The sequence below is a fragment of the Scopulibacillus cellulosilyticus genome, from assembly GCF_042665295.1.
In the GTDB taxonomy this organism is placed as follows: domain Bacteria; phylum Bacillota; class Bacilli; order Bacillales; family Sporolactobacillaceae; genus Scopulibacillus_A; species Scopulibacillus_A cellulosilyticus.
Map to the genome: position 1 here is coordinate 1 of NZ_JBHTCO010000040.1, position 55,266 is coordinate 55,266.

The window sequence follows — 55,266 nt, forward strand, 5'->3', positions numbered from 1 at the left end:
TAAATAAAGGTTTGTCGTTAATAACAAACCAATAGTCTGGCGGCAATGGCGAAGAGGTCACACCCGTTCCCATCCCGAACACGGTCGTTAAGCTCTTCAGCGCCGATGGTAATTGGGGGCTTCCCCCCTGTGAGAGTAGGACGCTGCCAGGCACATGAAAGAGCAGGTATTTCACCTGCTCTTTTGTTTTTGATTTTAACTTTCAAACCCCTCTGACCCATTCTAAAAAGAGACAGGCCCATTCAGGAGCCTGTCTCTTTTTTATATAATTTCTTACCAATAAAAGTTGGGTATTTAAATAAGCAACTAATCTTTAAAGGATATCATATAATTTATTGTAATTTTAAGTTTAATTTTTCTCAATACGTGAGAAAATGTATTTATTAAATCTTTACAAATAAACTGCCTTATTAGTTGATATCTTTAAAAAATATTATTATAATTAAAGTCAAAGAAAGTCAAAGTCAAGAGGGGAGGTCACAAATTTCATGAAAAACGTTTCGGATATCATTGAACAATATATAAAAGAAATTCTTAATGAAAGCAGTGTCATTGAATTGAAAAGAAGCGAGTTGGCTGAAAAATTTCAATGTGTCCCTTCCCAAATCAACTATGTTTTAAAAACAAGGTTTTCAATCGAAAGAGGTTATATAGTCGAAAGCAAAAGGGGCGGAGGCGGCTATATTCGTGTTATTAAAGTGACACCCAATACGCACTCTGAACTTATTAATGAAATGATTGATCATATTAACATACGCATCCCGCAAAATGCTTCTCAATCAATAATTATTAGATTACTTGAAGAAGGAATTATTAATCAGCGTGAAGCAAGGCTTATGATAAGCGCGATTGACCGGACTGTTTTGGATTTGAGCATTCCTTTAAGGGATGAAGTTCGTGCTAACATTTTAAAAGCAATGCTACAAGCCCTAAAGTATAAACTATGATTAGAAAATAGAAGAACTTTTTTATATGTTAGGAAAGTATAAACTGGCTGCAAAGCTACAACATGAAAAAGCTTCTTTGCAGCTTTGCGACGAGAAGTGGCATTACTTCTCTGAATATGCGTCGGCGAAGGAGCACTCACCCCACATATTCAGTTATGCAGAATCCTTAGGTTTTAGCACCAGCCAGGTTTTCTTTAGAAGCCAATGGAAGGGAGTTAATAAAATGGAATGTCAGGAATGTCATCTCAGGCCGGCGACGCTGCACTTCACTAAAATCGTTAATGGCCAAAAGATTGAATACCACCTCTGTGATCAATGTGCGAAGGAAAAAGGCGATTTCATGGCTGAATCCAATGGCTTCTCAATTCACGATCTATTGTCAGGATTGTTAAATTTTGAGCAACCTTTAGAAGAAACAATGAATCAGCACCATGGCGCTCTCCAATGTCCAACATGTGGATTAACATATCCTGAGTTTATTAAAATTGGGAAGTTCGGCTGTGAAGATTGTTATAAAACGTTTAATAATAAATTAGATCCAGTGTTTAGAAAAATTCATGGCGGCAATACCATTCATAAAGGAAAAATTCCAAAACGGGTAGGAAAAGACATCAGTGTAAAAAGAAGATTAAAAGACCTTAAAGACCACCTGCAACGGCTCGTTGAGAAAGAAGAGTTTGAGAAAGCTGCGGAAGTCAGGGATGAAATTCGTTCGCTGGAAGACAGGGGTGATAGGTAATGTCTTTAAAAAAATTTATTAATCAAGCTGTTAGTCCATGGATGCAACAAGAAGGTCCGGATGATGACATTGTGTTGAGCAGCAGGATAAGGTTAGCAAGAAATTTAAGTGATTTTACCTTCCCGGTTATCGCCAATGAACAACAATCAAAACAAGCGTTGGATCATATTAAAGAAAAATTGGAAGGTAAGTCATACAATACAATGGGTTCATTTGATTTAGTTACTATGGCAGAACTTCAGCCAATTGAGAAGCAAGTGCTTGTAGAAAAGCATCTCATCAGCCCAAATCTTGCTGAAGACGCAAATCATGGCGCTGTTTTAATCAACGAAAATGAATCCGTCAGTATTATGATTAATGAAGAAGATCATTTACGGGTCCAATGTTTATTTCCTGGATTTCAGCTGAATGAAGCTTTAACTCTTGCTAACGGTATCGATGATTGGATAGAGGAAAAGTTTGATTATGCTTTTGATGAACACCGTGGGTACTTAACATGCTGTCCAACCAATGTTGGTACAGGGCTGAGGGCATCGGTTATGATGCATTTGCCTGCCTTAATGATCACACAGCGTATGAATAGAATTGCCCCGGCAATTAACCAATTCGGTTTGGTAGTAAGAGGGATCTACGGTGAAGGAAGTCAAGCTTTGGGAAACATATTCCAAATTTCTAATCAAATGACGCTTGGAAAAACTGAAGAGGATATTGTAGAAGATTTAAGAGGCGTGACCATGCAGCTTATTCAGCATGAAAAAGCTGCCCGTAAAGATTTGTTAGAAATGTCTAAACTTCAGTTAGAAGATCGGGTATACCGGTCATATGGAACCTTAGCGTACAGCCGTATTATTCATTCTAAAGAGGCGGCAAAGTGCCTTTCAGATGTTCGCTTAGGCATTGACCTAGGCTTAATTAAAGGGGTATCTCATCATATATTGAATGAGTTAATGATTTTAACACAACCAGGATTTCTGCAGCATTATTTTCAAGAAACATTAAGCCCTAATCAAAGAGATGTACGCCGGGCAACACTTATTCGCGAACGGCTGCATCTTGAAGATTTTCAAAAACCAATGGATTGAGGAGCTGATTAATGATGATGTTTGGACGATTCACTGAACGAGCGCAGAAGGTACTAGCCCTTGCTCAAGAGGAAGCTGTAAGATTAGGCCACAATAATGTTGGAACAGAGCATATTTTATTAGGGCTTGTTCGTGAAGGTGAGGGTATTGCTGCAAAGGCTCTTAAGGCTTTAAATTTAAACCCGGAAAAAATTCAAAAAGAAGTTGAAAATCTTATTGGCCGGGGAAGCGAGTCGGTAGAACCGCCTCATTATACACCGCGGGCTAAAAAGGTTATAGAGCTTTCAATGGACGAAGCTCGTAAGATTGGCCATTCCTATGTTGGAACAGAACATATTTTACTTGGACTTATTAGAGAAGGTGAAGGCGTAGCTGCCAGAGTGCTTAATAATCTGGGAGTCAGCTTGAATAAAGCCCGCCAGCAGGTGCTGCAATTATTAGGCAGTCATGAAGCAAATTCGTCTGCCCAACAAGGAAGAGGTTCAGCAAATGCTAATACACCGACACTTGACAGCTTAGCCCGAGATCTAACCTCTACGGCAAAAGAGGGCGGGCTTGATCCGGTGATTGGGCGCAGTAAGGAAATTGAACGTGTTATTGAGGTTTTAAGCCGCCGTACCAAGAATAATCCGGTATTAATCGGGGAACCCGGGGTTGGTAAAACAGCTGTAGCTGAAGGCCTGGCTCAGCAAATCGTTAACAATGAAGTTCCTGAGATATTACGGGATAAGCGTGTCATGACACTTGATATGGGTACTGTTGTTGCCGGTACAAAATATCGCGGTGAATTTGAAGATCGCTTGAAAAAGGTAATGGATGAAATCCGCCAAGCCGGTAACATCATTCTTTTCATTGACGAGCTTCATACTTTGATTGGTGCCGGCGGTGCGGAAGGCGCCATTGATGCTTCCAATATACTTAAGCCTTCGCTTGCAAGGGGAGAACTTCAATGTATTGGAGCGACAACGTTAGATGAATACCGAAAATATATAGAGAAAGATGCCGCGCTTGAACGGCGTTTTCAGCCAATAAAAGTAGATGAGCCGACAACAGCTGAATCAATTCTTATTTTAAAAGGTTTGCGCGACCGGTATGAGGCTCATCATCGGGTGAAAATTACTGATGATTCGATTGATGCGGCTGTCCGGTTATCTGATCGATACATTTCTGACCGCTTTCTGCCGGATAAAGCTATTGACTTAATTGATGAAGCAGCTTCAAAGGTAAGGCTTCGCTCTTATACAGCGCCGCCTAATTTAAAGGAACTTGAACAAAAGCTCGAAGAAGTTAAGAAAGAAAAAGACGCTGCTGTTCAAAGCCAAGAATTTGAAAAAGCAGCTTCCCTTCGCGATTCAGAACAGAAACTGAAAGAAGAGCTGGAAGTTACTCAAAGAGAGTGGAAGGAAAAACAGGGACAGGAAAATACCGAAGTAACCCCTGATGATATTGCTATGGTCGTGTCTAATTGGACGGGAATCCCGGTTGTTAAACTTGAAGAAGAAGAAAGTGAACGGCTATTAAATATGGAAACTATTCTTCATAAGCGGGTCATCGGTCAGGATGAAGCGGTTAAGTCTATATCAAAAGCGATTCGCCGTGCGAGAGCGGGCCTTAAGGATCCGAAGCGTCCAATTGGTTCATTTATCTTCTTAGGACCGACCGGTGTAGGTAAGACTGAATTAGCACGGGCTGTTGCGGAAGCGTTATTTGGTGATGAGGACGCCATTATTCGCGTTGATATGTCCGAGTATATGGAAAAACATACAACATCTCGCCTTGTCGGTTCACCTCCAGGATATGTAGGCCATGATGAAGGCGGGCAATTAACAGAAAAAGTCAGACAAAAGCCTTATTCCGTCATTTTGCTTGATGAAATAGAGAAAGCTCACCCAGATGTATTTAATATTTTATTACAAGTACTTGATGACGGCCGGTTAACGGACTCCAAAGGAAGAACTGTTGATTTTAGAAATACGGTTATTATCATGACCTCTAATGTGGGCGCAAGTACACTTAAGAAAAATAACCATGTTGGTTTTACAATTCAAACTGATGAAGAACGTGAATATAACGAAATGAAAAATAAGGTTATGGAAGAGCTGAAGAAAACATTTAGACCTGAGTTTCTAAATCGTATTGATGAAATTATTGTCTTCCATGAGCTTAACAAAGAACAATTAAAAGAAATTGTAACTTTGCTTGCCGGACAATTGAAAGATCGCCTTGAAGGTCAAGGGATTGTTATTAATTTAACTGAAGCTGCCAAATTAAAAATTGCCGAGGAAGGTTACGATCCCGAGTATGGAGCCAGACCGCTGAAACGTGCCATTCAGCGGCAGATTGAAGATAGATTATCAGAAGAGCTCCTAAAGGGTAATATAAGCAAAGGTTCAACAGTTACGATAGATTATCAAAATGATGATTTTGTTGTTACCGGAAAAACTGAGGCTGCGGCGCAACAGTAAACTGAAGTTTCTAGTGTTATTCTGCTGCTGAGAAATCTTCTATGAAGCCAAGGGAACGTCTCCCTTGGCTTAAATTATAGCCATTGTATATTTTAAAAACATAAATGATACAATTTTTGTTACAATTAAATACCAATAATTATGATAAGATAAAGTAAAGATTGTGTTTTGTAAAAAGGTGGTTTTTAAAAATGGCAAAACAGAAGACTGTTTTCTTTTGCCAGGAATGCGGTTATGAGAGCCCGAAATGGATGGGAAAATGCCCTGGATGCAGGAAATGGAATACAATGGTTGAAGAACGTATTGACCGCTCGCATCCAAAAGGCACTCAAATTAAAAAAACTGTAAGTTCGCCTATGCCGATTAATAAAGTTGAATCATCAAAAGAACCAAGAATTTATACAAAGATGAAAGAATTAAATCGGGTTTTGGGCGGCGGAGTAGTGCCTGGATCACTTGTTTTAGTCGGCGGTGACCCCGGTATTGGCAAGTCAACAATATTGCTGCAAACATCAGATCAACTGGCCGAAAATGGTTATAAAGTTCTTTATATTTCCGGTGAGGAATCGATTAAGCAGACTAAAATGCGTGCCGAACGACTTGGAATTCAAGCGGACAACTTATATGTACTAGCTGAGACCGATATACATGAAATAGAGACAAAATTACATGATGTTTCACCTGATTTTCTTGTTATTGATTCCATTCAGACAATATACAATCAGGACATTGCTTCAGCGCCAGGCAGTGTTTCGCAAGTCAGAGAGTGTACAGGTCAATTAATGCGAATCGCTAAAACGTTAGGGATAGCGACATTCATTGTTGGCCACGTTACTAAGGACGGCGCTATTGCCGGACCCAGACTGCTGGAACATATGGTAGACGCTGTACTGTATTTTGAAGGTGAAAGACACCATACCTTTCGTATTTTGAGAGCTGTTAAAAATCGATTTGGTTCTACGAATGAAATAGGTGTTTTTGAAATGAAAGAAACAGGTCTCACAGAGGTAGCTAACCCTTCGGAAATATTTCTTCAGGAAAGGTCGCAGGGAGCAGCCGGCTCAACCGTTGTAGCAGCTATGGAAGGAACTAGACCCGTTCTGGTTGAAATCCAAGCATTGGTAACACCAACAAGCTTTGGCAACCCCCGTAGAATGGCCACTGGATTAGACCACCATCGCATATCTTTACTCATGGCTGTCCTTGAAAAGCGTGTAGGATTATTTTTGCAAAATCAAGATGCCTATGTTAATGTAGCCGGCGGTGTCCGATTAGATGAGCCTGCCACAGATTTGGCGGCTGCTGTAAGTATTGCTTCCAGTTTTCGTGATCAGACGACTAAGCCAACAGATATTATAATTGGAGAAGTAGGTTTAACAGGTGAAGTTAGAAGGGTTTCGAGAATTGACCAAAGAATTGCAGAAGCTGCAAAATTAGGCTTTAAGAGAGCTTTTATCCCTTATAAAAATTTAGGCGGCTGGAAGGTGCCGGAGGGGATTGAAGTTGTTGGTGTTTCTACAGTGAAAGAAGCACTGGATTATTCGTTGGGAGGAGCAGCACATGAATTTTCAGAAGCAGCAGTTCATCAATCAGATTCTTAAAATGGTTGCTCCAGGGACTCCGCTAAGAGCAGGCATTGATAATGTACTTCGTGCCAACACGGGCGGTCTAATTGTTGTTGGCTATGATGACAAGGTTAAAGGTCTTGTAGAGGGCGGCTTTTCGATTAATTGTCCCTTTACTCCGGCTAATTTATATGAACTGGCTAAAATGGATGGTGCCATTATTTTAAGTGAAGACGGCAAACATATATTATTCGCTAACACCCAGCTTGTTCCTGATACCGGCATTCCTTCGGCTGAAACAGGAATAAGGCATCGAACAGCCGAGAGGGTAGCAAAACAAACTGAAAATCTAATCATATCCATATCACAGCGCCGGAGTGTTATTACGCTTTATAAAGGCAATTTTAGATATTCACTTAAAGATATCGGTGTTATTTTAACTAAAGCTAATCAAGCAATGCAGACACTTGAGAAATACAGGGCGGCGCTTGATAAAGGACTTATTAATCTTGGTGCTTTAGAATTCGAAGAGCTTGCAACTTTTCAAGAAATTACCCAAGTTATTCATCGTATCGAAATGGTTTTGCGTATTAGGGACGAAATTAGTAATTATGTGAATGAACTTGGGACAGAAGGCCGTTTAATTCAGATGCAATTAACTGAACTGGTAACCAATGTTGAAGAAGAGGCCATTCTTTTAATTAAAGATTATATGGATAGTGAAGAAGATGCTTATGCTATTCTTAACCAATTACGGAAATTAAATAATGAGGACTTATTAAATGAGAATATTATTATTAAACTTTTAGGTCATGCTCCCAAAGAAGATCAGCTTGAAGAAGTTCTTTATCCGAGGGGATATCGTATGTTAAACCGAATTCCAAGACTTCCTCAAGTGATCATAAAAAATCTTATTGATAAATTTAAGACGTTAAATCATATTGTTAAGGCAGGCAGCGCGGAGCTTGATGAAGTAGAGGGAATCGGAGCTAAACGTGCTAAAAAAATCAAAGACGGCTTAGAGCGTATTCAAGAACAGTTATTTATTGACCGTGTTGTTTAATTAATGCCTTATTTAATAGATAAATTATGTAAATTTGCCGATATTAAGTTTCAAATTAGGTAAACTGTCTATAATGAGTAAAGAGGAGGTGACCATGCATGATGAAACGATTGATCCAATTATTTTTCATCATTTTAGGTGGTACGCTTGGATTTGTTTATATACCGATGATTATTATGCTTTTAAATTTCGGTAACAGTATGCCTGCTTGGCTTCAATCGCCATATACCGGAGCAGTGCTCGGATGTATTATCTTTTTCTTATTAACATATTGGTTTGTGGATTCGGCGGTCAGTGCAATTCGAAGAACTGAGGAGAAAATTATTAAAGCGCCTGTCACGGATGTATTATTTGGTACAATTGGTTTAGTTTTCGGCCTTATCGTAGCCTTTTTAATTCAAATTCCTTTACGCTATTTAAATATTTATGTTATCAGTACAGTTCTTCCGCTTTTCATTTATATCTTTTTAGGTTATTTTGGGTTTCAAGTTGGTTTTAAAAAACGTGATGAACTTATTAATCTTTTTCATATTTCTTCAAAAGGAAAAGATAAGAAAAAAGATAATGAAGAAACCGGCCAGCCGTCTGGTAAAATGTTAAAAATTTTAGATACAAGTGTTATTATTGATGGCAGGATTGCTGATATTTGTCAGACCGGATTTTTAGAAGGCGTCCTTGTTATCCCAAGGTTTGTACTGGAGGAACTTCAGCATATCGCTGATTCTTCAGATGCATTGAAGAGAAACCGCGGCAGAAGAGGATTAGATATCCTAAACAGAATACAAAAGGAATTATCTGTAAAAGTCGATATCTATGAAGGAGATTTCGACGAGGTTGCTGAGGTTGACAGCAAATTAGTTAAACTGGCAAAGCTGGTTTCAGGGATTGTTGTCACCAATGATTTTAACTTAAACAAAGTTTGTGAGCTCCAAGGCGTAGCCGTACTTAATATTAACGATCTGGCTAATGCTGTTAAGCCTGTCGTGCTCCCCGGCGAGGAGCTTAAGGTTCAAGTGATCAAAGATGGAAAAGAACAAAATCAAGGCGTCGGTTATCTTGACGACGGCACGATGATTGTGGTAGAAGAAGGACATAGATATATAAGCAAAACCATTGATGTTGTAGTTACAAGTGTGCTGCAGACATCGGCGGGACGAATGATTTTTGCGAAGCCCAAATTAATGGAGCAGGCACTATAGTACTAACTGGAAGTTTAAACACAGATTGATTCGTTGTACATTACCGGAGGTTATTCATGGAATATCATGTAGTCATTCTGGCAGCTGGACAAGGGAAAAGAATGGGAGCTGGAAAAAACAAAATGCTCTTGAATGTTTTAGATGCTCCCGTTGTGATTCATACCCTTCGTACCTTTGAACAGGATACTGCTTGCTCAGGTATTACTCTCGTTATTAATCAAGCTGAAAAGGATGTCTTTCAAGACCTTCTGAAGAAGTTCCATATAAAAAAGGTAAATCAGATTGTTAACGGTGGTAAAGAGCGGCAGGACAGTGTCTTTTTGGGATTGAAAGCTGTCAGCGAAGAGGGGATTGTTCTTATACACGACGGCGCAAGGCCATTTGTGAAAAAAGAACAAATTGCCAAAGTTGTTCAAGCTGCTGACTTAACCGGGGCGGCCGTCTTAGCCGTACCGGTTAAGGATACAATTAAAAAAGTGATAAACAACAAGGTTAAAGAAACGATAGATCGTTCAAGCTTGTGGGCTGTACAAACACCACAAGCTTTTCGTCTTTCATTAATTTTAAAAGCTCACGAATATGGGCGTTCTATTAACGCTGAAGTAACGGATGATGCTTCGCTTATTGAATTAATCGGGCGGGATGTTGCTGTTGTACAAGGCGATTATCGTAATATTAAAATAACAACTCCTGAAGATTTACTTGTTGCAGAACAGTATTTATAAAGTTGAGAGGGGAGCTTTGAATGAGAATTGGACAAGGATTTGACGTACATCAGTTTGCTGAAGGAAGGCCGCTAATAATTGGCGGTATCTCTATTCCTTATGAGAAGGGTCTCATTGGACACTCTGATGCCGATGTTTTACTCCACACGGTAAGCGATGCACTGCTTGGAGCTATTGGAGAAGGAGATATTGGCCGTCATTTTCCTGATAATGATGAAAAATATAAAGATGCTGATTCAAAGGTATTACTGGAACATGTCTGGTCATTAGTTAAAGATAAGGGTTATCGTTTAGGTAATCTTGATTGTGTCATTATCGCGCAAAAACCGAAAATGGCACCTTATATCGGGGAGATGAGGGAAGTTATTGCCAAGCTCTTAGAAGCAGATATCGAACAAATTAATATTAAGGCGACAACGACTGAAACATTAGGTTTTACCGGGAGAGAGGAAGGGATAGCAGCTCAGGCTGTTTGTCTGGTAATTAAAGCTTGACCATTCCCTTTAGGGACTTTCAGTGCTAAAATGAATAAGATAATAGTACGTATTAAAAATTAACAACCTCTAGAGAAAATGGGTGAGACAAATGACAAAAGAAGTGAGAGTAAGATATGCTCCGAGTCCAACAGGGCATTTACATATAGGTAATGCACGTACGGCCATTTTTAATTATCTGTTTGCAAGGCATGCCGGCGGGAAATTTGTTATCCGCATTGAGGATACAGACCAAAAACGCAACGTTGAAGGCGGCGAATATAATCAATTAAATTATTTAAAATGGCTTGGTGTCGATTGGGATGAAAGTATTGACGTCGGCGGTGAATACGGTCCGTACCGCCAGATTGAAAGACTTGATATTTATAAAAAGTATTGGCAAGAGCTTTTAGATAACGGGCTCGCTTATAAATGTTATTGTACTGAAGAAGAATTGGAAAAAAGCCGTGAAGAACAAATAGCACGCGGAGAAATGCCTAGATATTCCGGCAAATGCCGACATTTGACAAACGAAGAGCGTGAACGGCTGGAAGCTGAAGGCAGGAAACCAAGCGTCCGGTTTGCGGTACCGCATGATAAAACATACAGCTTTAATGATATTGTGAAAGAACATGTATCCTTTGACTCAAACGGTATCGGTGACTTTGTCATTGTTAAAAAGGACGGCGTGCCAACTTATAACTTTGCCGTTGCCGTTGATGACCATTTAATGGAGATCTCCCATGTTTTACGCGGGGAAGATCATATTTCAAATACGCCGAAGCAATTAATGATTTATGAAGCTCTCGGCTTTAAACCGCCTGTTTTTGGCCATATGACGCTAATTGTCAATGAACACAGAAAGAAACTTAGCAAAAGAGATGAAAGTATAGTACAATTTATTGAACAATACCGTGATTTAGGCTATCTTCCTGAAGCACTGTTTAATTATATTACCTTTTTAGGCTGGTCTCCAAAAGGAGAAGAAGAAATCTTTAACCGCGAAGAGCTGATAGACATCTTTGATGCTGACAGATTAAGCACTTCACCGGCTGTTTTTGATCCTGTTAAGCTTGCTTGGATTAATAATCAATATATTAAAAAAGCGCCGCTTCAAACGGTTATTGATATTACGCTCCCGCATCTTGTGAATGCCGGTAAGCTGCCAAAAGAATTGGATAAGAACCAAAAGGCCTGGGCTGAAGAGTTAATCGGTTTGTACCATGAACAACTTCAGTATGGTGCGGAGATCGTTGAGCTTACAGAGTTGTTTTTTAAAGAGAAGATTTCATATAATGAAGAAGCCATGACAATTCTTAATGGTGAGCACGTTCCGGAAGTTCTTAAGACTTTTAAAGAGGAATTGGTTAATTTAGATGAATGGGCTCCTGATGAGATCAAGAAAAAGATCAAGGCAACACAGAAAGCAACAGGGAAAAAAGGCAAAAATCTGTTTATGCCTATTCGAGTAGCTGTAACAGGAGAAATGCACGGCCCTGAATTACCGCAATCAATAGCTTTATTGGGGAAAGATATTGTCACTGCAAGACTTAGTGATGCCTTACAAGTATTAGAAAAATAATCACGTTTTTAATTGTCATTTGATATATTAGAAAAAAATAGTGAAAGCGTTGATAAGGAAATAGTAGGAGACTATCCATTTCTTACAAGAGAGAACCATCATCGGCTGAAAGTGGTTTAAGAAACATGGTCTTTGAATTGCCCCTTAGAGTCTTTGGCTGAATCAAGTAAGCGAGAGCGGCAGAACCATCCGTTATTGGGTTAAGGTGGAGAGATATTCTCTCAAACAGAGTGGAACCGCGCTTATGGCGTCTCTGTGTCATATGACACAGGGACGCCTATTTTTTTAAATAAATAAAACTAGGGAGGGGTGGCAAATGTTTAAAATTTTGCGTGAGGATCTTGAAGTTGTATTCGATCAGGACCCTGCCGCGAGAAATTATTTTGAGGTGATTTTAACGTATTCGGGGCTTCATGCGATATGGTCACATCGATTAGCACACTGGTTTTGGAAGAAACGTCTTTATTTTCTTGCTAGATCATTATCACAAATCAGCCGTTTCTTTACGGGGATTGAAATTCATCCAGGCGCAACAATCGGGCATCATTTCTTTATTGACCACGGCATGGGTGTCGTTATTGGGGAAACATGTGAAATAGGTGACCACGTCACGCTTTTCCAAGGCGTAACATTAGGCGGTACGGGAAAAGAAAAAGGCAAGCGGCACCCAACGATTGGCAACCATGTGCTTATTTCTTCGGGAGCAAAGGTGTTAGGGTCAATTACGGTAGGTGACCACTCTAAAATTGGCTCAGGCTCAGTTGTTTTGCATGATGTGCCGGAGAATTCAACAGTTGTCGGTATTCCCGGGAAAGTAGTTCGCCAAAACGGGGTTAAAATAAATAATGATGATTTAAATCATGATTTACCTGACCCGATTGCAGATAAATTGAAACAAATGGAAAATGAAATCAAACAATTAAAAACAGAGCTTCAATCATTGAAAGAGAAAGGTCGTGAAACATATGGCGATACAGGTCTATAATACGTTAACGAGAAAGAAAGAACTTTTTAAAACAATTGAAGAAAATAAGGTCAAAATGTATGTGTGCGGGCCGACAGTTTATAACTATATCCATATTGGTAATGCCCGCCCGACAATTGTTTTTGACACGATCCGCCGTTACCTGGAATACCGCGGTTATGATGTGTTATACGTATCCAATTTTACCGATGTCGATGACAAGCTGATTAAGGCGTCTATAGAACAGGGTGATTCAGTATTAAATATTGCTGAACGGTTTATAAAAGCATACCGTGAAGATGTTCATGCTTTAAATGTTAAAGAAGCGGACATTCACCCGCGGGCGACAGAAACAATGCCGGAAATCATTGCCTTTATACAGAAATTAATTGATAAAGGCTTTGCTTATGAGGCAGATGGAGATGTTTATTTTAGAACAAGAAAGTTTAAAGAGTACGGAAAGCTCTCCCATCAGTCTATTGATGAACTTAAAGTAGGCGCAAGAATTGGTGTTGGGGAACATAAAGAAGATCCTCTTGATTTTACATTGTGGAAGAAAGCCAAACCGGGCGAAATTACATGGGAAAGTCCATGGGGAATGGGACGGCCCGGATGGCATATTGAATGTTCTGCTATGGTTGAAAAATACCTTGGGAATACGATTGATATTCATGCTGGAGGACAGGATTTAGCATTCCCTCACCACGAAAATGAAATTGCTCAGTCTGAAGCGCTTCATGATGAAACGATGGCTAATTACTGGCTCCATAACGGGTACATTAAAATAAATAACGAAAAAATGTCTAAATCGATTGGAAATGTTATTTTAGTTCATGAATTAATCAAAGATTATGACCCGAACGTGATCCGCTTTTTTATTCAAACGGTTCATTACCGTCATCCGATAAATTTTAGTGATGAGTTATTAAAGAATACAGAACAGGCTTATGATCGCTTAAGAACAACATACCGCAATTTGCAGCATCGTATGGAAAACAGTGCGGATCTTATGGATAGTCAAGATGCGGAAGCATATGAACAAAAAATTACAGTACTCAGAGACCGATTTATTAAAGAAATGGACGATGATTTTAATACTGCTAATGCTATCTCAGTGTTATTTGATACGGCAAAGGAAGCAAACATTGTCCTTCAAGATCCTAATTCATCCGTAAAAGTTTTAAAAGCTTTCATTGATCTGTTTGATGAACTGACAGGTGTCCTTGGTTTAACTCTAAGACAAGAGAGCATCCTGGATGAAGATATAGAAAAACTGATTGAACAAAGAGAAGAAGCAAGGAAGTCCCGCCAATTTGACGCCGCTGATAAAATTCGTGACGAATTAAAAGAGCAAGGCATTATTTTAGAAGATACGCCTCAGGGTGTTCGCTGGAAAAGAGTCTAGGCATATGGGTATTAAAACTGTTCAAGTTAATGAAATTAATGTATTAGCTTTGGCGTATATGGGCGATGCTGTTATTGATCTCCATGTACGCCGGGAGCTGATCCAAAGCGGTATGGTTCAGCCCAAGCATCTTCATCAGCAAGCTATCAATTATGTATCCGCAAAAGCTCAGGTTGCCCTTTTACGAACGTTGTTAAACGATAAATATTTAACACCGGAGGAAGAAAGTGTGGTTCGCAGAGGCAGGAATGCCAAATCTGCCACGATACCTAAGCACACAGATGTTATAACATACCGTTACAGCACAGCCTTTGAAGCTCTGGTTGGTTATTTGTATTTCCTGGACAGGCATGAACGAATTGAGTCACTCATTGAAAAAATGTTTGAATTAAAACCATTGAAAGGAGGTAAGGGTCTTGAAAGATGAATTCATTATGGGGCGTCATCCAGTAAGTGAAGCGCTGCAATCCGGCAGGGAAATTAATAAGGTTTGGATTAACAAACAAAGCCAATTAAGCGCTGCTATTCTTGGGAAAATTAAAGAAAGAAATATCACCGTTCAATATGTTCCGAAAAAGAAATTAGATCAACTCGTCGGGTCAGAGCATCATCAAGGCATTGTTGCATCTATTGCTGCTTATCAGTATGCGGAAATTGATGAATTATTTCAGTTAGCTGATAAAAAGGGAGAACAACCTTTTTTCATCATGCTGGATGGTGTTGAAGATCCGCATAATTTAGGGTCTGTATTAAGAACGGCAGATGCTGTCGGCGCCCATGGCGTTATTATTCCGAAACGACGGGCAGCCGGCTTAACGTCTACAGTTGCCAAAGCTTCTACGGGTGCTATTGAATATATTCCTGTTGCAAGGGTCACTAATTTAGCCAGGACCATGGATGAATTAAAAGAACGCGGCATATGGTTTGCGGGAACTGCTGCAGAAGCGAGCACCGATTACCGGCAAATGTCTTGCGAAATGCCGATTTGTTTAGTGATTGGCAATGAAGGGAAGGGCATGTCCAGACTTACAAGGGAAAAATGCGACTTTTTAGTTCACATACCTATGGCAGGCCGGGTCACCTCTTTAAACGCATCGGTTGCGGCAGGACTTTTAATGTATGAGGTGTACCGCAAAAGACATCTCCAAGGGGATTAGGAAGATGGATATTTTGCTGGTCGACGGCTATAACGTTATAGGGGCTTGGGATGAATTGAAAAAAATCAGAGACATTGATTTTGCCCAAGCTCGGGAACAACTCATTGGTAAACTGGCGGAATACCAAGCTTACAAAGGATGGCGCGTCATCGTCGTGTTTGATGCGCATATGGTCCCCGGCATAGAGATTAAAAATGTTGAGTCCCGAGTAGAAGTGATTTATACACGGGAAAATGAAACAGCCGATGAGCGTATTGAAAAAATGGTTAAAGAACTGAAAAATGTTAAAACACGTATTTATGTTGCGACATCTGACTATACTGAACAATGGACTATATTCTCACAAGGAGCATTAAGAATATCCTCACGTGAATTATTAAATGAGATCAAAAAGATTGAAAAGCGAATTAACGAGGATATCAAACGGCATCATACGAAACAAACAAGAACAAAAATTCCTATGAATGAAGAAATAACGCGCCTGTTTGAAAAGTGGAGAAGAGGTTTTTGAAAATTCTTGACGATTCAAATTTCTTTATTGTATAATATTGCTATATTAGGCACCGTTATGGTCGGAGGGATTTGTGTGAGTTTGGACCCTAAAGAGACTACTAATACAAGATTTGAAGAACTAGAAGATGAGCAAATTGTTGAGCTAGTTCATGTAGGTAATCTTTCTGCCTTAGATTATTTGATTCATAAGTACAGGAATTTTGTCAGAGCAAAGGGAAAATCGTATTTTCTTATAGGGGCGGATCGCGAGGATATTATCCAGGAGGGCATGATAGGCCTTTATAAAGCGATAAGGGATTTTAAAGGCGACAAATTATCGTCATTTAAGGCATTTGCCGAACTTTGTATTACACGTCAAATGATTACAGCGGTGAAAACGGCGACAAGACAGAAGCATATCCCGCTTAATTCATATGTTTCATTGGACAAGCCTATCTATGACGAGGAATCTGACAGGACATTGCTTGATGTTATTTGCGGATCAAGAGTAACAAATCCGGAAGAGTTGCTGATTAATCAAGAGGAATTTGATGATATTGAATTAAAAATGAGCGAGATTTTAAGTGATTTAGAACGCAAGGTGCTTATGTTATACTTAGATGGAAGGTCTTATCAAGAGATTTCCGCTGATTTAAAGAGACATGTCAAATCTATTGACAACGCGCTTCAACGGGTGAAGCGGAAGCTGGAGAGATACTTAGAGCTGAAAGAAATCAGTTTATAAGTTTAGAGCGGGATGGAATTCTCCGGTAATGTTCCGGATTTTTCGAACATCTTCTTAACAGGGTTCTTCCCTGTTTTTTTGTTTCATTGACACGCTTGTCCCCCTGTGATACATTTTAACCATTATCGTGATTTAGCGGTGAGAGATGCCATACAGGAAGTTAAACGTGAGTATTTCTTCGGAGTAATGCTGGAAATCTCACTTCCAACTTCTAACATCTCACCTCTAGAAAGGTGTACGTGATGAGAAAGAAAATTGTCCTCTCTTGCTCAATTTGTAAGCAGAGGAATTATACAACGACAAAAAACACGCAAACCAATCCGGAGCGTATTGAAATGCATAAATTTTGCAAGGTATGTCAGGAACATACTTTACACAAAGAAACCAAATAGATCTCAATATACTTTTGCTGGGGGTTTAATAGCCATATGGCAAGCATTGTTAAGAAAACCGGTAACTTTTTCCGGAATGTAATTGTCGAAATGAAGAAGGTCTCTTGGCCGACTCGTAAAGAACTGGTTAATTACACAACCACAGTTGTTTTGACGGTCATCTTTTTAACTGTGTTCTTTGTACTCATTGATCTAGGAATTTCAGAACTTTTACACTTGGTGACCAATGAGTGATTTGTTAGTGATGGTTAGGTATTAAAGGTCTGGAGGATAGATTTATGGAGAAAAACTGGTATGTTGTTCACACATACTCTGGGTATGAAAATAAAGTTAAAACCAACTTAGAAAAGCGCGTAGAATCCATGGGGATGTCTGATAAAATATTCCGCATTCTAGTGCCGGTTGAAGAAGAAACTGAGATAAAAAACGGTAAAAAGAAATCCGCAATGAAGAAGGTATTCCCAGGTTATGTCCTAGCCGAAATGATTATGACCGATGATTCCTGGTATGTTGTTCGCAATACTCCGGGAGTAACAGGATTTGTCGGTTCGACAGGCGCCGGATCTAAACCGATACCTTTATTACCTGAAGAGGTAGAGGCCATCCTTAAAAAGATGGGAATTAAAGACGGCAAAACAGATGTCGATTTTGAAATAGATGAACAAGTTAAAGTTAAAGAGGGGCCGTTTGCTGATTTTGTAGGTTCGATTAAAGAAATCGATACCGAAAAGGAAAAAATTAAGGTTCATGTCAACATGTTTGGCCGTGAAACACCAGTAGAGTTAGATTTTGGTCAAATTGAAAAAATTTAATAAGGCTTGCATTCTATTTTTAATGATTGTATAATTTTGTTGTTTACAAGGTTTTACCTGTCGCCGCGATTGATATGACAAGCAAGCAGTGGGAGGGGTTATCCCGTACCACAATCACGGACTAAGGAGGTGTGTCTCGTGGCTAAGAAAGTTATTAAAGTTGTTAAACTTCAAATTCCTGCTGGTAAAGCTAATCCAGCACCACCAGTTGGTCCAGCTCTAGGTCAAGCAGGTGTTAACATCATGGGATTCTGTAAGGAATTCAATGCTCGTACATCAGACCAAGCTGGTATGATTATACCTGTTGAAATTTCGGTTTTTGAAGACCGTTCATTTACTTTTATAACAAAAACTCCGCCGGCAGCTGTTCTTCTTAAAAAAGAAGCTGGTATCGAATCAGGGTCTGGTGAACCTAACCGCAATAAAGTAGCAACAATTAAGCGTGATAAAGTTCGCGCTATTGCTGAACTTAAAATGCCAGACTTAAATGCAGCTGATGTGGAAGCGGCTATGCGTATGGTTGAAGGAACAGCACGCAGCATGGGTATTGTTGTTGAAGACTAATCCGGCTGTGAATGTTTTTTCTGCGCTGGCTAAGCGGAGAACATGGCATTCGTAATGAGAGATTTTTTGTCTTAAAGGTTGCGGCAGCCCGCAACCTTTTAAGGTGGGAGGTACAACCGTTAAAACCACAAAGGAGGAAATATAATGGCTAAAAAAGGAAAAAGATATCAAGAAGCATCAAAAGCTATTGATCGTCAAAAAAGCTATGATATTCAAGAAGCTATCAAATTAGTCAAAGAAGTTGCTTCAGCAAAATTTGATGAGTCTATCGACGTGGCTGTACGCTTAGGCGTTGATACTCGCAAAAATGACCAGCAAGTACGCGGTGCTGTTGTTTTACCGCATGGTACTGGCAAAACACAACGCGTTTTAGTTTTTGCGAAGGGTGAAAAAGCCAAAGAAGCAGAAGCTGCAGGTGCAGATTTTGTTGGAGATCAAGAATATATTAATAAAATCAACCAAGGTTGGTTTGATTTTGATGTCATCGTGGCGACTCCAGATATGATGGCTGAAGTCGGTAAATTAGGCCGCGTATTAGGTCCTAAAGGCCTTATGCCAAACCCTAAAACCGGTACAGTAACTTTTGAAGTAGAGAAAGCTGTAAAAGAAATCAAAGCTGGTAAAGTTGAATACCGCGCTCACAAAGATGGCAATGTTCACGTACCGATTGGTAAAGCGTCATTTGATGATGAGAAGCTTGTTGAAAACTACCAAACACTGATCGAAACTCTAATCAAAGCAAAACCAGCTGCAGCAAAAGGCACTTATCTTAAAAATATTTCAGTGTCTTCTACAATGGGACCTGGACTTAAAGTTAGTGCGCCAACCAAATAATGGATAGTTGACATTGTTATTTAAACTCAATATAATAGTTATTGGTTTTAAATAAATCGTCGAAACATGCCGTAGACAGCAGGTGCAGATTATTGCTTAATTTCCTGCCGAGGTGTTGCAGATATTCTAGATTAATGTACGGTTCTAGATTATTGCGCCTTCATGTCTACTGTGACATGAAGGCTTTTTTTATAAACCTCGATGAACAGGTACGGTAAAATGTTTTTCTAGGAGGTGCAAGGATGAGCGTCATTGAAGCTAAAAAACAACAAGTACAAGAGATTGCTGAGAAACTTAAGAACAGCGTATCTACGGTTGTTGTTGACTACCGCGGTTTGAATGTTTCAGAAGTAACTGAACTACGTAAACAACTTCGTGAAGCTGGTGTTGAATATAAAGTTTATAAAAACACAATGCTTCGCCGTGCGACAGCTGAAACTGGATTGACTGGTCTTGATGAAGTATTAGTAGGACCGACAGCTATCGCTTTCAGCAATGATGATGTTATTGCTCCTGCAAAGGTGCTTAACAGTTTTGCTAAAGAACACAAAGCGTTAGAAATTAAGAGCGGTGTGATTGAAGGATCTTTGGCCAGCGTTGAACAAATTAAAGCCATTGCTGAACTTCCATCAAGAGAAGGACTTCTGTCTATGCTGCTTAGCGTACTTCAAGCTCCGATTCGTAATTTTGCATTGGCCGCAAAAGCTGTTGCAGATCAAAAAGAAGAGCAAGGTGCTTAATAACGGTTTTATCATTTTAAAACAACCAAACGATGTGTTCAAAAACAACGAGAATATCGGGCTTTTTGGACGACCTGTAAAAACAAATTTCAATCCAATCTAAGGAGGATATACAATGACTAAAGAAGATATCATTGGTGCAATTAAAGAAATGTCCGTTCTTGAATTAAATGATCTTGTAAAAGCAATCGAGGAAGAATTCGGCGTAACTGCAGCTGCTCCTGTAGCAGTTCAAGGCGCTGCCGGCGGCGAAGCTGCTGAAGAAAAAACTGATTTTGATGTAGTTCTTGCAAGTGCTGGAAGCTCAAAAATCAAAGTTATCAAAGTGGTTCGCGAAATCACTGGTCTTGGATTAAAAGACGCAAAAGAACTAGTTGACAACGCACCAAAACCTCTTAAAGAAGGCGTTGCAAAAGAAGAAGCTGAAGAAATGAAAGCTAAGCTTGAAGAAGTTGGCGCTTCTATAGAGCTTAAGTAAGTTCATTTTTAAAGCCCGCTATTTTTAGCGGGCTTTTTCTAACATTATTAGTTTAAAAATGGGCCGGTTTTTTCATATCTCTGACGGTTAGAAATTCGACCTATTGCAAGTTCGTCATGCCGGACTGGTAAATGTTTAAGTTAAGTACTTTTGTTTGAATGATTCTACTTAGTTATGGGGAAATTAACCAAAATAAAATAACCATAACCAGAATGCATGGCAGGGTGATATGATGAATGAACACTACTATTCTAAAAATCCTCAGACCGAAAGCCGTCCAAGTATCATAACAACTCATTTGCGCGGTATGGAAATGACTTTTATTACGGACAGGGGAGTCTTTTCAAAGAGTGACATTGATTTTGGTTCGAAGCTCTTAATTGAAACGTTCACACCGCCGGAAGTCAAAGGTCCGATTTTGGATGTCGGCTGTGGATACGGGGCCATTGGCTTAGCGGTTGCGAAGGCTTTTCCGGACCTGGCAATCACCATGGTAGACATTAATGAGCGCGCGATCCATCTTTCCCGGGAAAATGCGGAAAAAAATAATGTTTCAGCTCACATTTTTTCAAGCAATATTTATGAAAATGTGGAAGAATCATATGCGGCTATTCTTACAAACCCGCCTATTAGAGCCGGTAAAAAAATTGTACATCAAATTTTCAATCAAGGTTATGAATATTTACTGCCGGGCGGTGAACTTTGGACAGTTATTCAAAAAAAGCAAGGAGCGCCTTCCGCACTTAAAGCTCTTGAAGAAACTTACGGACAAGTTGAAACTGTTGTAAGAAAAAAGGGCTATTATATATTAAAAGCAACAAAGTCTTGACGGGCTATCCAATTTGTGTTAGCATATCTAAATGCGAATTATTTTTGCATTTGAGTATATATATGTATAGTTTTCCTCTTTTATGGGGAAAATAATCAAATGCGTCATGTACGTCGGTAAGCACCTATTGTTTGCCGGTTTTTCAATATGCTTGATTTGAGGGGTGAATCAGTTGACAGGTCAACTCGTGCAATATGGACGCCACCGCCAACGTAGAAGTTATGCTCGGATTAATGAAGTTTTGGAGCTCCCTAATCTCATTGAAATTCAAACATCTTCGTATCAATGGTTTCTTGATGAGGGTATACGAGAGATGTTTCAAGACATTTCTCCAGTAGAAGATTTCACCGGAAATCTTGTTTTAGAATTCATAGACTATAGTCTAGGAGAACCGAAATATGATGTTGATGAATCAAAAGAGCGTGATGTAACTTATGCCGCACCATTAAGGGTAAAGGTTCGATTGATTAACAAAGAAACGGGTGAAGTAAAGGAACAAGAAGTATTTATGGGCGACTTCCCGTTAATGACTGAGTCAGGAACTTTTATTATCAATGGTGCTGAACGTGTTATTGTTTCCCAACTCGTACGTTCGCCTAGCGTATACTATAATGAGAAGTTTGATAAGAATGGAAAAAAGGGTTTTACAGCTACTGTAATACCAAACCGCGGCGCTTGGCTGGAGTATGAAACAGATGCTAAAGATGTTGTTTATGTTCGTATTGACCGTACTAGGAAGCTTCCTATAACGGTTCTGTTACGTGCGTTAGGGTTTGGATCTGATCAAGAAATCATCGATTTGCTTGGAGAAGATGAGTATCTGCGGAATACCCTTGAAAAGGATAATACCGAGGGTACTGATAAAGCATTAATCGAAATTTATGAACGCCTCCGCCCTGGTGAACCGCCTACAGTTGAGAATGCCAAGGGATTGTTAGAAACCCGTTTCTTTGATCCGAAGCGTTACGATCTCGCTAATGTAGGCCGTTATAAGATTAATAAAAAGCTCCATATTAAAAACAGGCTGTTTAACCAAAGGTTGGCTGAAAAGTTAATAGACCCTGAAACCGGGGAAATATTGGCTGAAGAAGGCACACTGTTAGATCGCCGTACTTTAGATAAGCTTTTACCAACTATTGAAGCCAAGCTGGGTTATGAGGAATATAAACCTGCCGCCGGCGTTGTCGAAGGTCAAGAGATTACCATGCAATCAATCTCAATTTATGCGCCGGATGACGACGAGGGCGAAAAAGTTATTAAGATTATGAGCAACGGCCAGATCGATAATTCAGTAAAGCACATTACACCAGCTGATATTATAGCTTCGATGAGCTATTTCTTCAATTTACTGCACGGTGTAGGTGATACAGATGATATCGACCACCTTGGCAACCGCCGTTTACGCTCAGTTGGTGAACTCCTGCAAAACCAATTCAGAATTGGTTTATCCCGTATGGAGCGCGTGATCCGCGAGCGTATGTCTATTCAGGATACGAACGCAATTACACCTCAGGCGTTAATTAATATAAGACCTGTTATTGCTTCCATTAAGGAATTTTTCGGAAGCTCTCAGCTCTCTCAATTTATGGACCAAACTAATCCGCTCGGCGAATTAACACACAAACGCCGTCTGTCAGCATTAGGACCTGGGGGATTAACGAGAGAGAGAGCCGGTATGGAAGTCCGTGACGTTCACTATTCACACTATGGGCGTATGTGTCCAATTGAAACGCCGGAAGGTCCGAACATCGGTCTGATTAACTCGCTTTCTAGTTTTGCTAAAGTTAATAAATTTGGTTTTATAGAAACACCTTATCGCCGCGTTGATCCGGAAACAAGCAGGGTGACAGAACACATTGATTATCTGACTGCAGATGAAGAGGATAACTATGTTGTTGCCCAAGCAAATGCAAAGCTAGATGAAAACGGCGGATTTATATCTGATGAAGTCATTGCGCGTTTCCGAGGCGACAACATTGTTGTTAAAAAAGAACGTGTTGACTATATGGATGTATCGCCTAAACAAGTTGTATCTGCTGCAACCGCTTGTATCCCATTCCTGGAGAACGATGACTCTAACCGTGCGTTGATGGGTGCAAACATGCAACGGCAAGCAGTTCCATTATTAGTACCGGAAGCGCCTCTTGTAGGCACTGGTATGGAATATGTTTCTGCAAGAGATTCGGGTGCTGCTATTCGTGCGAAACACCGCGGCCGTGTAGAATATGTATCCGCGAAGGTCATTAAGATCCGCACGCTTGAGGAAGTTGATGGGCGTGAGGTTGAAGGTGATCTGGTCAGCTACAAATTATTAAAGTACGTCCGTTCAAACCAAGGTACATGTTATAACCAAAGACCAATCGTTGAAAAGGGCATGATTGTTGATAAAGGCGAAATATTAGCCGATGGCCCTTCAATGGATAAAGGCGAACTTGCCCTTGGAAGAAATGTTGTCGTAGGCTTCATGACCTGGGAAGGTTATAACTATGAAGATGCCATTATCATGAGCGAAAGACTAGTCAAAGACGACGTGTATACTTCTGTTCATATTGAAGAGTATGAGTCAGAGTCTCGTGACACAAAACTTGGCCCTGAAGAAATCACTAGAGACATACCAAATGTTGGTGAAGATGCTCTTAAGAATCTTGATGAACGGGGTATCATCCGCATTGGAGCCGAAGTAAAAGATGGAGATATCCTTGTTGGTAAAGTCACGCCTAAAGGGGTTACTGAACTGACTGCGGAAGAAAGATTACTTCACGCTATCTTTGGTGAAAAAGCCCGCGAGGTTCGTGATACTTCGCTGCGGGTGCCTCACGGCGGAGACGGCATTGTTCATGACGTTAAAATTTTCAACCGTGAAGACGGTGATGAATTGCCGCCGGGCGTCAATCAATTGGTTCGCTGCTACATCGTACAAAAGAGAAAAATACACCAAGGCGACAAAATGGCTGGACGCCACGGAAACAAAGGTGTTATTTCAAAGATTATGCCAGAAGAAGATATGCCGTTCTTACCAAACGGCCGTCCAATTGATATCATGTTAAATCCGTTGGGCGTACCTTCACGTATGAATATCGGTCAAGTTCTTGAGCTTCACCTTGGTATGGCTGCAAAGGAGCTTGGCATACATGTAGCAACACCGGTCTTTGACGGTGCAATTGAGGAAGACGTTTGGTCAACGCTTGCTGAAGCGGGTCTGTCAAGAGATGGTAAGACTGTATTGTATGATGGCCGTACAGGACTTCCATTTGATAACCGTGTTTCGGTTGGTGTCATGTATATGATTAAGCTTGCTCATATGGTTGATGATAAGCTGCACGCCCGTTCCACAGGCCCTTACTCGTTGGTTACACAACAGCCGCTTGGCGGTAAAGCTCAATTTGGCGGTCAACGTTTTGGTGAAATGGAAGTTTGGGCATTAGAAGCGTATGGCGCAGCCTATACACTTCAAGAGATTCTTACAGTTAAGTCTGATGATGTTGTCGGCCGTGTTAAAACATATGAGTCAATTGTTAAAGGTGAAAATGTACCTGAACCGGGTGTTCCTGAATCCTTTAAAGTATTGATTAAAGAATTGCAAAGCTTAGGGATGGATGTCAAAGTGTTATCAAGTGACGATGAAGAAATTGACATTCGAGAAATTGATGAAGAAGATGAAACAACAAGCGAAAATTTAAATGTTAATGCATAGGTTGGAATCAAAATCAGTGAAGCTTGTTCAAAACACTGAAAGTAAAGGGAGGTTGCCCCTTTGTTGGATGTCAATAAATTCGAATTTATGAAGATTGGCCTAGCATCTCCAAATAAAATTAGGTCTTGGTCTCGCGGTGAAGTTAAAAAGCCTGAAACCATTAACTATAGAACGTTAAAACCGGAAAAAGACGGTCTGTTTTGTGAAAGAATTTTTGGACCAACGAAAGACTGGGAATGTCATTGCGGAAAATATAAGCGTGTCCGCTATAAAGGCGTCGTATGTGATCGCTGCGGTGTCGAAGTAACACGCGCCAAAGTAAGAAGGGAAAGAATGGGGCATATAGAACTCGCTGCCCCGGTATCCCACATTTGGTATTTCAAAGGTATACCAAGCCGTATGGGTTTATTGCTAGACATGTCACCGCGTGCTCTTGAGGAAGTTATCTATTTCGCGTCATACGTTGTTACAGAACCGGGCGATACACCTCTTGAGAAAAAACAATTATTGTCTGAAAAAGAGTACCGCAATTACTGTGAAAAGTACGGTACAAGTTTTAAAGCCGGCATGGGTGCAGAATCCATTAAAAAGCTTTTACAGGATATTGATCTTGATAAAGAGGCAAATATTCTTAAAGAAGAGCTGAAATCAGCCCAAGGGCAGCGTCGTACTCGTGCGATCAAGCGTTTGGAAGTTATCGAAGCATTTAGAGGATCGGAAAATGATCCATCATGGATGATTCTTGAAGTTTTACCTGTTATTCCTCCTGAACTGCGTCCTATGGTTCAGCTTGACGGCGGACGTTTTGCTACGTCTGATCTAAATGATTTGTACCGACGTGTTATCAATCGTAACAACCGTTTAAAACGTTTGCTTGACCTAGGTGCGCCAAGTATTATCGTTCAAAATGAAAAGCGTATGCTTCAAGAAGCTGTTGATGCTTTGATTGATAACGGCCGGCGCGGAAGACCGGTTACCGGACCGGGTAATCGTCCGCTTAAATCTCTTTCGCACATGTTAAAAGGCAAACAAGGACGCTTCCGCCAAAACTTATTAGGTAAACGTGTTGATTACTCCGGACGTTCAGTTATCGTTGTCGGTCCGTATCTTAAGATGTATCAATGCGGATTGCCGAAAGAAATGGCGCTTGAGCTCTTCAAACCTTTTGTGATGAAAGAACTTGTTAATAAAGGGATTGCTCATAATATTAAGAGCGCAAAACGCAAAGTCGAAAAGGTCCATCCGGATGTTTGGGGTGTCCTGGAAGAGGTTATTAAAGAGCACCCGGTATTATTAAACCGTGCACCGACTCTGCACCGCTTAGGCATTCAAGCTTTTGAACCAACATTAGTAGAAGGCCGGGCTATTCGTCTTCACCCATTAGTATGTACTGCTTATAATGCCGACTTTGATGGAGACCAAATGGCTGTTCACGTTCCATTATCAGCTGAAGCCCAAGCAGAGGCGCGGATATTAATGCTTGCTGCGCAAAATATCTTAAACCCTAAAGACGGTAAACCGGTTGTTACCCCTTCTCAAGATATGGTTTTAGGTAACTATTACTTAACTCTTGAAAGAGAAGGTGCAATTGGTGAGGGTAAGGTGTTTAAAGATATTAATGAAGCTTTAATGGCTTATCAAAATGGTTACGCTCATTTGCATACACGTATTGCGATACCTGCTAAGGTTGTCGGCAATTCGACATTTACTGAAGAGCAAAATAACCAATATCTGCTTACGACAATTGGCAAACTTATCTTTAATGGTATATTGCCAAATTCGTTCCCTTATATTAATGAGCCGACAACTTACAATCTGGAAGTTGCTACACCTGAAAAATACTTCGTTCCAATGGGGACTGATATAAAGGCAGAGATTAAAAAGCGCGAAATTATACTGCCGTTTAAAAAAGGTATTCTCGGAGACATCATCGCTGAAGTCTTTAAGCGGTTTAAGGTCACTGAAACATCTAAAATGCTTGATCGGATGAAGGCGCTGGGATTTGCTTATTCAACAAAAGCCGGTATTACTATTGGTGTCAGTGACATCGTCGTATTACCGGAGAAACAGGAAATCTTAGCTGAAGCCGAAGAGAAAGTTAATAAAGTTCTTAAACAGTTCCGAAGAGGTTTAATCACTGAAGAGGAACGTTATGAACGTGTTATTTCTATTTGGAGCAGTGCCAAAGACATTATCCAAGATAAGCTGATGCACTCATTGGATAAAACGAACCCAATCTTTATGATGAGTGATTCCGGAGCCCGTGGTAACGCATCAAACTTTACGCAGCTTGCCGGTATGCGCGGATTGATGGCTAACCCGTCAGGCCGGATTATTGAACTTCCTATCCGTTCAAGCTTCCGTGAAGGATTAACAGTGTTAGAATACTTTATTTCTACACACGGCGCACGGAAAGGACTTGCTGATACAGCCCTTAAGACGGCTGACTCTGGTTATTTGACACGCCGTCTTGTTGATGTAGCGCAAGACGTCATTGTCCGCGAAGATGATTGCGGTACGGACCGAGGCTTGATTGTTCGAGCGATAACTGAAGGTAATGAAGAAATTGAAAGTCTCTATGACCGTTTGGTCGGCCGGACGTCGCATGAAGATGTCCGTCATCCTGAGACAGAAGAGCTTTTTGTTAAAAAAGGCGATGTTATCTCAGAAGATGCAGCGAGAGCTATCGTTGAATCTGGTATTACTGAAGTCATGATTCGTTCGGCGTTTATGTGCGATACCCGTCATGGGGTTTGTAAAAAATGTTATGGACGCAATTTGGCTACAGGTACTGAGGTTGAAGTGGGAGAAGCTGTTGGTATTATCGCTGCTCAATCTATCGGTGAGCCAGGTACACAGCTTACCATGCGTACTTTCCATACCGGCGGTGTGGCAGGAGATGATATCACTCAAGGTCTTCCGCGTATTCAAGAATTGTTCGAAGCCCGTAATCCTAAAGGTCAAGCGGCAATCTCTGAACTTGATGGTAAGGTAACATCTATTAAAGAATTAAAAGATAAACGGGAAATTATTGTTCAAGGCAGAATTGAATCCAGAACCTATAACGTACCGTTAGGCGCACGATTAAAAGTTATTGAAGGCGACCAGGTTTATCCGGGCCAAGTTCTCACTGAGGGTTCAATTGATCCAAAAGAACTTCTTATTGTTGCTGGTATAAACGGTGTTCAACAATACTTGCTGCGTGAAGTGCAAAAAGTTTACCGCATGCAAGGTGTTGAAATTGGCGATAAACACGTTGAAGTTATGGTTCGTCAGATGATGCGTAAGATTCGTGTCATTGATGCGGGCGACACAAATGTCTTGCCGGGTTCACTTGTTGATATTCATGCATTTAAAGAAGTTAATAAGAATGTATTAATAAATGGCGGGGTCCCTGCAACAGGACGGCCGATTCTGCTCGGAATTACTAAGGCATCTCTTGAAACAGAATCCTTCTTATCTGCAGCATCCTTCCAAGAAACAACACGAGTTCTTACGGATGCAGCCATTAAAGGAAAACGTGATGAATTGCTTGGCTTGAAAGAAAATGTCATTATCGGTAAGCTTGTTCCAGCTGGAACGGGCATGCCTCGTTACCGCAATATCAGTGTACAAAAGCCTGAAGAGTTTACTGATGAAAATGACGTTGTCACAAGCGAAGAATTAGTAAATCAAGAAAGCTAAAAAAGAGTGTTGACAAGGGGGAGCGCTCGGTGATATCATAACGGAGTGCTCCTAAACACCTTGTTGCTTTGGAGGATGTAAAAATGTCTTATGAAAAAGTAACACAGGCGACAAATGGAATGATTGTTGGTACGAAACAAGCAATGAAAGCTTTGAAAGATGGTCTTGTAAAAGAGATTGTCATTGCTGAAGATGCTGATGTTCATGTAACCAATAAAATTGTTGAACTGGCAAGGGACAGAGATGTGCCGGTTTACACCGTTGACTCAATGAAAAAGCTTGGCAAAGCTTGCGGTATTGATGTTGGGGCAGCGGCAGTTGCAATTAAACGATAAAGTTTTTGCTTAATACTTTTTAATGCAAAAACAATATTTTTTGCACAAAAATGAACCGCCTGGTTCAGTGGGTTTGAATTTTACTGAAGGGAGGAAACAATAATGCCTACAATTAATCAGCTAGTACGCAAAGGCCGTACTTCTAAAACACAAAAGTCTGATTCACCGGCTTTGAATAAAGGTTATAACAGCTTCAAGAAAAGCTTGACTAACCAATCTTCACCGCAAAAACGTGGTGTTTGCACCCGTGTTGGTACAATGACACCTAAGAAGCCTAACTCTGCATTGCGTAAATATGCGCGTGTTCGTTTAACTAACGGCATCGAAGTGACTGCATACATTCCTGGTATTGGTCACAATTTGCAAGAACACAGTGTTGTGCTTATCCGCGGAGGCCGTGTAAAAGACCTTCCTGGTGTTCGTTATCATATTATTCGCGGTGCGCTTGACACTGCAGGTGTAACAGATCGTAAACAAGGCCGTTCTAAATACGGTACGAAAAGACCTAAGCAATAAATTATTAATCTCATTCGAAAGGAGGTTCTTTAAATGTCTAGAAAAGGTCCTGCTGAAAAACGTGACGTTTTACCAGATCCGCTTTACAATTCCAAGCTTGTCACTCGTTTAATCAACCGCATTATGAAGGACGGTAAAAGAGGGGCAGCTCAAACTATTCTGTATAAGTCTTTTGACTTAATCAAAGAACGCACAAACCAAGATCCTATGGAAGTGTTTGATCAAGCGCTGAAGAACATTATGCCTGTTCTTGAAGTTAGAGCTCGCCGTGTCGGCGGTGCTAACTATCAAGTACCGGTTGAAGTTCGTCCGGAGCGCCGCACAACTCTAGGATTACGCTGGTTAGTTAATTATTCCCGTCTTCGCGGCGAAAAAACGATGGTTGAGAGATTAGCTAATGAAATCATCGACGCTGCAAACAATACAGGCGCTGCTGTAAAAAAACGCGAAGATGTTCATAAAATGGCTGAAGCCAATAAAGCATTCGCACACTATCGTTGGTAATAGAAACTACAATAGGAAGGAGAGAAATCCATGGCTAGAGAGTTCTCCTTGGAAAAAACGCGTAACATTGGTATCATGGCGCACATCGATGCCGGTAAAACAACAACAACCGAGCGTATTCTCTTCTATTCCGGACGTATTCATAAAATTGGTGAAACACACGAAGGTGCTTCCCAAATGGACTGGATGGAACAAGAGCAAGAACGTGGCATTACGATCACTTCAGCTGCTACAACAGCCCAATGGAAAGACCATCGTGTAAACATCATTGATACGCCGGGACACGTCGACTTTACAGTTGAAGTTGAGCGCTCCTTACGTGTACTTGATGGAGCTGTTGCTGTACTTGATGCACAATCTGGTGTTGAACCGCAAACAGAAAATGTTTGGCGCCAAGCAACAACTTATAACGTACCTCGGATCGTTTTTGTTAACAAAATGGATAAAATAGGGGCTGACTTCCTCTATTCCAATAAAACGTTACATGAGCGTTTACAAGCTAATGCTCATCCAATTCAACTGCCAATCGGTGCTGAAGATGACTTCACAGGTATCATTGATTTAGTTGAAATGAAAGCTTATTTCTATGAGGATGACCTTGGTACTCGTACAGATGCCCGTGAAATTCCGGATGAATACAAAGACCAAGCTCAAGAATATCATGATAAGCTTATCGAAGCAGTTGCTGAATTAGATGAAGATTTAATGATGAAATATCTTGAGGGTGAAGAAATAACAGTTGAAGAACTTAAAGCAGGCATCCGTAAAGGAACTTGTAATGTAGAGTTCTATCCGGTTCTATGCGGTTCCGCATTTAAGAACAAAGGGGTACAGCTTGTTCTTGATGCTGTTATTGATTATCTTCCATCACCGCTTGATGTTCCTCCAATCAAAGGTTTCTTGCCGGATTCTGATGAAGAAGTGGAACGTAAAGCTGATGATAACGGACCATTCTCTGCATTAGCTTTTAAAGTTATGACAGATCCGTTCGTTGGTAAATTAACATTCTTCCGTGTATATTCAGGAACTGCAGAAGCCGGTTCTTATGTACAAAACTCTACAAAGGGAAAAAGAGAACGTTTAGGCCGTATCCTGCAAATGCACGCTAATACTCGTCAAGAAATCAAAAAGGTCTACGCCGGTGATATTGCTGCTGCTGTAGGTCTTAAAGATACGGGTACAGGCGATACGCTTTGCGGTGAGAAGGATCTAGTTATTCTCGAATCTATGGAATTCCCTGATCCGGTTATTTCAGTTGCTATTGAGCCGAAGTCTAAAGCTGACCAAGATAAAATGTCAGTAGCTTTGTCTAAATTAGCAGAAGAAGATCCTACCTTCAAAACTGAAACTAACGAAGAAACTGGACAAACTATTATTTCCGGTATGGGTGAATTACACTTAGACATCATTGTTGACCGTCTAAAACGTGAATTCAAGGTTGAAGCTAATGTAGGTTCACCTCAAGTTGCGTACCGCGAAACCATTAAGAAAGCCGGTAAAGTAGAAGGTAAATTTGTTCGCCAATCTGGCGGCCGCGGTCAATACGGTCACGTTTGGTTAGAACTTGAACCTCTTGCTGAAGGCGCCGGTTATGAATTTGAAAATAAAATTGTCGGCGGTGTCGTACCGCGTGACTATATTCCAGCGGTACAACAAGGTTTTGAAGAAGCCCTTCAAAACGGCTTGCTTGCAGGATATCCGCTCATCGATATTAAGGCATCTTTATTTGATGGATCTTACCATGATGTCGACTCAAGTGAAATGGCCTTTAAAATTGCTGCTTCTATGGCTCTTAAAAAGGCGAAAGATGTATGTAATCCGGTCATTCTTGAGCCAATCGAAAGAGTTGAAGTTGTTATCCCAGAGGAATACATGGGTGACATCATGGGTGACATCACTAGCCGCCGCGGCCGTGTAGAAGGTATGGAAGCACGCGCCGGCGCTCAAGTGGTTAAAGCATTTGTTCCTCTATCTGAAATGTTCGGATATGCAACAACATTGCGTTCCAGCACTCAGGGTCGCGGAACTTATACAATGACTTTCGACCACTATGAAGAAGTCCCTAAAAATATCGCTGAAGAAATTATCAGCAAAAATACAGGTGCTTAATGAATACCTGTTGTTTGTAACATATTTTTATTGTAATCTAGGATGGATGGGTGCCTGCACCCGCTGTCTTAGTACACATAAATAAATTTTAAATTTATCTTTCTTAAAGGTTAAAGGAGGAAATATATAATGGGAAAAGAAAAATTCGACCGTAATAAACCGCACGTTAACATTGGTACAATTGGTCACGTTGACCACGGTAAAACAACTTTAACTGCTGCGATCACTACTGTATTGGCTAAATCAGGTAAAGCTGAAGCACGTGCTTATGATTCAATCGACGGTGCTCCAGAAGAACGTGAACGCGGTATCACAATTTCTACTGCACACGTAGAATATGAAACTGAAAATCGTCACTATGCTCACGTTGACTGCCCAGGACACGCTGACTATGTTAAAAACATGATCACTGGCGCAGCTCAAATGGACGGTGCTATTCTAGTTGTATCTGCAGCTGACGGCCCAATGCCGCAAACTCGTGAACACATTCTTCTTTCTCGTCAAGTAGGTGTACCTTCTATCGTTGTATTCTTAAACAAAACTGATATGGTAGACGACGAAGAACTGCTTGAATTAGTAGAAATGGAAGTACGTGACCTTCTTTCTGAGTATGAATTCCCTGGCGATGACATCCCGGTTGTTAAAGGTTCTGCTCTTAAAGCTCTTGAAGGTGACGCTGATCACGAACAAGCTATTCTTGACCTTATGGAACAAGTTGACGAGTACATCCCAACTCCAGAACGTGACCATGACAAACCATTTATGATGCCAGTTGAGGACGTATTCTCAATCACTGGCCGTGGTACAGTTGCTACTGGCCGTGTAGAACGCGGTAAAGTTTCTGTAGGTGACGAAGTAGAAATTCTTGGTCTTACTGAAGAACCTAAGAAAACTACTGTAACTGGTGTTGAAATGTTCCGTAAGCTTCTTGATTATGCTGAAGCTGGCGATAACATCGGTGCGCTTCTTCGTGGTGTTGACCGTGACCAAGTAGAACGCGGACAAGTACTTGTACAACCTGGTACTGTTAAAGCTCATAAATCTTTCAAAGCTGAAGTTTATGTTCTTTCTAAAGAAGAAGGCGGACGTCACACTCCATTCTTCTCTAACTATCGTCCACAATTCTACTTCCGTACAACTGACGTTACAGGAACTATCTCTCTTCCAGAAGGCGTAGAAATGGTTATGCCTGGCGATAACGTTGAAATGGCTGTAGAGCTTATTTCTCCAATCGCTATTGAAGAAGGTACTAAATTCTCTATCCGTGAGGGTGGACGTACTGTAGGCGCTGGCGTCGTTTCTTCAATCGTTGAATAATTTAACTATAAAAAGGGCATCTTATAAAAGATGTCCTTTTTTTGCATCTTGAAATGCTATTATCCAAAAATCGCCACTTGGCGATTTTTTATATGTACTTGATTTTTAAATAAATCCTAACTATAATAGGAAAAGCGAGTTTTTACGAATAAATGTTTAAGAAAGGCTTGCGCATCCCGTATATTTTTAATATAATAGGGAATGTTGGTTTCAATGATGATGTGAAAGGTTGCGGATACACCCGGCTCCTTTGCCATGGCGGGTTACCCGGAAAATTTTCACGGAGTGAGTCTATTTAAAAAAATGGACGTAAAGGAGGGAATAAAATGGCAAAACAAAAGATTCGTATTCGTTTAAAAGCTTATGATCATCGTATTCTAGATCAATCTGCAGAAAAGATTGTTGAAACTGCAAAGCGTTCGGGAGCAAAGGTGTCTGGACCAATTCCGCTTCCAACAGAAAAATCTGTTTACACAATTCTTCGTGCTGTTCACAAGTACAAAGACTCTCGTGAACAATTTGAAATGCGTACACATAAGCGCTTGATCGATATTGTTAATCCTACGCCGCAAACTGTAGATTCACTTATGCGTTTGGATCTTCCATCCGGTGTTGACATTGAAATTAAATTATAATCTATACATTTATCTTATTTGTGGGAGGTGTTACGGATGACCAAAGGAATCTTAGGTAGAAAATTGGGCATGACTCAAATCTTTGCTGAAAATGGTGAAGTTATTCCTGTAACTGTAGTAGAAGCCGGTTCTAACGTTGTTCTTCAAAAGAAAACGGAAGAAAACGATGGTTATACTGCTATACAGCTTGGTTTCGAAGATAAAAAAGAATCTCGTACAACAAAAGCTGATAAAGGTCATGCTGAAAAAGCAAATACAAACGCTAAGCGCTTCGTAAAGGAAATCCGTGATGTAAATCTTGATGAGTATGAACTCGGTCAAGAAGTAAAAGTTGACATTTTCAAAGAAGGCGACGTTATTGATGTTACTGGCACTTCTAAAGGTAAAGGATTCCAAGGCGCTATCAAACGCCATAATCAATCTCGCGGACCAATGAGCCACGGCTCCCGTTATCACCGCCGTCCAGGTTCAATGGGTGCTATTGATCCTATGCGTGTATTCAAAGGCAAAAACTTGCCAGGACGTATGGGCGGAGAAAAAGTCACTGTCCAAAACCTAGAAGTTGTTAAAGTAGACGTTGAACGCAATCTTCTTTTAATTAAAGGAAATGTTCCAGGTGCAAAGAAGAGCTACCTTACTATAAAAAGTGCTGTTAAATCAGCAGAAGCTAAATAAGAAAGGAGGATGCTTCTATGCCAAAATTAGCTGTATTAGATCAAAAAGGTACTGAAGTCGGAAACATTGAACTTGCTGATTCTGTATTTGGTATTGAACCAAATGAACACGTCTTATATCAAGCGGTTGTTATGCAGCAAGCTTCATTACGTCAAGGAACACATGCAACAAAAAACCGTTCTGCGGTAAGAGGCGGCGGCAGAAAGCCATGGCGCCAAAAAGGCACAGGACGCGCTCGACAAGGCTCTATCCGTTCACCGCAATGGGTTGGCGGCGGTGTGGTATTTGGACCAACACCACGCAGCTACAGCTATAAGCTTCCAAAAAAAGTTCGTCGTTTAGCAATAAAATCTGCATTATCTTCAAAGGTACAAGATAATGAAATGATCGTTTTAAACGAATTAACAATGGACGCTCCTAAAACAAAAGATTTTGCTAACATCCTTAAAAACTTATCGGCAGATCGCAAAGCGCTTGTTGTTACTGGTGACTTTGATGAAACAGTAGCAATATCTGCCCGCAACATCCCTGGAGTACTTGTATTAACTGCTAATGAGGTTAACGTACTTGATGTTGTTAATCATGATAAAGTAATCCTCACTCAGGATGCAGCTCGTAAACTAGAGGAGGTGCTTGGGTAATGAAAGATCCACGCGATATTATTAAGCGCCCCGTAATTACTGAAAGATCTACAGAACAAATGGTTGATAAAAAATATACATTTGTTGTCGATCGTCGTGCGAACAAGTCTGAGATCAAACGTGCGATTCAGGAAATCTTTGGCGTGCAAGTGGCTAAAGTTAATACTATGAACTACAAAGGTAAACCTAAACGTTTTGGACGTTACTTTGGCTATACACCTCAAAGAAAAAAAGCGGTTGTTACGCTTACGCCAGATAGCAAAGAACTAGAATTTTACGAAGGTGTTTAATATCAATTAGTGAAGGAGGGAAAAACTCATGGCAATCAAAAAATACAAACCAACGTCTAACGGTCGACGCAATATGTCATCCCTAGACTTTAGTGAAATCACAACTAACAAGCCTGAAAAATCACTTGTTGAAGCACTGCCTAAAAAAGCGGGCAGAAATAATCAAGGTAAATTAACTGTACGTCATCAAGGCGGCGGACACAAACGCAAATACCGTGTGATCGACTTCAAACGTAACAAAGATGGTATACCAGGACGCGTTGCTACGATTGAATACGATCCAAACCGTACTGCTAATATTGCGCTTCTTCATTATGCTGACGGTGAAAAACGCTACATTCTTGCTCCTAAAGGTCTTAAAGTCGGTATGGAAGTTATGTCTGGTGCTGACGCGGATATTAAAGTCGGTAACGCTCTTCCGCTTAAAAATATCCCTGTAGGTACTGTTGTTCATAACATTGAGTTGAAACCTGGACACGGTGGTCAGCTCGTAAGATCTGCGGGCGCTGAAGCGCAAATTCTTGGTAAAGAAGGCAAATACGTTCTAATTCGCCTTGTATCCGGTGAAGTACGTATGATTCTTGAAACTTGTCGTGCAACAGTCGGCCAAGTAGGGAACTTGGAACACGAACTTGTTACAATCGGTAAAGCAGGACGTTCCCGTTGGTTAAACAAACGCCCAACTGTTCGCGGTTCTGTTATGAACCCTAACGATCACCCGCACGGCGGTGGTGAAGGACGTGCGCCTATCGGACGTAAATCACCTATGTCTCCTTGGGGCAAACCAACGCTTGGTCTTAAGACACGTAAACGCAATAAACCATCTGATAAATATATTGTACGTCGTCGTAAGAAAAAATAATTATCTAGCGTAAGAAATATTTATATACGCGGAAGGAGGTCTATCAATGGGTCGTAGCCTTAAGAAGGGACCTTTTGTCGATGATCACTTAATGAAAAAGGTTGAAGGACTAAACGAAAACAACGATAAAAAAGTTATCAAAACTTGGTCGCGTCGTTCAACAATATTCCCTGAATTTATTGGACATACCATTGCTGTATATGACGGCCGCAAACACGTGCCTGTATACGTAACTGAAGATATGGTTGGACACAAATTAGGAGAATTCGCTCCCACTCGGACGTACCGCGGTCATGCTGCGTCTGATAAGAAAACAAGTCGTTAAGAGAGGAGGAATTATTCATGCAAGCAAAAGCTGTTGCAAAACAAATTCGTGTTGCTCCTCGTAAGGCTCGCTTAGTTATCGATCTTATTAGGGGAAAAGAAGTTGGCGAAGCTATTGCCATTCTTCGAAATACGCCAAAAGCTGCTTCCCCTATTATTGAGAAAGTTCTTAAATCTGCGATTGCCAATGCAGAGCATAATTACGAGATGGAACCTGAAAGCCTTGTTGTTGAAAAAGCATATGTAGATGAAGGTGCTACACTTAAAAGATTTCGTCCTCGTGCGCAAGGTCGTGCCGGAAGAATCAACAAGCGCACAAGCCATATTACAATCATTGTTTCAGAGAAAAAGGAGGGATAATGGATGGGACAAAAGGTTAACCCGGTAGGATTTAGAATTGGTGTCATTCGTGACTGGGAATCCAAATGGTATGCAGATAAAAACTATGCTGAATATCTTCACGAAGATATCAAGATCCGTGAATTCATTGAAAACAAACTTAAAGATGCTGCCGTATCAGCTGTTGAATTAGAACGTGCGGCTAACCGTATTAACGTAACAATCAAAACTGCTAAGCCTGGAATGGTTATCGGTAAAGGCGGCTCAGAAGTAGAAGCTTTAAGAAAGTCTCTAAATGCATTAACTGGCAAACGTGTCCATGTTAATATTTTTGAAATCAAACAAGCTGATCTTGATGCTAAGCTTGTTGCAGAAAATATCGCTCGTCAATTAGAAAATCGTATTTCTTGGCGTCGCGCCCAAAAACAAACAATCTCCAGATCTATGAGAGCAGGAGCTAAAGGTATTAAAACACAAGTTTCTGGTCGTCTGGGCGGCGCTGACATCGCTCGTTCTGAAGATTATAGTGAAGGTACTGTTCCACTTCATACGCTGCGCGCAGACATTGATTATGGCACTGCAGAAGCGGATACAACATACGGAAAACTAGGCGTAAAAGTTTGGATTTACCGTGGTGAGGTCCTTCCTACGAAAGGAACGAACAAAAAGGAAGGAGGAAAATAATCATGTTAATGCCAAAACGCGTGAAGTATCGTAGACAACATCGCGGCAGAATGCGCGGAAATGCAAAAGGCGGTACTGAGGTTAATTTCGGTGAATTTGGATTGCAAGCTCTAACTTCATCATGGATTACAAGCCGTCAAATTGAAGCAGCGCGTATTGCGATGACACGTTATATGAAACGTGGCGGTAAAGTTTGGATTAAAATTTTCCCACAAAAGCCATATACAGCTAAACCTCTTGAAGTTCGGATGGGTTCCGGTAAAGGTGCTCCGGAAGGCTGGGTAGCTGTAGTAAAACCTGGCAAAGTAATGTTTGAAATTGGTGGCGTATCTGAAGAAGTTGCTCGTGAAGCTCTTCGTTTAGCATCCCACAAGCTGCCGGTTAAAACTAAATTTGTAAAACGCGAAGAAGTGGGTGGTGACGCAAATGAAAGCTAATGAAGTACGCAACTTAACCACTGCTGAAGTAGAACAACAAGTTAAAACGTTAAAAGAAGAGTTATTTAATCTTCGCTTCCAATTAGCTACTGGACAATTGGAAAACCCTGCCCGAATTCGCGAAGTAAAGAAAGCTATTGCTCGTGCGAAAACTGTATTGCGTGAACGCGAATTAAAAATCCAAAACGGTTAATGAGAGGAGGTTTTCCTAGATGTCTGAAGAACGCAATAGCCGTAAGGTTTATGTCGGCCGTGTCATCTCTGACAAAATGGATAAAACCATTACTGTTCTTGTAGAGACTTACAAAACTGATTCACTTTACGGTAAACGTGTTAAATACTCTAAGAAGTATAAAGCGCATGATGAAGACAACAAGGCTAAAGTTAACGATGTTGTTAAAATTATGGAAACTCGTCCGCTTTCAAAAGATAAACGTTTCCGTCTTGTTGAAATCGTCGAGGAAGCTGTTATTATATAATTCGTTGCTGTAGTTAGTCCCGAAGGGAGGTTACGTTGAATGATTCAACAAGAAAGTCGTTTAAAGGTTGCTGACAATTCTGGTGCTCGTGAGGTATTGACTATCAAAGTACTTGGCGGTTCAGGCCGTAAAACAGCTAATATTGGTGACGTTATTGTTGCGACGGTAAAACAAGCGACACCAGGAGGCGTTGTTAAGAAAGGCGACGTTGTTAAAGCTGTTATTGTACGTACTAAGAGAGGCGTTCGTCGTCCTGATGGCTCTTACATTCGTTTTGATGAAAATGCAGCTGTTATCATTCGTGATGATAAAAGCCCGCGCGGTACTCGTATTTTCGGACCAGTTGCCCGTGAACTCCGTGATCGGCAATTTATGAAAATCGTATCACTAGCTCCGGAAGTATTATAAGATGCTAAGTTAGTTGACAAGGAGGTGCGCAATCAGCTATGAGCCACTTGCATGTAAAAAAAGGAGATAAAGTGCAAGTTATCTCCGGTAAAGACAAAGGCAAGCAAGGTGTTATTTTAGAAGCATATCCTTCAAAGAATCGAGTGCTTGTTGAAGGAGTGAACATCGTAAAAAAACACTCTAAGCCAACCCAAATGAATCCGCAAGGCGGAATTATTGATCAAGAAGCTCCGATTCATGCTTCTAATGTAATGCCTTTAGATCCAAAAACAAATGAACCAACTCGTGTAGGTTATAAAACAGAAAACGGTAAAAAAGTTCGCATCGCAAAAAAATCAGGTGAAGCTTTAGATAAATAATGTCATCTTTGAAAGGAGGTAACACACATGAGCCGTTTCAAAGAAAAGTATAAAAATGAAGTGGTACCGGCACTTATGGAAAAGTTCAATTACTCATCCATTATGCAAGTGCCTGCTATTGAAAAAGTTGTCATTAACATGGGTGTTGGTGACGCAGTACAAAACTCCAAAGCATTGGATAATGCTGTTGAAGAATTAACAGCTATTGCTGGTCAAAAACCAGTTATTACTCGTGCAAAGAAATCTATCGCAGGTTTCAAATTGCGTGAAGGCATGCCGATTGGTACAAAGGTTACTCTTCGCAGCGAACGCATGTATGACTTCTTGGATAAACTAGTTTCTGTATCTTTGCCACGTGTACGTGACTTCCGCGGTGTTTCTAAGAAAGCATTTGATGGCCGCGGCAACTATACACTGGGGATTCGTGAACAATTAATTTTTCCTGAAGTTGATTATGATAAAGTTAACAAAGTGCGCGGTATGGATATCGTTATCGTAACGACAGCAAATACAGACGAAGAAGCTTATGAACTGTTAAGGCTTCTTGGAATGCCATTTGCAAAATAAAACGATTTTAAGGAGGGACAGTCTTGGCTAAAAAGTCAATGATCGCTAAGCAAAAGCGGGCTAAAAAGTTTAAAGTACAAGAATATACTCGCTGTGAACGCTGTGGACGTCCTCATTCTGTTCTACGTAAATTTAAATTGTGCAGAATTTGTTTCCGTGAACTTGCTTATAAAGGACAAATCCCTGGCGTAAAGAAAGCTAGTTGGTAAACCCCAAAGTTAAGGGAAGGAGGTCATTTGAATGGTCATGACAGATCCAATTGCGGATATGCTGACTCGTATAAGAAATGCAAATACTGTTCGTCATGGACAATTGGTATTGCCTGGATCAAGAGTCAAAAAAGAAATTGCCGAAATACTAAAGCGTGAAGGCTTTATTAAAGATGTTGAATATATCGAGGATAACAAGCAAGGCATGATCCGTATTTTCTTAAAGTACGGTGCTAATAAAGAACGTGTCATAACTGGACTTAAACGTATTAGTAAGCCTGGTCTTAGAGTATATGCAAAAGCTGACGAAGTACCGCGTGTTCTTGGCGGACTTGGTATTGCGATTGTTTCTACTTCCAAAGGCATTCTTACTGATAAAGAAGCTCGCCAGCAACAAGTGGGCGGCGAAGTCCTAGCATATGTATGGTAATTTTTAAGGAAAGAATGGAGGTGTCACGATGTCTCGTGTTGGTTTAAGACCTACTGTAGTGCCAAGTGATGTTACAGTAACTATTGATGGTAACCATGTTAAGGTCAAAGGACCGAAAGGCGAATTATCTCGCACTTTTCATCCTGATATGATCATCAAACAAGAAGAAAACGAAATTAAGGTTGAACGTCCTTCTGATTCTAAGGAGCACCGTTCTCTTCATGGAACAACAAGCAGTATCATCAATAACATGGTGACTGGTGTAACAAAAGGCTACGAAAAGAAACTTGAACTTATCGGTGTTGGTTATCGTGCCAGCAAGCAAGGTAAAAATCTTATTCTTAATGTTGGCTACTCTCACCCTGTTGAAATTGTACCTGAAGAAGGTATTGAAATAGATGTAGAAGGTAATACCAAAGTTAGTGTTAAAGGTATCGATAAAGAACGTGTCGGAGCTGTTGCATCCAACATTCGTGCCGTTCGCAAACCTGAACCTTACAAAGGAAAAGGTATTCGTTACGAAAATGAATATGTACGTCGTAAAGAAGGTAAAACAGGTAAATAGAAATTAGTTAGCAGAAGGGAGTGACTGACTAATGATCACAAAGCAAGATAAAAATGCTGTGCGTAAAAAAAGACATCAACACGTGCGCCGTCGTGTGTTCGGTACAAATGAACGTCCGCGTTTGAATGTTTTCCGCTCATCAAAGCATATTTATGCACAACTTATCAATGACGAAGAAGGTAAAACAATCGTTTCATCTTCAACTGTTGATAAGGAACTTGCCCTTGATAAAGGCGGCAATATTGATGCAGCTAAAAAAGTTGGCGAACTTATCGCCAAGCGTGCGTTAGAAAAAGGTTACGACACTGTTATTTTTGACAGAGGCGGTTACTTATATCATGGCCGCATTAAAGCACTAGCTGATGGTGCGCGTGAAGCAGGACTTAAATTCTAATAAAGGAGGGAAATCCATGCAAACTAATGAGCGAAATAAATCAGAGTTGGAAGAGCGCGTTGTTGCGATTAACCGTGTAGCTAAAGTAGTTAAAGGCGGTCGCCGTTTCCGTTTTGCTGCACTTGTTGTAGTTGGCGACAAAAAAGGGAATGTAGGCTTCGGAACAGGTAAAGCTCAAGAAGTGCCTGATGCAATCCGCAAGGCTATCGAAGCTGCTAAGAAAGATATGTTTAGCGTACCTATCGTTAATACATCTATACCGCATGAAATTATCGGTAAATATGGTGCAGGCAGTGTTCTTTTAAAACCTGCTTCCGAAGGTACAGGAATTATTGCAGGAGGCCCTGTCCGTGCGGTGCTTGAACTTGCTGGTGTAGGCGATATTTTATCTAAATCCCTTGGTTCCAACAATCCAACAAACATGGTTCGCGCAACTGTTCAAGGTCTTAAGAATCTTAAACGTGCCGAAGATGTTGCAAAACTACGTGGTAAAACTGTAGAAGAATTGTTAGGATAAGGAGGGAAATAAAATGGCTAAACAACTTGAAATTACCCTCAAACGCAGTGTGATTGGTCGTCCGCAAGATCAACGTATTACAGTTAGAACACTTGGTCTTAAGAAGACTAACCAAACTGTTGTTCATGAAGATAATGCTGCTATTCGCGGTATGATTAATAAGGTATCTCACCTTTTAAATGTAAAGGAAATTAACGAGTAAAAAACTGATTGAGGAGGTGCCATTATGAAACTCCATGAATTAAAACCTGCTGAAGGTTCCCGTTCTTCCCGCAAACGTGTAGGACGCGGTTATGGTTCAGGTCTTGGTAAAACTTCCGGACGCGGTCAAAAAGGCCAAAAGTCCCGTTCAGGCGGCGGTGTACGTCCTGGATTTGAAGGCGGACAAATGCCTCTTATTCAAAGACTGCCTAAACGCGGTTTCACTAACCCTACAAGAAAAGAGTATGCAATTGTTAATGTTGATACTTTAAACCGGTTCGAAGAGGGAACGGAAGTAACACCTGAGCTTCTATTGGAACAACGCATCATTAGTAAATTAAATGATGGGGTCAAAATTCTTGGCAACGGAAAACTTGAAACAAAGTTAACTGTAAAAGCTCATAAATTTTCTGCTTCTGCCAAAGAAGCAATTGAGGCGGCTGGCGGAAAAACTGAGGTGATCTAATGTTTTCATTGATCTCCAACATTGTGCGCGTGCGTGAAATACGCCGCAAAGTGATATTCACGCTGTTGATGCTGATTGTATTTCGGATTGGAACATTTATTCCAGTTCCGAATGTTAACAGTGATGTCATTAAGTTTAATGGCTCAAGTGTCTTCGGCTTTTTGAATACATTTGGCGGCGGCGCCTTGCAGCATTTTTCCATTCTGGCAATGGGAATTATGCCTTATATCACAGCATCCATCATTATGCAGCTTTTGCAGATGGATGTTGTCCCTAAGTTTACAGAGTGGTCAAAGCAAGGTGAAATGGGCAGAAAGAAAATTACCCAAGTCACCCGCTATGGAACAGTTATTCTAGGATTTATACAAGCGATTGGTTTGTCAATCGGTTTTAATGCCCAGTTTCCTGGTCTTATAGAAAATCCTAGTATTTTAACTTATCTATTAGTTGCGCTTGTATTGACGGCTGGAACGACCTTTTTAATGTGGTTAGGTGAACAAATTACCGCATACGGGGTGGGTAACGGCATATCAATCATTATTTTTGCTGGTATTGTTGCTCGGATACCAACGAGCATTAACCAAATCTATGCTCAGCGATTTGAACATGCCAGCAACATATTCTTGCAAATCGTCACATTGTTGGTTATCTTACTAGCCGTATTAATTATTGTTGTAGGTACAATCTTTGTCCAACAGGGCGTAAGGAAGCTGCCTATACAATATGCGAAACGAACCGTAGGAAGAAACACTTACGCTGGTGAATCAACGCATTTGCCGATTAAAGTAAATGCTGCGGGAGTTATACCTGTTATTTTTGCTATATCTCTTATGATTACACCGTCTACGGTTGCTAGATTTTTTCCGTCAAATGCTTTTACAAGGTGGGTTATCAACACCTTTAACTATACAACGGTAACTGGCATGATTATTTATGCATTACTGATTATTGCCTTTACCTATTTTTATACGTTTGTTCAAGTTAATCCGGAGAAAATGGCGGATAATTTGAAGAAACAAGGCGGTTACATTCCGGGTATTAGACCGGGACGTAATACAGAGAAGTACGTGACGCGTATTTTATATCGGCTGACACTTGTTGGTTCAATTTTCTTGGCTATCATCGCTATCTTACCGATGTTGTTTGCCAACATTGCAAAGCTGCCTGCTACTATCCAGATCGGCGGAACGAGTCTTTTGATTGTAGTAGGGGTTGCTCTTGACACAATGAAAAAAATTGAAAGTCAATTAGTGAAACGAAATTACAAGGGATTTATTAAAAGGCAGTAAAATCTTCGTAGCTTATGAACAACACTGAACGAGTTTGGAGGGGTAGAATGAACCTCATATTGATGGGACTACCCGGTGCAGGCAAAGGCACTCAAGCAGAACGAATCGTTGAAAACTATGGTTTACCGCACATTTCCACTGGTGATATGTTTCGTTCAGCTATTAAAGAGGGTACAGAACTCGGACAAAAGGCAAAGTCTTATATGGATGCTGGTAACCTTGTTCCGGATGAAGTCACAATAGGTATTGTTCGCGAACGTTTAGGCAAAGATGATTGCAAGAAAGGCTTTTTGCTTGATGGTTTTCCTAGAACGGTTGCCCAAGCCGAAGCCTTAGAACAAATCATGTCAGATAGCGATCGTCATATAGATGCTGTTCTCTATATTGATGTAGATCAAAATAAGCTTTTAAAACGTCTGACCGGCCGCCGTGTTTGTTCTAACTGTGGAGCCACTTACCACGTTGAGTTCAATCCGCCAAAAGAACCTGGTAAATGTGATAAGTGCGGCGGTGAATTAAAGCAGCGTGCTGATGATAGTGAAGAAACAGTGAGTGCGCGGTTAGAAGTAAATATAAAGCAGCAAAAAACACTTCTTGATTTTTACAGAGACAAAGGCTATTTACGTACGATTGATGGTAATCAGCATATTGATGAAGTCTATGATTCAATTAGTCATATTCTCGGGAGTTTCCCAAAGTAAACTGCCTGTTGCGATTACTGAAGACGGCTATGAAATCATGACAGCCTTAAGTGAAGGTGATGATTGATTGGTAAGCGAGTCAGATTCAATTCCCATACCCGGACAAATTGTTCGTGTTTTAAAGGGCAGGGATGCAGGTAAATACTGTGTTATTGTAAGAATCGTTAACAGCCGTTTTGTTGAGATTGCCGATGGTGATAAACGAAAGTTTGATAAGGCAAAAAGGAAAAATATCACTCATCTTGAATTTGAACAATACGTTTCGGCTGAAGTACAGAACAGCATTCTTGAAACCGGACGTGTCACTAATGGAAAGTTGCGTTTTGCACTATCAAAGTTTTTAAATGAAAAAGTCAGTGACCTGAGGAAGGGTGAGTCAGTGGATGGCTAAGGAAGATGTCATTGAGGTGGAAGGTACAGTTATCGAACCTCTGCCAAATGCAATGTTCCGTGTTGAACTAGAGAATGGTCATAAGATACTTGCTCACGTTTCGGGAAAGATTCGCATGCATTACATTCGAATTTTACCTGGAGACAAAGTTACGGTAGAATTATCGCCGTACGATTTATCTCGCGGACGGATTACTTTTAGACACAAGTAACGTTTCGCGTTATAGGGAGGTTTTAGCAGTGAAGGTGAGACCATCAGTTAAACCAATCTGTGAAAAATGCAAAGTTATTCGCCGTAAAGGCAAAGTTATGGTCATTTGCGAAAATCCTAAGCATAAACAAAAACAAGGTTAAACGAGGGAGGTGTTTTAATTTATGGCACGTATCGCAGGTATCGATATCCCAAGAGAAAAACGCATCGTTATCTCTTTAACATATATCTATGGTATTGGTAAAACAACTGCACAAGAAATCCTTAAAGAAGCAAACGTTTCTGAGGAAACTCGTGTTCGCGATCTTACAGAAGAAGAATTAACACGAATCCGTGAAGTTGTCGACCGTTATAAAGTTGAGGGCGACCTTCGCCGTGAAGTTTCTCTTAACATTAAACGTCTAATCGAAATCGGCTCGTACAGGGGCATTCGTCACCGCCGTGGTCTTCCAGTTCGCGGTCAAAATACAAAAAACAATTCACGTACGCGTAAAGGTCCACGCCGTACGATGGCTAATAAGAAAAAATAGAAAAGGAGGTTTTCTGACTTATGGTTAAACGCAGAGATAACCGCAGCCGTAAACGTCGTGTGAAAAAGCATATAGAAAGTGGTATTGCACACATTCGTTCAACTTTCAATAACACTATTGTTACGATTACTGACCCTCACGGTAATGCTGTTACTTGGGCAAGTGCAGGTGGTTTAGGTTTTAAAGGTTCCCGTAAATCAACGCCATTTGCTGCACAAACTGCTGCTGAAACTGCTGGTAAAGCAGCAATGGAAAACGGCATGAAAACTATTGAAGTTTCCGTTAAAGGACCAGGAGCAGGACGTGAAGCTGCAATTCGTGCGCTTCAAGCTGTTGGACTAGAAGTTACAGCTATTCGTGATGTAACTCCAGTGCCTCATAACGGCTGCCGTCCGCCAAAACGTCGTCGCGTCTAAGATTTTCACGTATAAATTTAATATAATTGACTATAATGGTTATTATTCGTAATTATGGACGAGACAGCTTTGTTTAAATAAAGCTTATACCGTATGCCCTATGGGAATTGTGCGGGAAATTTCGGTTAGATTGATCTAACCGAAGTTTCGACGTTTTGAAGGAGGGTTTTGTTGGATGATTGAAATCGAAAAGCCAAAGATCGAAACGGTTGAAATCAGCGACGATGCAACTTATGGCAAATTTGTCGTTGAACCGCTTGAACGTGGGTACGGGACTACATTAGGAAATTCCTTGCGTCGGATATTGCTATCATCCCTCCCAGGTGCAGCTGTTAATACCGTTCAGTTTGATACTGTCTTACATGAGTTTTCGACTATTGAAGGTGTTGTGGAAGATGTCACAGCGATTATTCTTAACATCAAAAAGCTGGCGATGAAAATTTATTCCGAAGAGGAAAAAACGCTGGAGATTGATGTACAAAAAGAAGGCAAAGTTACGGCTGCAGACATCATCCACGACAGTGATGTTGAAATCCTTAACCCTGAACTTGAAATAGCGACACTATCGGCTGGAGCTCGTTTTCATTTGAAAATGCAAGCTAAAAAAGGTCGTGGTTATGTACCTGCGGAAGGAAATAATCAAGAGGATCTGCCTATTGGCGTCATTCCTATTGATTCCATTTATACGCCGGTATCAAGGGTTAACTATCAAGTAGAGAATACACGTGTCGGTCAAGTAACGAACTTTGACAAATTAACCCTCGATGTTTGGACTGACGGAAGTATTCGACCTGAAGAGGCTGTTTCACTAGGAGCTAAGATATTAAACGAACATCTAAACATATTTGTTGGTTTAACAGATCAAGCCCAAAATGCAGAAATTATGGTTGAAAAAGAAGAAGACCAAAAAGAGAAAGTTCTTGAAATGACAATTGAAGAACTCGATTTATCTGTCCGCTCTTATAATTGTTTAAAGCGTGCAGGTATTAACACGGTGCAAGAGCTAACCCAGAAATCAGAAGAAGATATGATGAAGGTTAGAAATCTTGGCCGCAAATCTCTTGAAGAAGTTCAAGAGAAGCTGGCTGATTTAGGCCTAGGTTTAAGGAAAGAAGAATAGACGGCAATTTCGCTTTCTTTTTTGCGCAAAAAAGAAACTAAGATGATTGCAAAAGGAGGGGAACTTCATGGCATACGCAAAGTTGGGACGTGACTCCGCTGCACGTAAAGCATTGTTCCGTGATTTAGCAACAGACCTTATTATTAATGAAAGAATTGAAACGACTCATGCAAAAGCTAAAGAGCTTCGTTCTATCGTTGAAAAGCTTATTACATTAGGCAAGCGTGGAGATCTTCATGCTCGCCGCCAAGCCGCATCTTTTGTACGTAATGAGGTAGCTGATAATGAATCAGGACAAAAAGCTTTACAAAAGCTTTTTGATGATATTGCAACTCGTTACGAAGAGCGTCAAGGCGGATATACGCGTGTATTAAAGCTTGGCCCTCGCCGCGGTGATAACGCCGAGATGGCTATTATCGAATTAGTATAATGTGTAATAAAAAGGGCGGAGCGGGTCATGTGATGGACCTGCTTCTTTGCCCTTTTTTTATTTATATAATTCATCCAGGAGTTAAAAATTGCCATGGATAAAATTATTGAAGTTAATGATTTGTTTTTTCGTTATAATGACGGAGATCAATGGACCATCAATGGTGTCAGTATGTTTGTTAATCAGGGAGAATGGCTTTCCATTATAGGACACAATGGTTCCGGGAAGTCAACATTAGCAAAATGCCTTAATGGATTATTATTGCCTGAAAAAGGTTCAGTTCTCGTTAATCGTTTAGATACAAGTGATGAAGAGAGCATTTGGGAAATTCGCCGGCAAGTAGGCATGGTATTCCAAAACCCTGATAATCAATTTGTAGGGACAACCGTCAGAGATGATGTTGCTTTTGGCATGGAGAACCACGGTGTCCCTCGCGAAGAAATGTTAATTCGCCTGGATAATGCTTTGAAACAAGTGAAAATGGAAGGTTTTGCCCAGCAGGAACCGCATCGTTTATCGGGCGGGCAAAAGCAAAGAGTTGCTATTGCCGGAATCATTGCCTTAAAACCATCCATCATCATTTTAGATGAAGCCACATCAATGCTTGATCCAGAAGGAAGAAATGAAATTATTCATACAATGCGTGATTTAAATAAAGAATATGGTGTTACTGTTATTTCTATTACCCACGATTTAGAAGAAGCCATTTATTCAGACAGGATTCTTGTTATGAATCACGGTGAAATTTTGGATCAAGGTTCACCGCGGGACATTTTTAAAACAACAAAATTATTAGAAGATGTTGGTCTGGACTTGCCTTTTACAATTAAATTAAGGCAGCAGCTGCAAAAACAAGGATTTCCTTTATCGGATAATGCCTTGTTTCAAGAAGAGCTGGTGGAGGAATTATGGACATTACGGTCAAAGATTTAACACATTTGTACAATCCAAAAACACCATTCGAACGAATTGCATTAAAAGATATTAATGTGCAAATTAAATCCGGAACATTTCTATCAATTATTGGTCATACAGGCTCGGGCAAATCAACATTTATACAACATATTAATGGGCTGCTTAAACCCGCAAAAGGGGAAATAACAGTTGGAGACATCACCATTAAAGCTGATGAAAAAAAGCCCAAGCTGACTTCCTTAAGGAAACGGGTGGGTCTGGTCTTTCAATACCCTGAACACCAATTGTTTGAAGAAACGGTGGAAAAGGATATATGTTTTGGTCCGATGAATTTTGGGATCTCCGAGGAAGAAGCTAAGCGGAAAGCACGTGAAGCTATTGAGCTGGTTGGTCTCCCGGACAGCCTTTTAAGCCGGTCCCCATTTGATTTAAGCGGAGGCCAAATGCGGCGTGTCGCTATTGCCGGTGTTTTAGCGGTTGAACCGGAAGTTATTATTTTAGATGAACCGACAGCCGGACTTGATCCTATGGGCAGAAATGATATGCTGTCCCTTTTTATGAAACTTCATCGGGAAAGATCGCTGACAACGATTATGGTCACGCACAGCATGGATGATGCGGCTTTTTATTCTGATGAAGTCATGGTTATGGACAGCGGCCAAGTAGTCATGAAAGATAAGCCGGAGGTCATTTTTTCACAAATAGAAAAATTGCAATCCCTTGGGTTAGATGTTCCTGAAACGATAAAGTTTCTAACCAAGTTGGACGAGCGCTGCCAAGTCGGTATAGGTACGCCTGTATTTTCTATCCCGGAAACTGCGGCAAAGATTGTCGAGATGCTGGCGCAGGGAAGGGAGAAGGGTGCCCGTGTTTAACATTATTATTGGTCAATATGTCCCTGGACAATCGATGATTCACCGGCTTGACCCGCGTTCTAAATTAATTTCTATTCTTATATTTGTCGTTATCATCTTTCTTGCTAATAATTGGTTAACTTATGGATTCGTTGTATTGTTTTCATTGATAGGCGTTTTATTGTCAAAAGTACCGATACGCTTTATTTACCGAGGCTTAAAAGCTATTATAATCATTATTATTTTTACTTTTATTTTAAATGTACTTTTTACACAACAAGGCGATCTTCTGTTTAGTATCGGCTGGCTCCATATTTATAAAGGCGGGCTTGTCCAAGGTTTATTTATATCAATTAGGTTATTAGCCATCATAGTTTTGACGACGTTATTGACATTGACAACAACACCAATTGATATTACGGACGGGATTGAAATTTTATTAGGACCTTTAAAGAAAATGAAGCTCCCTATTCATGAATTTGCCTTGATGATGTCTATCTCATTAAGGTTTATACCAACATTATTAGAAGAAACAGAAAAAATTATGAAGGCACAATCAGCAAGAGGCTCAGATTTTACATCAGGCTCGCTGAAAAGCCGTATAAAAGCGATTATTCCTCTGCTTGTCCCTTTATTTGTAAGTGCCTTTAAACGCGCTGAAGAACTTGCTATGGCTATGGAAGCAAGAGGCTACCGTGGCGACAAAGGACGTACCAGACTCAGAGTATTAAAGTGGACGGCAAAAGATACGGGGGTCATCATTCTTTTGCTTATATTGACCGCTGTGCTTGTTATATTCCGAAATTAGAGGAGAACATATCATGGCAAGAATTAAATGCACAACTTCATACGATGGTACGAATTTTTCGGGATATCAGGTGCAACCTGAGAAAAGGACCGTTCAAGGTGAAATAGAGGCAGCATTATCCCGTATTCATAAAGGGCAGCCAATGAAAATAACTTCGTCGGGACGAACAGATGCGGGAGTCCATGCAAGAGCTCAGGTTTTTCACTTTGATTCGCCCCTGTCTATTCCGGAACCAAATTGGATAAGAGCATTAAACGGTCAATTGCCAAATGACATTTTTATACGCCGGGCTGAAATTGCGGCTTCTGATTTTCATGCCCGTTTTGATGTAAGGGAAAAGGAATATCATTACCGGATATTAACGTCACAAGAACCAGATATGTTTCGCAGGCTGTATACTTATCATTTACCTGAAGACCTTGATTTAAGCAAAATGAGAGAAGCATGCAGTTATTTTATCGGGACCCATGATTTTACATCATTTTGTGCAACGAATACCTCAGTAAAGGATAAAGTGAGAACCATTTACAGTATGGACATTTTTGTTGAAAATGATGAAGTGGTCATTGCTGTAAAAGGGGAAGGTTTTTTATATCAAATGGTGAGGATTATGACCGGTACTTTAATTGAAGTCGGTTTAAATAAATTAGCTCCTTCAGAAATAAAGGCCATTCTTCTGAAAAGGGACAGAAGAGCAGCACCTAAAACGGCTCCGGCCCATGGACTTATCATGTGGCAAGTGTCTTACTAAAAATGACAGCTTGACATTATACCAAATGTATTATATTATATGATTTGGCATTTCTAATTAAGACCACTATTAGCCCCGATAATTATGGTCGTAATATAGATGAAATGATTGACAATGAAAAGAAGAAGATTGAGGAGGGAACATCGTGCGTACAACGTATATGGCAAAAGCGCAAGAAGTTGAGCGCAAATGGTACGTTATTGATGCAGAAGGCCAAACTCTAGGCCGCCTTGCAAGTGAAGTTGCTGCTGTTCTTCGCGGCAAACATAAGCCTATTTACACACCGCATGTTGACACTGGTGACCACGTCATCATCATCAATGCAAACAAAGTTCATTTAACAGGCAATAAGTTATCAGATAAAAAATACTACAGACACTCAGGTCATCCAGGCGGACTTAAAGAACGCACTGCATACGAAATGCGTGAAACACGTTCACGTGAAATGTTAGAAAGAACAATTAAAGGCATGCTTCCTCACAACAGCCTTGGACGTCAAATGGCTAAGAAGCTGCATGTATACGCTGGAAACGAACATCCACACCAAGCACAAAAACCTGAAGTTTACGAACTTCGCGGATAATTGATTAAGGAGGGTTTGAATTGGCACAAGTACAATACTACGGCACTGGCCGTCGTAAGCATTCTGTCGCTCGTGTAAGACTTGTACCCGGAGATGGCAAAATTGTCATTAACGGCCGCAGCATAGATGATTATTTTAACCTTGAAACACTTCGCGCTATCATCAAACAACCTTTAGTTGAAACTGAAACAGAAGGTAAATATGATGTTCTTGTAAACGTTAAGGGCGGCGGTTTTACAGGCCAAGCAGGCGCTGTCCGCCACGGAGTTGCCCGTGCGCTTCTGCAAGCTGATCCTGAATATCGTTCAGGCCTTAAGCGTGCAGGTTTCTTAACTCGTGACCCACGTATGAAAGAACGTAAGAAATACGGACTTAAAGGTGCTCGTCGTGCACCGCAATTCTCAAAACGTTAATATTATTATCGTCAGAAAGCCCCGATCGGTTATCGGGGCTTTTTTGCGCGCTTTTTTATTAATTATCCACAGTTCACGGGGTCTGACCCCGTGAACTGTGGATGGGAAAAGCTGTTAGCATTTTAAGACGCCTCTTGTCAGAAGCTAACATAGAAAGGGGGCGGCTATTATGGCTGTAGTTATGAATTTTACGGAAAAATATAGATGTAAACAACTCGATTTTGAAAGAAAAACATTGCAGGAATTATCCCTTCTACAAATAGAAAACATGATTCATGACACATTCGATCAGTTTATGAAGCCCATTGTCGCTTATCAGCAAACAATCACTGATATGTGCTTGGATTATGCGGTAGAGTCTTTCTTATTAGGCGCTTCCTACGGGCGGTTTGGTTACTACGGGGAAACGCTTGAGACGGTGTATTACCGCAGTCAGAAACGTTTTAAGACGCTGCTTGATGACTTTTATGATTTTTGGATGTTCTGGCTTTATACAGATGATATGGTCAATGAATCAGTTTATATGGCTTGTGAGTCCTATTTATATTATTGGTGGAAGGAAGGCTTTGAAGCGACCGTACGGAGATACCGTTTACGGCTTCATTAATTTTTAACAACAAGGTATAAATGAAATCCGTTAATTTTAAAGAAAAATTTTTTTCTGCCTTGCAGTTAAAAACAGCGAGGCATTTGACATTAAACAACAGCACATCATACTTTTTCAGGCCTATTTAAACAACCTCTCATAATTTTCTCTCTTGTCCCATATGATGTATCAAACAAGACATTAGGCGCGTGACGGAGGGAATATCATGGGGAGAAAATGGGTCAAGCGGTTATTATTAATACTTGGCATTATTTTACTAATTGCTTTTATTAATTACGAAATATTACAAAGGCATTCTTGGTCAAGTTGGCACCTGCCCCTTTCCGGAAAAGTCATTGTCATTGATCCTGGCCATGGCGGCCCTGACGGAGGGGCTGAAGGCGGTGATTTAAAAGAAAAAAAAGTTGCACTAAGTGTAGCTAAGCATCTGCGTGATTACTTACAGGAATCAGGGGCGCTGGTTCTAATGACAAGGGAGCATGATACGGATTTGGCTGATGAGGGTAAGAAAGGGCTAAGTCAAAGAAAAACGCAAGATCTTCAAAGACGTGCGGAATTTATAAAGAACTCAGATGCTGACGCCGTAATCAGTATTCATTTAAATGCAATACCTTCTCCGAAATGGCGGGGCGCACAAACGTTTTATCATCCTAAATCTGAAGAAAATGAAAAAATGGCTAGGTTTATTCAAGATTCTTTACGGATTCAATTAACGAACACGAACCGCTATGCAAGGCCCATTGAACATGTCTATTTACTTAAAAAGGTGAATGTACCAGCTTCACTCGTTGAAATTGGTTTTTTATCTCATTCAGAAGAGCGCAGGCTTCTTGAAACAAATGATTATCAGAAAAAAGTGGCCGTTTCTATATATCATGGGATTATGAGGTATTTTACTAATGAGAAGGCACCTCTTAAGTAACCTCCTAACAGGAGGTTTTTCCTTTACAGTTTTTCTAAACAAATTGGCCTCTTATTTATCTGCATATTGCCAAACGGTAAGTTTTTCTTTATGAATTATTAAACAAGTTTGATATACTGAATTTGACATTGAATTCGTGGGAGGTTAAATACTGTAATGATTACAAAAGATCAGGTTATTGAAATCCTTAATACAGTTAAGGATCCGCATTTACATAAAAGCATTATTGAGACAAACGGTATTCGGGAAATAAAAATCAAAGATACTTTTGTCAGTTTGAAAGTTGCTTTAGCGAAAATTAATACAGCAGAGCAAATGAAAGTTCAGCAGGAAATTGTTTATAAATTAAAACAAAATGGTGCAGAATCAGTAGGATTAAGATTTGAAGCGCTGTCAGAAGATGAAATTGAAAAAGCAGGCGGCTTCTCGGAATCAGGGCCATCGTTATTATCCAAGAACAGTAAAACAACTTTTATTGCTATCGCCAGCGGTAAAGGCGGTGTAGGTAAATCAACTGTTTCAGTTAATTTAGCTGTTGCACTTGAAAGACTCGGTAAAAAGGTCGGCATTGTGGATGCTGATATATACGGATTCAGCGTTCCAGACATGATGGGGATAGAAAGCCGGCCAAAAGTTGAAGGAAAGCGGATTATTCCTGTTGAAAGATTTGGCGTTAAAGTTATTTCAATGGGATTCTTTGTTGAGGATAATTCACCAGTTATTTGGCGGGGGCCTATGCTTGGTAAAATGTTAAACAATTTCTTTAGCGAAGTTGATTGGGGAGAACTTGATTACCTTATTTTAGATTTACCTCCTGGAACAGGGGATGTAGCCATGGATGTTCATACAATGATTCCGCATTCTAAGGAAATCATTGTCACAACACCTCATCCTACAGCGGCGTTTGTTGCAGCACGGGCTGGTGCGATGGCGATTAAAACAGAACATGAAATCCTTGGTGTTATTGAAAATATGTCTTACTATGAAAGCAAGAAGACAGGAGAAATTGAACATATCTTCGGTCAAGGCGGCGGAGAAAAATTAAGTGAAGCGCTTGGGACTGAATTATTAGGACAAATCCCTCTTGAGCAGCCTGATGAACAACAGGATGTTTTTGCACCGTCGGTTTACGCTGCTGATCACCGGGTTGGACAAGTTTATTTGGATATTGCAAAAAAGGTCATAGAAAAACTTTAAAAAATAAAAAGATAAAATAAAATAAATCTCCCCTAACCGGGAGATTTATTTTCCACCTTGTTGTTGTGTTTTTCCGCCCTGCCCGCCGCCTTGCTGGCTGCTGCCTTTTTTCAATTGATCCTGGACAGCTTTATTTATAGCATCAGATAATTGTGAGGCCATAAGCGGACTGGAAAGAGTTTCAGTTACGACCTTTTGCATTTGGTCCCGGTATGGTTTTGTTTTCATAAGATCAA

The 55,266-nt window shown here is 40.5% G+C and carries 71 protein-coding genes, 1 rRNA gene and 2 other annotated features (1 of these 74 only partly in view); of the genes, 71 read left to right on the top strand and 1 reads right to left on the bottom strand.

Annotation, left to right across the window (positions count from 1 at the left end; translation table 11 throughout):
* The first annotated feature begins 35 nt into the window (after positions 1-35).
* From rrf to ACFQRG_RS18325, 71 genes are all read left to right on the top strand, one after another.
* A 5S ribosomal RNA gene (rrf, locus tag ACFQRG_RS17975) occupies positions 36-152 on the top strand.
* 336 nt (positions 153-488) lie between these two features.
* Positions 489-947, top strand: a complete 459-nt coding sequence (locus tag ACFQRG_RS17980) for a CtsR family transcriptional regulator (RefSeq protein ID WP_380968678.1) — start codon at positions 489-491, stop codon at positions 945-947.
* Positions 948-1,170: 223 nt separating this feature from the next.
* Positions 1,171-1,686: a UvrB/UvrC motif-containing protein gene (locus ACFQRG_RS17985; protein WP_380968680.1), complete on the top strand. Its 516-nt coding sequence runs from the start codon at positions 1,171-1,173 to the stop codon at positions 1,684-1,686.
* On the top strand, positions 1,686-2,768 hold the full coding sequence (locus ACFQRG_RS17990) for a protein arginine kinase (RefSeq protein ID WP_380968682.1): 1,083 nt from the start codon (positions 1,686-1,688) through the stop codon (positions 2,766-2,768). The genes ACFQRG_RS17985 and ACFQRG_RS17990 overlap by 1 nt, the downstream gene beginning before the upstream one ends.
* Before the next feature lie 14 nt (positions 2,769-2,782).
* Positions 2,783-5,233, top strand: a complete 2,451-nt coding sequence (gene clpC / locus ACFQRG_RS17995; RefSeq protein WP_380968808.1) for an ATP-dependent protease ATP-binding subunit ClpC — start codon at positions 2,783-2,785, stop codon at positions 5,231-5,233.
* A gap of 191 nt (positions 5,234-5,424) precedes the next feature.
* Positions 5,425-6,834 (top strand): DNA repair protein RadA, encoded by a 1,410-nt coding sequence (gene radA, locus ACFQRG_RS18000; RefSeq protein ID WP_380968684.1) that lies wholly within the window; start codon positions 5,425-5,427, stop codon positions 6,832-6,834.
* Entirely contained in the window at positions 6,794-7,861 is a 1,068-nt protein-coding gene (gene disA / locus ACFQRG_RS18005; protein WP_380968686.1) for a DNA integrity scanning diadenylate cyclase DisA, read from the top strand. The genes radA and disA overlap by 41 nt, the downstream gene beginning before the upstream one ends.
* A 98-nt stretch (positions 7,862-7,959) precedes the next feature.
* Positions 7,960-9,060 carry a PIN/TRAM domain-containing protein gene (locus tag ACFQRG_RS18010; protein WP_380968688.1) on the top strand — a complete coding sequence of 367 codons (1,101 nt, stop codon included), beginning with the start codon at positions 7,960-7,962 and terminating at the stop codon, positions 9,058-9,060.
* Positions 9,061-9,116: 56 nt separating this feature from the next.
* A complete protein-coding gene (ispD, locus tag ACFQRG_RS18015; protein WP_380968690.1) occupies positions 9,117-9,785 on the top strand; it encodes a 2-C-methyl-D-erythritol 4-phosphate cytidylyltransferase in 669 nt (222 codons plus the stop codon).
* Positions 9,786-9,805: 20 nt separating this feature from the next.
* Positions 9,806-10,279 carry a 2-C-methyl-D-erythritol 2,4-cyclodiphosphate synthase gene (gene ispF / locus ACFQRG_RS18020; RefSeq protein ID WP_380968693.1) on the top strand — a complete coding sequence of 158 codons (474 nt, stop codon included), beginning with the start codon at positions 9,806-9,808 and terminating at the stop codon, positions 10,277-10,279.
* Between the two features lie 91 nt (positions 10,280-10,370).
* Positions 10,371-11,840, top strand: a complete 1,470-nt coding sequence (gene gltX / locus ACFQRG_RS18025) for a glutamate--tRNA ligase (RefSeq protein WP_380968695.1) — start codon at positions 10,371-10,373, stop codon at positions 11,838-11,840.
* Positions 11,841-11,880: 40 nt separating this feature from the next.
* Positions 11,881-12,098, top strand: a binding site (T-box leader).
* Between the two features lie 58 nt (positions 12,099-12,156).
* On the top strand, positions 12,157-12,825 hold the full coding sequence (gene epsC / locus ACFQRG_RS18030; protein WP_380968697.1) for a serine O-acetyltransferase EpsC: 669 nt from the start codon (positions 12,157-12,159) through the stop codon (positions 12,823-12,825).
* Positions 12,806-14,209, top strand: a complete 1,404-nt coding sequence (gene cysS, locus ACFQRG_RS18035; protein WP_380968810.1) for a cysteine--tRNA ligase — start codon at positions 12,806-12,808, stop codon at positions 14,207-14,209. The genes epsC and cysS overlap by 20 nt, the downstream gene beginning before the upstream one ends.
* 4 nt (positions 14,210-14,213) lie before the next feature.
* A complete protein-coding gene (locus ACFQRG_RS18040; RefSeq protein WP_380968699.1) occupies positions 14,214-14,636 on the top strand; it encodes a Mini-ribonuclease 3 in 423 nt (140 codons plus the stop codon).
* A complete protein-coding gene (gene rlmB / locus ACFQRG_RS18045; RefSeq protein ID WP_380968701.1) occupies positions 14,626-15,366 on the top strand; it encodes a 23S rRNA (guanosine(2251)-2'-O)-methyltransferase RlmB in 741 nt (246 codons plus the stop codon). Before ACFQRG_RS18040 ends, rlmB begins: the two co-directional genes overlap by 11 nt.
* 4 nt (positions 15,367-15,370) lie before the next feature.
* Positions 15,371-15,877 carry an NYN domain-containing protein gene (locus tag ACFQRG_RS18050; protein WP_380968703.1) on the top strand — a complete coding sequence of 169 codons (507 nt, stop codon included), beginning with the start codon at positions 15,371-15,373 and terminating at the stop codon, positions 15,875-15,877.
* Between the two features lie 57 nt (positions 15,878-15,934).
* Positions 15,935-16,603: an RNA polymerase sporulation sigma factor SigH gene (gene sigH / locus ACFQRG_RS18055; protein ID WP_380968813.1), complete on the top strand. Its 669-nt coding sequence runs from the start codon at positions 15,935-15,937 to the stop codon at positions 16,601-16,603.
* 242 nt (positions 16,604-16,845) lie between these two features.
* Positions 16,846-16,995 (top strand): 50S ribosomal protein L33, encoded by a 150-nt coding sequence (gene rpmG / locus ACFQRG_RS18060; RefSeq protein ID WP_380968705.1) that lies wholly within the window; start codon positions 16,846-16,848, stop codon positions 16,993-16,995.
* A gap of 36 nt (positions 16,996-17,031) precedes the next feature.
* Positions 17,032-17,229, top strand: a complete 198-nt coding sequence (gene secE / locus ACFQRG_RS18065; RefSeq protein WP_380968706.1) for a preprotein translocase subunit SecE — start codon at positions 17,032-17,034, stop codon at positions 17,227-17,229.
* A 44-nt stretch (positions 17,230-17,273) separates the two neighbouring features.
* Positions 17,274-17,807 (top strand): transcription termination/antitermination protein NusG, encoded by a 534-nt coding sequence (gene nusG, locus ACFQRG_RS18070; RefSeq protein WP_380968708.1) that lies wholly within the window; start codon positions 17,274-17,276, stop codon positions 17,805-17,807.
* 138 nt (positions 17,808-17,945) lie between these two features.
* Positions 17,946-18,371, top strand: a complete 426-nt coding sequence (rplK, locus tag ACFQRG_RS18075; RefSeq protein WP_380968710.1) for a 50S ribosomal protein L11 — start codon at positions 17,946-17,948, stop codon at positions 18,369-18,371.
* A gap of 144 nt (positions 18,372-18,515) precedes the next feature.
* Positions 18,516-19,205: a 50S ribosomal protein L1 gene (gene rplA / locus ACFQRG_RS18080; protein ID WP_380968712.1), complete on the top strand. Its 690-nt coding sequence runs from the start codon at positions 18,516-18,518 to the stop codon at positions 19,203-19,205.
* Positions 19,206-19,256: 51 nt separating this feature from the next.
* Positions 19,257-19,404 (top strand) — a sequence feature (ribosomal protein L10 leader region).
* Positions 19,405-19,447: 43 nt separating this feature from the next.
* Complete coding sequence (gene rplJ, locus ACFQRG_RS18085; RefSeq protein WP_380968714.1) at positions 19,448-19,945, top strand: 50S ribosomal protein L10; 498 nt, start codon at positions 19,448-19,450, stop codon at positions 19,943-19,945.
* 115 nt (positions 19,946-20,060) lie between these two features.
* Positions 20,061-20,423 (top strand): 50S ribosomal protein L7/L12, encoded by a 363-nt coding sequence (rplL, locus tag ACFQRG_RS18090; RefSeq protein ID WP_380968717.1) that lies wholly within the window; start codon positions 20,061-20,063, stop codon positions 20,421-20,423.
* A gap of 232 nt (positions 20,424-20,655) precedes the next feature.
* Positions 20,656-21,252, top strand: a complete 597-nt coding sequence (locus ACFQRG_RS18095; RefSeq protein WP_380968816.1) for a class I SAM-dependent methyltransferase — start codon at positions 20,656-20,658, stop codon at positions 21,250-21,252.
* 172 nt (positions 21,253-21,424) lie between these two features.
* Entirely contained in the window at positions 21,425-24,946 is a 3,522-nt protein-coding gene (gene rpoB, locus ACFQRG_RS18100) for a DNA-directed RNA polymerase subunit beta (RefSeq protein ID WP_380968719.1), read from the top strand.
* A 60-nt stretch (positions 24,947-25,006) separates the two neighbouring features.
* Complete coding sequence (rpoC, locus tag ACFQRG_RS18105; RefSeq protein WP_380968721.1) at positions 25,007-28,630, top strand: DNA-directed RNA polymerase subunit beta'; 3,624 nt, start codon at positions 25,007-25,009, stop codon at positions 28,628-28,630.
* Between the two features lie 83 nt (positions 28,631-28,713).
* Positions 28,714-28,965, top strand: coding sequence for a 50S ribosomal protein L7ae-like protein (locus ACFQRG_RS18110; RefSeq protein ID WP_380968723.1), 252 nt, complete (start codon positions 28,714-28,716; stop codon positions 28,963-28,965).
* Positions 28,966-29,067: 102 nt separating this feature from the next.
* On the top strand, positions 29,068-29,481 hold the full coding sequence (gene rpsL, locus ACFQRG_RS18115) for a 30S ribosomal protein S12 (RefSeq protein ID WP_380968726.1): 414 nt from the start codon (positions 29,068-29,070) through the stop codon (positions 29,479-29,481).
* Positions 29,482-29,514: 33 nt separating this feature from the next.
* On the top strand, positions 29,515-29,985 hold the full coding sequence (rpsG, locus tag ACFQRG_RS18120) for a 30S ribosomal protein S7 (protein ID WP_380968728.1): 471 nt from the start codon (positions 29,515-29,517) through the stop codon (positions 29,983-29,985).
* Between the two features lie 30 nt (positions 29,986-30,015).
* A complete protein-coding gene (gene fusA / locus ACFQRG_RS18125; protein ID WP_380968729.1) occupies positions 30,016-32,094 on the top strand; it encodes an elongation factor G in 2,079 nt (692 codons plus the stop codon).
* A gap of 129 nt (positions 32,095-32,223) precedes the next feature.
* Positions 32,224-33,411 (top strand): elongation factor Tu, encoded by a 1,188-nt coding sequence (gene tuf / locus ACFQRG_RS18130; RefSeq protein WP_380968730.1) that lies wholly within the window; start codon positions 32,224-32,226, stop codon positions 33,409-33,411.
* A 326-nt stretch (positions 33,412-33,737) separates the two neighbouring features.
* Positions 33,738-34,046, top strand: a complete 309-nt coding sequence (rpsJ, locus tag ACFQRG_RS18135; protein WP_132747088.1) for a 30S ribosomal protein S10 — start codon at positions 33,738-33,740, stop codon at positions 34,044-34,046.
* Between the two features lie 36 nt (positions 34,047-34,082).
* Positions 34,083-34,721, top strand: a complete 639-nt coding sequence (gene rplC, locus ACFQRG_RS18140) for a 50S ribosomal protein L3 (protein WP_380968732.1) — start codon at positions 34,083-34,085, stop codon at positions 34,719-34,721.
* Positions 34,722-34,738: 17 nt separating this feature from the next.
* Positions 34,739-35,362, top strand: a complete 624-nt coding sequence (gene rplD / locus ACFQRG_RS18145) for a 50S ribosomal protein L4 (RefSeq protein ID WP_380968734.1) — start codon at positions 34,739-34,741, stop codon at positions 35,360-35,362.
* Complete coding sequence (rplW, locus tag ACFQRG_RS18150; protein ID WP_380968736.1) at positions 35,362-35,652, top strand: 50S ribosomal protein L23; 291 nt, start codon at positions 35,362-35,364, stop codon at positions 35,650-35,652. Before rplD ends, rplW begins: the two co-directional genes overlap by 1 nt.
* A 28-nt stretch (positions 35,653-35,680) precedes the next feature.
* Positions 35,681-36,514 (top strand): 50S ribosomal protein L2, encoded by an 834-nt coding sequence (gene rplB, locus ACFQRG_RS18155; RefSeq protein WP_380968737.1) that lies wholly within the window; start codon positions 35,681-35,683, stop codon positions 36,512-36,514.
* A gap of 46 nt (positions 36,515-36,560) precedes the next feature.
* A complete protein-coding gene (rpsS, locus tag ACFQRG_RS18160) occupies positions 36,561-36,839 on the top strand; it encodes a 30S ribosomal protein S19 (protein ID WP_380968739.1) in 279 nt (92 codons plus the stop codon).
* 17 nt (positions 36,840-36,856) lie between these two features.
* A complete protein-coding gene (gene rplV / locus ACFQRG_RS18165; protein ID WP_380968742.1) occupies positions 36,857-37,198 on the top strand; it encodes a 50S ribosomal protein L22 in 342 nt (113 codons plus the stop codon).
* Between the two features lie 3 nt (positions 37,199-37,201).
* Entirely contained in the window at positions 37,202-37,861 is a 660-nt protein-coding gene (rpsC, locus tag ACFQRG_RS18170) for a 30S ribosomal protein S3 (RefSeq protein ID WP_380968744.1), read from the top strand.
* Between the two features lie 2 nt (positions 37,862-37,863).
* Positions 37,864-38,298, top strand: coding sequence for a 50S ribosomal protein L16 (rplP, locus tag ACFQRG_RS18175; RefSeq protein ID WP_380968747.1), 435 nt, complete (start codon positions 37,864-37,866; stop codon positions 38,296-38,298).
* Positions 38,288-38,491: a 50S ribosomal protein L29 gene (gene rpmC / locus ACFQRG_RS18180; RefSeq protein ID WP_380968749.1), complete on the top strand. Its 204-nt coding sequence runs from the start codon at positions 38,288-38,290 to the stop codon at positions 38,489-38,491. Before rplP ends, rpmC begins: the two co-directional genes overlap by 11 nt.
* A gap of 19 nt (positions 38,492-38,510) precedes the next feature.
* Positions 38,511-38,777, top strand: coding sequence for a 30S ribosomal protein S17 (rpsQ, locus tag ACFQRG_RS18185; RefSeq protein WP_380968751.1), 267 nt, complete (start codon positions 38,511-38,513; stop codon positions 38,775-38,777).
* A gap of 39 nt (positions 38,778-38,816) precedes the next feature.
* The gene (gene rplN / locus ACFQRG_RS18190) at positions 38,817-39,185 is read left to right on the top strand and encodes a 50S ribosomal protein L14 (protein ID WP_205004746.1); all 369 of its coding nucleotides are present in this window, start codon (positions 38,817-38,819) and stop codon (positions 39,183-39,185) included.
* Positions 39,186-39,232: 47 nt separating this feature from the next.
* A complete protein-coding gene (rplX, locus tag ACFQRG_RS18195) occupies positions 39,233-39,544 on the top strand; it encodes a 50S ribosomal protein L24 (protein WP_380968819.1) in 312 nt (103 codons plus the stop codon).
* A gap of 27 nt (positions 39,545-39,571) precedes the next feature.
* Entirely contained in the window at positions 39,572-40,111 is a 540-nt protein-coding gene (rplE, locus tag ACFQRG_RS18200; protein WP_380968753.1) for a 50S ribosomal protein L5, read from the top strand.
* 23 nt (positions 40,112-40,134) lie between these two features.
* Positions 40,135-40,320 (top strand): type Z 30S ribosomal protein S14, encoded by a 186-nt coding sequence (locus ACFQRG_RS18205; protein WP_205004748.1) that lies wholly within the window; start codon positions 40,135-40,137, stop codon positions 40,318-40,320.
* A gap of 31 nt (positions 40,321-40,351) precedes the next feature.
* On the top strand, positions 40,352-40,750 hold the full coding sequence (rpsH, locus tag ACFQRG_RS18210) for a 30S ribosomal protein S8 (RefSeq protein WP_380968755.1): 399 nt from the start codon (positions 40,352-40,354) through the stop codon (positions 40,748-40,750).
* 28 nt (positions 40,751-40,778) lie between these two features.
* Entirely contained in the window at positions 40,779-41,315 is a 537-nt protein-coding gene (rplF, locus tag ACFQRG_RS18215) for a 50S ribosomal protein L6 (RefSeq protein WP_380968757.1), read from the top strand.
* Positions 41,316-41,346: 31 nt separating this feature from the next.
* The gene (gene rplR, locus ACFQRG_RS18220; RefSeq protein WP_380968759.1) at positions 41,347-41,709 is read left to right on the top strand and encodes a 50S ribosomal protein L18; all 363 of its coding nucleotides are present in this window, start codon (positions 41,347-41,349) and stop codon (positions 41,707-41,709) included.
* Positions 41,710-41,725: 16 nt separating this feature from the next.
* Complete coding sequence (gene rpsE / locus ACFQRG_RS18225) at positions 41,726-42,226, top strand: 30S ribosomal protein S5 (protein WP_380968762.1); 501 nt, start codon at positions 41,726-41,728, stop codon at positions 42,224-42,226.
* A gap of 13 nt (positions 42,227-42,239) precedes the next feature.
* On the top strand, positions 42,240-42,428 hold the full coding sequence (rpmD, locus tag ACFQRG_RS18230) for a 50S ribosomal protein L30 (protein WP_380968764.1): 189 nt from the start codon (positions 42,240-42,242) through the stop codon (positions 42,426-42,428).
* Positions 42,429-42,452: 24 nt separating this feature from the next.
* Complete coding sequence (rplO, locus tag ACFQRG_RS18235; RefSeq protein WP_380968766.1) at positions 42,453-42,893, top strand: 50S ribosomal protein L15; 441 nt, start codon at positions 42,453-42,455, stop codon at positions 42,891-42,893.
* Entirely contained in the window at positions 42,893-44,182 is a 1,290-nt protein-coding gene (secY, locus tag ACFQRG_RS18240) for a preprotein translocase subunit SecY (protein WP_380968768.1), read from the top strand. Before rplO ends, secY begins: the two co-directional genes overlap by 1 nt.
* A 47-nt stretch (positions 44,183-44,229) precedes the next feature.
* Positions 44,230-44,883 carry an adenylate kinase gene (locus tag ACFQRG_RS18245; protein WP_380968770.1) on the top strand — a complete coding sequence of 218 codons (654 nt, stop codon included), beginning with the start codon at positions 44,230-44,232 and terminating at the stop codon, positions 44,881-44,883.
* A gap of 67 nt (positions 44,884-44,950) precedes the next feature.
* Positions 44,951-45,274, top strand: a complete 324-nt coding sequence (locus ACFQRG_RS18250; protein WP_380968773.1) for a KOW motif-containing protein — start codon at positions 44,951-44,953, stop codon at positions 45,272-45,274.
* Positions 45,267-45,485, top strand: a complete 219-nt coding sequence (gene infA, locus ACFQRG_RS18255) for a translation initiation factor IF-1 (protein ID WP_132747132.1) — start codon at positions 45,267-45,269, stop codon at positions 45,483-45,485. Before ACFQRG_RS18250 ends, infA begins: the two co-directional genes overlap by 8 nt.
* Positions 45,486-45,513: 28 nt before the next feature.
* Positions 45,514-45,627, top strand: a complete 114-nt coding sequence (gene rpmJ, locus ACFQRG_RS18260) for a 50S ribosomal protein L36 (RefSeq protein WP_003156543.1) — start codon at positions 45,514-45,516, stop codon at positions 45,625-45,627.
* Between the two features lie 21 nt (positions 45,628-45,648).
* The gene (gene rpsM / locus ACFQRG_RS18265) at positions 45,649-46,014 is read left to right on the top strand and encodes a 30S ribosomal protein S13 (RefSeq protein WP_380968776.1); all 366 of its coding nucleotides are present in this window, start codon (positions 45,649-45,651) and stop codon (positions 46,012-46,014) included.
* Positions 46,015-46,034: 20 nt separating this feature from the next.
* Positions 46,035-46,430, top strand: a complete 396-nt coding sequence (rpsK, locus tag ACFQRG_RS18270; protein ID WP_380968778.1) for a 30S ribosomal protein S11 — start codon at positions 46,035-46,037, stop codon at positions 46,428-46,430.
* A gap of 175 nt (positions 46,431-46,605) precedes the next feature.
* On the top strand, positions 46,606-47,550 hold the full coding sequence (locus tag ACFQRG_RS18275; protein ID WP_380968780.1) for a DNA-directed RNA polymerase subunit alpha: 945 nt from the start codon (positions 46,606-46,608) through the stop codon (positions 47,548-47,550).
* 67 nt (positions 47,551-47,617) lie between these two features.
* Complete coding sequence (gene rplQ, locus ACFQRG_RS18280; RefSeq protein WP_380968782.1) at positions 47,618-47,980, top strand: 50S ribosomal protein L17; 363 nt, start codon at positions 47,618-47,620, stop codon at positions 47,978-47,980.
* Between the two features lie 87 nt (positions 47,981-48,067).
* Positions 48,068-48,913 carry an energy-coupling factor ABC transporter ATP-binding protein gene (locus ACFQRG_RS18285; protein ID WP_380968821.1) on the top strand — a complete coding sequence of 282 codons (846 nt, stop codon included), beginning with the start codon at positions 48,068-48,070 and terminating at the stop codon, positions 48,911-48,913.
* On the top strand, positions 48,889-49,770 hold the full coding sequence (locus tag ACFQRG_RS18290; protein WP_380968784.1) for an energy-coupling factor ABC transporter ATP-binding protein: 882 nt from the start codon (positions 48,889-48,891) through the stop codon (positions 49,768-49,770). The genes ACFQRG_RS18285 and ACFQRG_RS18290 overlap by 25 nt, the downstream gene beginning before the upstream one ends.
* Before the next feature lie 34 nt (positions 49,771-49,804).
* Positions 49,805-50,557: an energy-coupling factor transporter transmembrane component T family protein gene (locus tag ACFQRG_RS18295; protein WP_380968824.1), complete on the top strand. Its 753-nt coding sequence runs from the start codon at positions 49,805-49,807 to the stop codon at positions 50,555-50,557.
* Positions 50,558-50,570: 13 nt separating this feature from the next.
* A complete protein-coding gene (truA, locus tag ACFQRG_RS18300; RefSeq protein ID WP_380968786.1) occupies positions 50,571-51,308 on the top strand; it encodes a tRNA pseudouridine(38-40) synthase TruA in 738 nt (245 codons plus the stop codon).
* 145 nt (positions 51,309-51,453) lie between these two features.
* Entirely contained in the window at positions 51,454-51,891 is a 438-nt protein-coding gene (gene rplM, locus ACFQRG_RS18305; RefSeq protein WP_380968788.1) for a 50S ribosomal protein L13, read from the top strand.
* Between the two features lie 20 nt (positions 51,892-51,911).
* Positions 51,912-52,304, top strand: a complete 393-nt coding sequence (rpsI, locus tag ACFQRG_RS18310) for a 30S ribosomal protein S9 (RefSeq protein WP_380968790.1) — start codon at positions 51,912-51,914, stop codon at positions 52,302-52,304.
* Between the two features lie 169 nt (positions 52,305-52,473).
* A complete protein-coding gene (locus ACFQRG_RS18315) occupies positions 52,474-52,911 on the top strand; it encodes a DUF2521 family protein (protein WP_380968793.1) in 438 nt (145 codons plus the stop codon).
* Between the two features lie 205 nt (positions 52,912-53,116).
* Complete coding sequence (gene cwlD, locus ACFQRG_RS18320) at positions 53,117-53,833, top strand: N-acetylmuramoyl-L-alanine amidase CwlD (RefSeq protein ID WP_380968795.1); 717 nt, start codon at positions 53,117-53,119, stop codon at positions 53,831-53,833.
* Between the two features lie 156 nt (positions 53,834-53,989).
* Positions 53,990-55,030, top strand: coding sequence for an Mrp/NBP35 family ATP-binding protein (locus ACFQRG_RS18325; RefSeq protein ID WP_380968797.1), 1,041 nt, complete (start codon positions 53,990-53,992; stop codon positions 55,028-55,030).
* 45 nt (positions 55,031-55,075) lie between these two features.
* On the opposite strand, the gene gerD is transcribed toward ACFQRG_RS18325, so the two are convergent.
* Positions 55,076-55,266, bottom strand: partial view of a spore germination lipoprotein GerD gene (gene gerD / locus ACFQRG_RS18330; RefSeq protein WP_380968799.1) — the end only. It continues 424 nt past the right edge of the window; the window shows 191 of its 615 coding nt (coding positions 425-615); its start codon lies beyond the right edge, outside the window; it ends in the stop codon at positions 55,076-55,078.

What these genes read in the sequence shown, in the direction of transcription:
- rplV (WP_380968742.1), top strand. Translation starts at nt 36,857, where the DNA reads ATGCAAGCAAAAGCTGTTGCAAAACAAATTCGTGTTGCTCCTCGTAAG.
- rplQ (WP_380968782.1), top strand. Translation starts at nt 47,618, where the DNA reads ATGGCATACGCAAAGTTGGGACGTGACTCCGCTGCACGTAAAGCATTG.
- rplJ (WP_380968714.1), top strand. Translation starts at nt 19,448, where the DNA reads ATGAGCGTCATTGAAGCTAAAAAACAACAAGTACAAGAGATTGCTGAG.
- rpsG (WP_380968728.1), top strand. Translation starts at nt 29,515, where the DNA reads ATGTCTAGAAAAGGTCCTGCTGAAAAACGTGACGTTTTACCAGATCCG.
- ACFQRG_RS18325 (WP_380968797.1), top strand. Translation starts at nt 53,990, where the DNA reads ATGATTACAAAAGATCAGGTTATTGAAATCCTTAATACAGTTAAGGAT.
- rplL (WP_380968717.1), top strand. Translation starts at nt 20,061, where the DNA reads ATGACTAAAGAAGATATCATTGGTGCAATTAAAGAAATGTCCGTTCTT.
- rpmD (WP_380968764.1), top strand. Translation starts at nt 42,240, where the DNA reads ATGGCTAAACAACTTGAAATTACCCTCAAACGCAGTGTGATTGGTCGT.
- rpsC (WP_380968744.1), top strand. Translation starts at nt 37,202, where the DNA reads ATGGGACAAAAGGTTAACCCGGTAGGATTTAGAATTGGTGTCATTCGT.
- rplW (WP_380968736.1), top strand. Translation starts at nt 35,362, where the DNA reads ATGAAAGATCCACGCGATATTATTAAGCGCCCCGTAATTACTGAAAGA.
- clpC (WP_380968808.1), top strand. Translation starts at nt 2,783, where the DNA reads ATGATGTTTGGACGATTCACTGAACGAGCGCAGAAGGTACTAGCCCTT.
- rplN (WP_205004746.1), top strand. Translation starts at nt 38,817, where the DNA reads ATGATTCAACAAGAAAGTCGTTTAAAGGTTGCTGACAATTCTGGTGCT.
- ispD (WP_380968690.1), top strand. Translation starts at nt 9,117, where the DNA reads ATGGAATATCATGTAGTCATTCTGGCAGCTGGACAAGGGAAAAGAATG.
- gltX (WP_380968695.1), top strand. Translation starts at nt 10,371, where the DNA reads ATGACAAAAGAAGTGAGAGTAAGATATGCTCCGAGTCCAACAGGGCAT.
- rpmG (WP_380968705.1), top strand. Translation starts at nt 16,846, where the DNA reads ATGAGAAAGAAAATTGTCCTCTCTTGCTCAATTTGTAAGCAGAGGAAT.
- radA (WP_380968684.1), top strand. Translation starts at nt 5,425, where the DNA reads ATGGCAAAACAGAAGACTGTTTTCTTTTGCCAGGAATGCGGTTATGAG.
- rpsQ (WP_380968751.1), top strand. Translation starts at nt 38,511, where the DNA reads ATGTCTGAAGAACGCAATAGCCGTAAGGTTTATGTCGGCCGTGTCATC.
- ACFQRG_RS18095 (WP_380968816.1), top strand. Translation starts at nt 20,656, where the DNA reads ATGAATGAACACTACTATTCTAAAAATCCTCAGACCGAAAGCCGTCCA.
- ACFQRG_RS18295 (WP_380968824.1), top strand. Translation starts at nt 49,805, where the DNA reads ATGATTCACCGGCTTGACCCGCGTTCTAAATTAATTTCTATTCTTATA.
- tuf (WP_380968730.1), top strand. Translation starts at nt 32,224, where the DNA reads ATGGGAAAAGAAAAATTCGACCGTAATAAACCGCACGTTAACATTGGT.
- rplD (WP_380968734.1), top strand. Translation starts at nt 34,739, where the DNA reads ATGCCAAAATTAGCTGTATTAGATCAAAAAGGTACTGAAGTCGGAAAC.
- nusG (WP_380968708.1), top strand. Translation starts at nt 17,274, where the DNA reads ATGGAGAAAAACTGGTATGTTGTTCACACATACTCTGGGTATGAAAAT.
- rplE (WP_380968753.1), top strand. Translation starts at nt 39,572, where the DNA reads ATGAGCCGTTTCAAAGAAAAGTATAAAAATGAAGTGGTACCGGCACTT.
- rpsK (WP_380968778.1), top strand. Translation starts at nt 46,035, where the DNA reads ATGGTTAAACGCAGAGATAACCGCAGCCGTAAACGTCGTGTGAAAAAG.
- rplB (WP_380968737.1), top strand. Translation starts at nt 35,681, where the DNA reads ATGGCAATCAAAAAATACAAACCAACGTCTAACGGTCGACGCAATATG.
- rplR (WP_380968759.1), top strand. Translation starts at nt 41,347, where the DNA reads ATGATCACAAAGCAAGATAAAAATGCTGTGCGTAAAAAAAGACATCAA.
- ACFQRG_RS18110 (WP_380968723.1), top strand. Translation starts at nt 28,714, where the DNA reads ATGTCTTATGAAAAAGTAACACAGGCGACAAATGGAATGATTGTTGGT.
- ispF (WP_380968693.1), top strand. Translation starts at nt 9,806, where the DNA reads ATGAGAATTGGACAAGGATTTGACGTACATCAGTTTGCTGAAGGAAGG.
- ACFQRG_RS17980 (WP_380968678.1), top strand. Translation starts at nt 489, where the DNA reads ATGAAAAACGTTTCGGATATCATTGAACAATATATAAAAGAAATTCTT.
- disA (WP_380968686.1), top strand. Translation starts at nt 6,794, where the DNA reads ATGAATTTTCAGAAGCAGCAGTTCATCAATCAGATTCTTAAAATGGTT.
- secE (WP_380968706.1), top strand. Translation starts at nt 17,032, where the DNA reads ATGGCAAGCATTGTTAAGAAAACCGGTAACTTTTTCCGGAATGTAATT.
- rpmC (WP_380968749.1), top strand. Translation starts at nt 38,288, where the DNA reads ATGAAAGCTAATGAAGTACGCAACTTAACCACTGCTGAAGTAGAACAA.
- ACFQRG_RS18290 (WP_380968784.1), top strand. Translation starts at nt 48,889, where the DNA reads ATGGACATTACGGTCAAAGATTTAACACATTTGTACAATCCAAAAACA.
- epsC (WP_380968697.1), top strand. Translation starts at nt 12,157, where the DNA reads ATGTTTAAAATTTTGCGTGAGGATCTTGAAGTTGTATTCGATCAGGAC.
- rplO (WP_380968766.1), top strand. Translation starts at nt 42,453, where the DNA reads ATGAAACTCCATGAATTAAAACCTGCTGAAGGTTCCCGTTCTTCCCGC.
- cysS (WP_380968810.1), top strand. Translation starts at nt 12,806, where the DNA reads ATGGCGATACAGGTCTATAATACGTTAACGAGAAAGAAAGAACTTTTT.
- secY (WP_380968768.1), top strand. Translation starts at nt 42,893, where the DNA reads ATGTTTTCATTGATCTCCAACATTGTGCGCGTGCGTGAAATACGCCGC.
- fusA (WP_380968729.1), top strand. Translation starts at nt 30,016, where the DNA reads ATGGCTAGAGAGTTCTCCTTGGAAAAAACGCGTAACATTGGTATCATG.
- ACFQRG_RS17990 (WP_380968682.1), top strand. Translation starts at nt 1,686, where the DNA reads ATGTCTTTAAAAAAATTTATTAATCAAGCTGTTAGTCCATGGATGCAA.
- rplF (WP_380968757.1), top strand. Translation starts at nt 40,779, where the DNA reads ATGTCTCGTGTTGGTTTAAGACCTACTGTAGTGCCAAGTGATGTTACA.
- truA (WP_380968786.1), top strand. Translation starts at nt 50,571, where the DNA reads ATGGCAAGAATTAAATGCACAACTTCATACGATGGTACGAATTTTTCG.
- cwlD (WP_380968795.1), top strand. Translation starts at nt 53,117, where the DNA reads ATGGGGAGAAAATGGGTCAAGCGGTTATTATTAATACTTGGCATTATT.
- ACFQRG_RS18245 (WP_380968770.1), top strand. Translation starts at nt 44,230, where the DNA reads ATGAACCTCATATTGATGGGACTACCCGGTGCAGGCAAAGGCACTCAA.
- ACFQRG_RS18050 (WP_380968703.1), top strand. Translation starts at nt 15,371, where the DNA reads ATGGATATTTTGCTGGTCGACGGCTATAACGTTATAGGGGCTTGGGAT.
- rplP (WP_380968747.1), top strand. Translation starts at nt 37,864, where the DNA reads ATGTTAATGCCAAAACGCGTGAAGTATCGTAGACAACATCGCGGCAGA.
- ACFQRG_RS18040 (WP_380968699.1), top strand. Translation starts at nt 14,214, where the DNA reads ATGGGTATTAAAACTGTTCAAGTTAATGAAATTAATGTATTAGCTTTG.
- rplC (WP_380968732.1), top strand. Translation starts at nt 34,083, where the DNA reads ATGACCAAAGGAATCTTAGGTAGAAAATTGGGCATGACTCAAATCTTT.
- rplA (WP_380968712.1), top strand. Translation starts at nt 18,516, where the DNA reads ATGGCTAAAAAAGGAAAAAGATATCAAGAAGCATCAAAAGCTATTGAT.
- rpsE (WP_380968762.1), top strand. Translation starts at nt 41,726, where the DNA reads ATGCAAACTAATGAGCGAAATAAATCAGAGTTGGAAGAGCGCGTTGTT.
- ACFQRG_RS17985 (WP_380968680.1), top strand. Translation starts at nt 1,171, where the DNA reads ATGGAATGTCAGGAATGTCATCTCAGGCCGGCGACGCTGCACTTCACT.
- rpsS (WP_380968739.1), top strand. Translation starts at nt 36,561, where the DNA reads ATGGGTCGTAGCCTTAAGAAGGGACCTTTTGTCGATGATCACTTAATG.
- infA (WP_132747132.1), top strand. Translation starts at nt 45,267, where the DNA reads ATGGCTAAGGAAGATGTCATTGAGGTGGAAGGTACAGTTATCGAACCT.
- rpsJ (WP_132747088.1), top strand. Translation starts at nt 33,738, where the DNA reads ATGGCAAAACAAAAGATTCGTATTCGTTTAAAAGCTTATGATCATCGT.
- ACFQRG_RS18010 (WP_380968688.1), top strand. Translation starts at nt 7,960, where the DNA reads ATGATGAAACGATTGATCCAATTATTTTTCATCATTTTAGGTGGTACG.
- rpsM (WP_380968776.1), top strand. Translation starts at nt 45,649, where the DNA reads ATGGCACGTATCGCAGGTATCGATATCCCAAGAGAAAAACGCATCGTT.
- ACFQRG_RS18315 (WP_380968793.1), top strand. Translation starts at nt 52,474, where the DNA reads ATGGCTGTAGTTATGAATTTTACGGAAAAATATAGATGTAAACAACTC.
- rpsL (WP_380968726.1), top strand. Translation starts at nt 29,068, where the DNA reads ATGCCTACAATTAATCAGCTAGTACGCAAAGGCCGTACTTCTAAAACA.
- sigH (WP_380968813.1), top strand. Translation starts at nt 15,935, where the DNA reads ATGGTCGGAGGGATTTGTGTGAGTTTGGACCCTAAAGAGACTACTAAT.
- ACFQRG_RS18275 (WP_380968780.1), top strand. Translation starts at nt 46,606, where the DNA reads ATGATTGAAATCGAAAAGCCAAAGATCGAAACGGTTGAAATCAGCGAC.
- rpsH (WP_380968755.1), top strand. Translation starts at nt 40,352, where the DNA reads ATGGTCATGACAGATCCAATTGCGGATATGCTGACTCGTATAAGAAAT.